The organism is Paenibacillus sp. 7523-1 (assembly GCF_002276415.1).
Lineage (GTDB): Bacteria > Bacillota > Bacilli > Paenibacillales > Paenibacillaceae > Paenibacillus > Paenibacillus illinoisensis_A.
On sequence record NZ_NPBR01000024.1, the window covers coordinates 173,015 to 230,685 of the forward strand.

A 57,671-nucleotide genomic window follows, 5' to 3' on the forward strand; every position below is an offset into this window, starting at 1 on the left:
GCCGGCTGACAGCCGCAGCAGAACCTCCCGTTCTGGCTGCATAAGCGGAGGGGATGCCTGGATGTGCTCCTCCTCTTGCTCAGGAGATTCTCCCTCTTCATCTGAATTAAGATCTTCAGTATGTTCTGCTGAGAGAGGTGCTTCCGCTTTCTTCACAGCCTCATTCCGCTTCTGATATAACCACTGCTCTACCCGCTCGGCCTCCGCAACGGCGAGAGCGGGTAATACACCATCGGCCTCTTTGCTACCGCCCGGCGTCTCAATCTTGAGCTGTGCCAGCCGGAGCAAACGCTGAATCAGAGGCTGCTGTGTCTGGATGGAGTGAATACGGCTGAAATAGATCGATTTCTCCTCCCGGACAAATATGCCCTGACGCAGCACAATCCGATCATCCTGAAGCGTGTAGCTGAACTTACGCCATTTAAACCACCCATACAGAACAAACGGAAGCGCAAATAGAACAATGGCAGCCGCATAACCATACCAGGGAAACTTGCTCCAATTCACGCCTTTGATAATCAGTAATACAAGAATGGGAATGATGGACTTCATTACGCTAAAAAAGGGAAATAACATGTACAGCTTATGTAGATGCTTGGGTTCATTCATCGTGATCTTCCACCTTCGCCAGATGTCCGATACTCCGCTTCAATTGCTCTGCTTCCTCTCTTTCCAGTCCGGCGATATGAAGTGTGGCTGCCGCTGTAATGATGCTGACTTTGGCAAGTCCATACTTCCGCAGCAGCGGACCGCTCTCCAGTTCCACCTGCTGTACACGCGTCATCGGCACAATCGTATCCGTATGCCATAACCAGCCGGAATGGATTTCCACTTCATCCTCAGCAACCCGAAAACTAAAGTGTCGGTGTCGCAATCCGGGCAGAATCCAGGTGTACCAGATCAGTGAAATGATAAAAATCCCTAATCCAACGCAGCCCGGCCACAGCACCCAGTCTCTAACCCATGCGACAATGAGATACCCAATGGCCAAAAGAGTCAACAGCCCATTGACCATAAAGGCCGTCAGGGCTGTAGCTTGTTTGGCTTTGGGGTGGAGACGTCGCAGCTCTCCGTTGTTAAGCTCTGTGTAATTCATCGCGTGACTCACACTCTCCTACCATTCAAAATTAAGGCTGATTGGGAAGCTTCAGATCCTTCGCCCAAGCCTGAAGCTTCTCCTTCGTCCATTCCTCGTTCTCACCCATGATGGAGTAACGCAGCCCATTCTCACTCCATGATATGTTCCGTATGCTCTTCATATACGAACCCTCGGTATCCCGAACCTTCACCTTGGACTCATCCGGCAGCAGTGTATCATCCACATTTTCATCCGGCGCCTTGAATACCGTCAGATTCACTTCAACCTTATCATTGTTGACGTAATACAAGGTCACTTCATCCCTGCCGAGCTCTCCGCTTGATGAGTACATCTCCATCCGTGACAGCTCCAGCTCACCATTTAAATCCTGTAAAAAGGGTTGGCCCAAAGCTTGTTCGGCTTCTTCCAGACTCACTTCCGAACTCTGGCTCAGATCGTTCAGATTCTGCACATCCACTTCTTCGGGAATGTCGATTAAGAACGTATCCTCAGAAAATTCGGGATCATATTGAATCGGATCATAGACCATTTCTGACTTTTCATCACCATATGTGCTAATGACTTTAACAATCATCCACGTTTTGGGGTCAACCCAATATTCGGAGGAGATGGATAAGGTGCCATTCTCTTTCGGCATCAGCTTGATGTGAATGACTTCCTGTCCGTTAAGCTCTTCCTGTCCCATCATATCCACATCATGGGAATCCCGCAACCGTTCCAGCTGATCTACCAGCATCTGCTTCTGAGTCTGTTCAGGTTGTTGTCCCATAGCAGATACGCTCATCGAATACGCCGTGCCTGTCTCTTTTTCGTAAATAGTAATGTCCGTTCCGTTATTGACCGCGTAGCTGATATTGCCATTCTCCTCTGTTTCTGTGCGCTTTCGCCCTGTCTCTCCGTCGACCCATTCCTTAATGTGCATGGTGTGACTCAATTTGTCATCCGACCACACTTTCATTACTCCTTCGGCATAGTACGAAGCGGGCTTCGTTTCTGCGGTGACGACCTTCTCGATCATCTCATCTCCTGACAGACCAACCAGATCCTTCTCTGCGCAACCTCCGAGCAGTGAACCCGCAAGTAGCGCTGTACCGAGCATCATCCATCCTTTTTTCATCATTATCGTTCATCCTCTCTCGTTCGTTTAAGGGCGTTACATCTCAGGCAATCGACATGCAGCCAGCGTACCGTATCCTTCAGCCGACCACATGCGCATCTCACCTCCATGCTTGATGGCAATCCGTTTGGCTATGCTTAATCCGAGACCCGAGCTGCCCGCATACGCCTTCTCTTCCTGATTCTGATGTTGAACATAGGGTTCGAAAATACGATCCAGCTGTTCTTCGGGAATAGCAGTCCCTTCATTTTGCACCAGAATGAATGTTGATCCCGTTCTGTACTGATTCAGCTCCAGCGCCAGTGTTGGAATAACCCATTCCGGCAGCGGCTGATCTGAAGCAATCACCCCCAGACCCATCAAACCGTTCTTGCTTGTATGACGCAGTGCATTGTTGATCAAATTATCTGTCAGACGCATCAGCTGTTCGGGATGAAGCCGGTAAAGGCGGTCTGTGCGGACAACCGTTCTAAGATCAATCTGTCCACGCTCGGCGAGTCCCCCGTAACTTCCAAGCAGCATATCGAAGAACTCTTCTCCTTCCACCTCAACCATGGTCATCTCCAATTCACTGGAACCCAGCGCCGTATACATTTCAAGTTCACCAATCATGTGTTTCATCCGTTCCACATTACCAAACAACACATCCCGGTAGTCCCGTTTCTCTGACGGTTCCAGCGGAGTATCAACACTGAGTGCCTCCGCGTAGGCACTGATGGACATTAATGGCGTCTTCAGATCATGAGACAGCGAAGCGACCATGAGCTCTTTCTCTTTTTGCTCCTTCTCCACCTCGGCCTGAGTCTGCCTGACTTTCTCCTGCATGGCATCAAATTGCTCCAGCAGCATGCCCATTTCATCCCGACGTGCCGGTACGTTATCCAGGGGGACCTCACCCCGCGCAAAAGCATGCATACGTTCCATCAGATGCCTCATCGGACGGAAAAGCTTTCTGGATAGCAGCCAGAGCACCGTGCCATATAATAGGATAAAGAAAACACCAGCGAACCCAACGACCCAGGTTGTCCGAACCGAGATGCCCTCCAGCCACTCTCCGCGAAGCATGGTAATCTCATAAATGCCAATCAATTCGCCCTTTTCCCAAACCGGCTTTTTCAGCGTAAACGTGCGATGGCGAATCTGCATGTCGTACAGATCTCGATATAGTTCCGAACCCCTGACCGTATAAGCTCCGGCAGCCCAGGTATCCCCGCCGGATGTATACACCCGGATCCCTGAAGGCAAATAGAGGTCAACGTTCACTTGATCATTAACCAGCCCGGAGAGCGAAGCATAGGCATCCGAAGATTGCAGATGGTACAGGCCCGGATCCGACAACCTCTTTTCAATGGGAGCAAGACGCCCGGTTAATTCTACATACTCCGCTACAGAGCGCTGGTCGTTATAGTAGTTATATAGGGAGAATAGTGCCCAACCCGCAGCGACAGGAAGCAGCATCACAATAAGAAAAGCAACCATCAACCAATACTTCAGCTTCATTCCGTTACATCTCCTATAAATCGGTATCCGCTGCCCCATACGGTCTGAATCCAGCGTGGTTGATGAGGCTCATCGCCCAGCTTGGCCCGCAGGCTCTTTACATGCACGGTAACCGTACCTGAACTTCCTGCTGCCGGCTGGTTCCACACATGTTCATACAGCTCCGCTTTGGTGAATGCACGGCCCGGATGAGAGGCGAGCAGCGTGAGCAAAGCCCACTCCTTGCCCGTCAGTACGACATCTTCCCCGTGAAGCTGCACCTGTTGATTCAATGGGTTGATCGACAAGCCGTCGTTGTACGCTTGATGGGTCGGTTCCGGCTTGATGCCCTGATATCTGCGATATCTGCTCAGGTGGGATTCAATGCGGGCTGTAAGCTCCGCCAGGCTGAACGGCTTGGTAATATAATCGTCAGCGCCCAGACCAAGACCTCTCACCTTACTCTCCTCTTCGATGCGTGCACTCATCATGAGCAGCGGAACGTCGCTGATCAGCCGGATATTTTTACATACTGTGAACCCGTCCATCTCCGGCAGCATCAGGTCGAGCAAGACCAGCTGATAGGTCCCTTTCCTGAAATCTTCCCAGCTCTCCAGACCGCTCGAAGCCCATGTCACCCCATATCCCTCACGCCGAAGATGGTCCATCAAAATGCGGGCAATTTCCGGATCATCCTCCACAAGCAATATGTTCACGTTGTCTCTCATCGCTGCTTCATCCTCCCATGACTGTATTCTAGCGAAATACATCTTTCTCTCCGCAGAGTTTATACTTTCTTCATAAATGCATTCTTGAACCAAGAAGCTGCGAGTACGCAAAAAGAGCCCCCTGAGTTCAGGACGCCCCAATTATATTGGTTGAAGCATGTGGTCGTAATGTCGTAATGCCTTCATTACTGTATGAAATAACGATCTTATAATTCATAGAAGATACTGTGGTTCTCGACGTAGGGTCTGCAATATTTGCTGCAGAGCCTCGGCATCCGATCCTTCATCCATTCATGTCTGGACTCGTTGGCCATCTGGAAGGCATAGTAACCGAACGTAAAAATGAGCATGAATCCTTCCATCAGCCTGATCTCTTGTTTGGTGAGCGGAGCTGTTGGTTCGGTATAACCCGACAGGAAGATATCCCGTTCTTCCCTATCGAAGATCAAGGCTGCACCTGCAGCATCGAAAAGATAATAGCCATAACCATATAAGCAAAAATCGATCATGGAGATTCCCTGTTCTGTCACCAGCAGATTCCCCCGGGTAATATCACCATGAATCACTCCCCATGTCTCTGGGCCAATAGGATATGCTTCCAGCTGGTTGTTGATATTTGCAAATGTCTCACGTATCAAGGCAAAGTCCTCAGGTGTAAATATGCCCAATCTGACACCTTCCTCAAGCTGCCCAAGCATGTTCAGATTTTCCTTGATACTTCCATATGATGGACGAACTTCAGTTTGGCCTGTCCAGCCATCCTTCGCTTCTGGTCCGGTGTCGGTTGTATCAGACGTATCCTTCATACGACCATAGTGGTGAAGTGTCTGCATCTGTATCCCCAAGTTATGAATCTGCTCTCTTGTCAGCTGCTCCCCTTGCTGAATGTCCCTGCCTTCAATCCATTCCAGCATGGTGCAGCAGATTTCCTCCCCGTTTTCCAGGAAGCAGACGGTAACCCAATCCCCCGACGAATTACGAACAGGGTTCTGCACGCGTAATCCGGTAGATGATTTTAATTCATGAAGGAGACTCATCTCCGCTTCCAGTGCCGGACGTGTATGTTGAATACCGGTCATGCTTGCATAAGCAGCTTTATGTATACGCAGCAGATACTTCTGTCCGCTTGCTTCGTCGATTATATGATATGTCAGGTTCTCATTGTGACGGATAAAGGAGGCCGAGGGCTTCCTTAAGGGATAGCGTGTTATCGCATCCGCTACCAAGTTGTCCAGGAATCGTTCGTGGTCTGTTGTTATCATCAACATCTCCTTCAGAATTCTAGATATTTCAACTCGTCATCTCTACCTTCAGAAATATGGAAATCTCTACTCATCTTGTAACTCTGGTTATCGTAGCATGATTGTTTTTATTATGGCAAACCCTACCATTACTATAATATAAAAAGCATAACCCCAAACGTTGTCGTTTGGGTATTATGCTTTCTTCTCTGTTTATTGCTTTATATTATACTCCATCCAATGTCATGCACTTCCCTAACCGAAACGTCCCATAATGTACTCTTGTGTCAAACGGTTGTCGGGGTTGGTGAAAATATGTTCTGTATCCCCGTGCTCAATCATGTTTCCCAGATAAAAATACGCTGTATAATCCGAGATACGTGCTGCTTGCTGCATATTATGGGTTACGATTACGATTCGGAGATCCTTCTTAAGCTCGGAAATGAGTTCCTCTACTTTCCCCGTTGATACCGGGTCCAGCGCAGATGCCGGCTCATCGAGCAGCAAAATCTGAGGATCAACCGACAGTGCACGTGCAATACACAGACGCTGTTGTTGTCCACCAGAGAGAGACAGGGCCGACTCATTCAGTCTGTCCTTTACTTCATCCCACAGCGCGGCGCGGCGCAAGCTTTTCTCCACGATTTCATCCAGTGCCTTCTTACCTTTGATACCGCGGTAGCGGGGGCCAAACGCGATATTGTTGTAGATGGACTTATGAAATGGGTTTGGCTTCTGCCACACCATGCCGATTTTCTGGCGCAATTTGATCACATCGGTGCCTGGCTCGTTCAAATCTTTACCATCCATCCAGATGTGCCCCTCTGTGCGGGAACCGGAAATCTCATCGTTCATGCGGTTGAGGGACCGCAAAAACGTGGATTTACCGCAACCGGAAGGTCCGATCAGCGCTGTAACGCTGGCTTCAGGAAACGCGAGGCTGATCTGCTTGACTGCCTGGAAATGCCCATAATATATGCTTAACTGTTCCGTACCAAAAGGTATGGCCATGTTGGTTCCTCCTTATTTCGAAGCTGTCATGCGGCGGTATACAACCCGGCCGATCCAGCGTGCACTCAGATTGAACGCCAGTACAAGGATAACAAGCACCGCAGATGCTCCGGCTGCCACTTCCTTGGAATCTGGCCCAATGCCTTCACTGTTGACTTTCCAGATATGAACGGCAAGTGTCTCTGCCGGACGGAATGGGTTAAGCGGCGATCTTGGGCTTGTCGGATTCCAATCCGTGAAGTCCAGCGGCGGACTACTCATCCCTGCTGTAAACATCAGGGCTGCCGCTTCACCGAAGATCCGGCCGGAAGCCAGGATTGTACCTGTAATCAAGCTTGGCAGCGCCACAGGCAGCAGAATGGACGTAATGATCTTCCATTTGGACAGACCCAGTGCCAGGCCCGCTTCCTTCTGTTCCTTCGGAACGGCCCGGAAAGCCTGCTCCGTTGTCCGCACCATGAGCGGCAAGTTGAATATCGCGAGCGCCATGGCACCCGAGATCAGGGAGAAGCCAAGACCGAACGTATTTACAATCAACAAGAGACCAAACAAACCGATAACGATCGACGGGAAGGAGGACAATACCTCAACAACCAATCGGATAAAACTTGTAATCTTGCCTGGCTTCGCATACTCCGCCATATAGATTCCTCCGCCCCAACCGAGCGGAATGGTGATAATAAGCGTTAAGATCAACAGGAAGATGGAGTTAAAGAGCTGCGGTCCAATCCCGCCTCCCCCTTTGAGCAGCTGCGGTGCACTCGTCAGGAAGTGCCAGTTGATTTGCCCTACTCCACGGAACAGGATGAATCCCAGCAAACCGAGCAGCAATACCACGATGAACAAGGCTAAAACAACTATGACGGATGTAGCAATTTTATCGACCGTTTTTGCCTTCATTTTCATACCCGGTTTCTCCTTTCGAGCAAACGAACCAGAATGACGAATACAAACGTCATCACAAGCAGGACAAGCGCCATACTCCAGAGTGCATTGTTATGAACCGAACCCATTGTGGTGTTACCCATACTCAGGGTGATTACACTTGTTAATGTAGAAGCAGATTCAAGCAAGGATGTCGGTACATGCGGTGCATTACCGATAACCATCTGTACGGCGAGTGCTTCACCGAAGGCACGAGCCATCCCCAGAACGATCCCCGTCAGCAAGGCTGGCAGAACCGTTGGAATAATCACGCGGTAGATCGTCTGCCAGCGCGTAGCGCCCAGAGCATAGGACGATTCACGCAAACCTTTGGGCAGAGCAGACAGAGCATCCGCCATAATGCTTGTTACGGTAGGCAGAATCATTACGGATAGAACCAGACATCCGGCTGCAATCCCGATGCCGGCTCCGCCGAAGATGCTCCGCAATAAAGGCACGATAACACTCAGACCGATAAAACCGTATACGACAGACGGAATACCGGACAACAATTCAATGGCTGGCTGCAGAATCTTTTTCCCTTTACCCGGCACGATCTCCGTCATAAAGAGTGCCGCACACAAACTGAGCGGGCTTGCAATCAGAGCGGCCAGCAGGGTGGTTGTGAAGGAACCGGTGATGAACGGTAATGCTCCATAGGCTGCTGGTTCTGATGATGGACTCCACGTTTTGCCGAACAGGAATTCACTCAGGCTCACACCATCCTTAAAAAAGGTTGAGAGACCCTTGGACGCCACAAAATAAACGATGGAAAACATGACAACGATCAACAATACGACACAAATCGACGTATAGATCCGTCCTGTCCACTCTTCCCAGAAATGTTTCTCTCTCAAGGGCCGGCGTGACTTGATCTTGCTGTTCATTACCGTTCCCCCTTCGGTCTGTTCCATAACAACCATCCTTCTATAATAGAGTAATGTAAAATATGGGATTATTTCATTCAAAAACCGCGTAAAGAGGCAGGACCTTAGTCCGCCTCTCTCGCTGTATGCGCAAGTTCAAAGATTATTGAGTCAAGTTACCCGCTGCATCGCGTTTTACTTTCATACCGGATACCGGAATGTAACCCAGTTCCGTTACGTCTGTTTGTTGAATTTCGTCACTCAGCATGTAGTCGAGGAATGCTTTTGTCGCTGCATCCGGCTCACCTTTAGTGTACATGTGTTGGTAAGCCCACACTGGATATGTTCCAGCTTCTACGTTCTCAACGGATGCTTCAACGCCTTCGTACTTCAGGACTTGCAAGCTGTCATCGAGGTAAGACAGTGCCAGGTAACCAATTGCTCCTGGAGTCTCGGATACAAGCTTCTTAACTGTACCTGAGGAATCTTCTTGAATGGAACCTTGGATATCTTCTACTTTCGTTCCCAGAGCGAAGTTCTCGAATGTTGCACGAGTACCGGAGCTGCTAGGACGGTTAACGATAACGATTGCTTGGTCAGCACCACCAACATCTTTCCAGTTTGTGATTTTACCGGAGAAGATATCGATCAATTGTTGTTTCGTCAGGTCTTCAACACCTGCATCTTTGTTGCTTACTGGTGCGATCGCTACTACTGCTACTTGATGATCAACCAGTTCTTTTGCTTTTGCTTCATCTTCCAGCTTCTCTTCTGCAAATACGTCGGAGTTACCGATTGTAGCTTGTCCGTCGGATACTTGAGTCAGACCAGTACCACTACCGCCACCTTGCACTTGCACTGTTACATTTTTATATTCATCAACTGCCATAAATTTTTGTCCAGCTTGCTCTACCAGAGGTTGCAGTGCTGTTGAACCAACAGCCAGGATGTTTCCGCTAAGCTCAGCAGCTGCTTCGCCTGATCCTGAACCATTGCTTGCGGCGCCCTCTGTACCAGCGTCATTTTTGGATCCGCATGCTGCGAGTACCAGTACGAACGTTAAGGTCATCAAAATAAACGGCAACTTTTTAAACATGTTTTGTTTTCCTCCCCCAATGTAGTGATGGCGTTTTGTGAATTTGTTTGATCACCATCAACTCTTTTATCATTGTAGTTTCGGTATGTCATCTCAAAATCAATGTTTTGTAAACGCAATGTTAAAATTATGGGCGGTGTTTTGAAATATATGGAAGGAAAAACAACACCGTAAGCGACCGTTCCGGTTCCGAATCGTTCTTCCGATCGCTGTATTGGCTCGGCTTCACGTAAATTACATAGTACCACTACGCTGAAAGAACAATCTTCCGATCGCTGTTATCCCCGGATTTCATTAATTTTTCCCTTTGGTAAAAATCCGGTGATAAACGCGAATGCTTCGCTTCTACAGATTATTGCTGTCCTCTCCGTTCCAATGTAATGTAAAAAAAAACTTCAAGCAGCAGGCCAGCGCTTCTTCAGAATCGATTCTGTCCCCTCAACTGCTTCGGTGTTGTTTGGTCGCTTCCAGACGTTTCAATCCACCGCCTGGGGAGAAGGGGTGAGAACAAAATAGACCAGCCCCAAAAAGGCCGGTCTATTTTTAATGGTTGATTAGATGTATTTAAACTTCATATATAGAAGAAAATAAAAAAACTGCTCTTCTCAAGTGCCTGGCACCAGAGCAAAAGCAGCCTTTTCTACTAATTCAAAATCCACAGCCACAGGGCCAGTCCAGCCAAGGTAATCAACAATGTCGGGATCGTCAGGATGACTCCTACCTTGAAATAATATCCCCACGTAATCTTTACACCCTTCCGCGATAACACATGCAGCCACAACAATGTAGCGAGTGAACCGATTGGCGTCATTTTGGGACCCAGATCAGATCCAATCACGTTGGCATAGATCAACGCTTCTCTAACAATGCCTTCGGCATGTGCACCCTGGATCGCCAGTGCATTAATTAACACGGTTGGCAGATTGTTCATCACCGATGATAACACCGCTGCAATCAATCCCATGCCCACCGATGCAGCCAGCAGGCCATGCTCTGCTATGGCATCCAACCAGCGGCTCAGATGATCTGTTAACCCAGCATTACGCAGTCCGTATACAACGATATACATGCCTACCGAGAAGACCACAATGGACCAAGGCGCTTCCTTGACAACACGTTTCAGGTCAACTGCTTTACTCTTGCGTGCCAATATGGCAAATAGCAGAGCGACGGCGCCCACGATAACCGATACCGGGATCGGAAGAAACTCGCTGGAGACATAAGCTATCAAAAGCAGCGCAAGCATATACCAGGCAATACGGAACATCCGCGGATCGCGAATGGCTTCCTTGGGATCACGAGCGGCGGAGATGTCGTAGCGTTGAGGGATACTTTTACGATAAAACAGATACAGCATTCCTGTACTCGCTACAATGGAAAAGAAATTGGGAACAATCATCCGCACAGCATACTCCACAAATGTAATTCCAAAATAATCGGCTGACACAATATTCACCAGGTTGCTGACAATCAGCGGCAGTGAGGTGGTATCCGCAATAAACCCGCTTGCCATGACAAATGCAAGTACCATGCGTTCATCGAATTTCAGCGCACGCACCATCGCGAGAACAATCGGAGTCAGGATAAGCGCAGCACCATCGTTGGCAAATAAAGCAGACACTGCTGCTCCGAGCAAAATGGAGTAGATAAATAATCTGCGTCCATTTCCTCCAGCGAGTCTCGCCATATGAAGTGCAGCCCATTCGAAAAATCCCGTCTCATCCAGAATCAGTGAAATCATAATGATGCCTACAAATGCCAGTGTTGCATTCCATACGATGGACGCCACATCAGAGGCATCATTCAGACTGACCACACCACATAGCAAGGCGAGCACAGCTCCACCTGAGGCAGACCAGCCAATACCCAGTCCACGAGGCTGCCAGATCACCAATGTAACGGTTAATGCAAAGATTAGTATAGCTACGTATGTCATAAATCCTCCTGTACCTTCACCCTGTTACTACTATTATAAATTCACCGCAATCTAAGAGAAAAACCAACGATATAGTTATACAGGGCAACAGGAGGATTGTCTATCTTTATTTTATTCTATGAAACTAGTATTTTACCGGGTTATGCCTGGTCCTTGTTCTTCGGCGTATCCTCCACCATTTTGAACATGCCTAGCAGGCCTTGCAATTGTTCCGCCATACTATTCAGATGCGCTGATGATGACGCAATCTCTTCTACAGATGCCAGCTGTTCCTCAGAGGAAGCCGATACGGATTCCGTATTCGCAGCACTCTCCTGGGTTACGACAGAAATATCATTCATGGCTTGAGCAACACGAGCCGCCCCTTCCTCCAGCTGCTTCGTTGTTTGAGACAGATCATCGAGCGTATGGGCTGCATCTTCAACGGCCTCACGAATCTGGGCGAATGACTGTCCTGAAGTATTTACTGCCTGAATGCCATCCTCTACCCGGGTCTGGGCAGCTGTCATGGTATCCATGGCGGCATCCATATCCAGACGGATATTATGAACGAGTTCACCGATTTGTGCTGCAGAGCTGCCGGATTCTTCCGCCAGTTTCCGAACCTCACCTGCTACCACTGCGAATCCGCGACCAGCATCCCCCGCTCTCGCCGCTTCGATGGACGCGTTCAGTGCAAGCAGGTTGGTCTGTTTGGAGATGGTGGCGATGACATTAACCATGTTTCCAATTTCTGTGGAACGTGCATTCAAGGACTGCACCACCACTGCCAGCTGTTCCACCGTTTCCTGAATGCTGCTCATCTGATCCACGGCCTGTCCCGCAGCTTCATTACCGGAGTAAGCTGCTCCGGATGTATTCCGCATGTTCTGCGTAATGGATTGCACACGTTCAGACATGATGCGGACATCTTCGGCCATACGACTCATCTGCCCCGATCCATCCGTCACGCTCTTCACCTGCTGCTCTGCACCTTCCGCAAGTTCCTGAATGGAGAGTGTCGAATGCTCAATGGCTTTGGTCGTTTGCTCCGCGCTCGCCGACAATTCCTGAGAGGAAGCCGATACCTGCTCCGTCGTTTCCTGAACACCCAGAATCATCATTCGAAGGTTATCTACCATCCGCTCAAAATACTTGGCGAGATCACCAACTTCATCTTTTCGTCCGGTTTCCATCTTAACCGTCAAATCACCTTTGCTTACCGCACGAGCAGACTCTTGCAGACGCCGGATTGGACGCAGCATGGAACGTGTAAACCAGATAATGAATACTAGCGTGAGGAAGGTCGCAGCCAGAATGACAATTAAGGTTGCCATCCGAATGTCTTTACTGGCATGAGACAATTCACTTTGGAACATCGTTCCGCCAATCTTCCAGCCCGTTGCTTCATTAGTGGAGAAGATCATCATTTTGGAGTCATCATGATAGGTGTAATCGAACGATCCCTCTTGAGCTGCAAACATGGGATCCAAAGCCTCTGACGTTTCTTGCGTGCCAGATTCCACCACAGGTGAGGAGATATAATTTCTCTCCGGATCCATGATAATAACGTACCCTTCCTTGCCCACCTTAATGGAAGCCTGTTCACTAATTTCCGTTAGATCCAAAGACAGACCTACTACACCAGATTGATCTTCCAGTGTTTTGGAGATAAACACAACCGTTACTCCATCCGTATTCTTGGACACAGCTGACACAGCGGGATTGCCCGGGTTGGCCATCGCCAGCTTGTACCATTCCCGTTCCCTTGGGTCATAGTTGGACCCTTGTGCACTGCCGGTTGTTTCTTTCCCCCTAACCATGGTCCCATCTTCAGTTCCTACAAATATATTCAACGCATCGGGATGCAATCCGACATACTGCTGTAATTTCATTTCCACTTCAGAAATACCACTATCCTCACTAAGCATGTCTGTCCGAATGGAATCGGCAAAATAATTGATATCGTGAATCTTCGCATTGACATGGGTTTCAATAATTGAATTCGTCGTGCTTACACTTTGTTTGGCACTATCCATCAGTTGACCTTCTACTGTGCGATCTGCTATCAACAGTGTGATCATTCCGATGGTCACACTGGGCACCAGCAATACGGCCAGGAAGGATATCAGCAATTTATTTCGTATACTCCAGACAAAGCCCCTTTTCTTGTTCTTCTTTTTTGCTTTATTTTCTTTCTGCTTGACTGGTTTGGCAGCTTTTTTCGCTTGCCCTTGGTCCAGATTCTCCCCCATCTGCTTTTCCCCCTCCAAAAAGTTCAATCCTTCTTTGTTTGTATGTAGGACCCTCTCCATGTCGACCTTAACCCTTCTCTTCATACCAAATTCTCTCGATAGGGTTATCTTATATATCGGCTTAAATTCAAATATATTTGATTACAAAAATTTACATAACACGTCAAACAAGCCACTCCGTTAATTAGAAGTGACTTGTTTATATGTACATATTAAAAAGGGATTTATCTAGGCAGATGTTTGCCGATATGGACCCTGTGGCGGCTTGGCCGACGGTTTGCCAAAGTAATATCCCTGAGCCAGCTCGATCCCTATGGAACGGCAAAAATCAAATTCCTCCATGCGTTCGATGCCTTCAGCAAGCACACGTCCCCCGAATCGGCGTGACATCTCCACAATATCGATAATCTGCTGTTGTTTCACCGGGTCACGATCACACTGATCAATCAGACTACGATCAATTTTGACAAAATCAGGCTCCAGCCGATTCATCAATTCAATGGTCGAATACCCTGCCCCGACATCATCCAGTGCTACCGACATTCCACGGGAACGATACACCGAAAAAATATGCTGGAGAATGGACATATGCTGGATCTGTTCCGTTTCCACAACTTCAAACACAAAATCCTTGGGGTCCAGTTCCAGGCGCTCAATCGCTTCAAACGTATGAGTCAGGCAAAATTCAGGATTGTATATAGAGGAGGGCAGAAAATTCACAAAGCGCTTAACACCATGAGGCAAAAAAGCTGCACTTGTTTCGATTGCTGTGATTCTTGCGGTCCGATCCAAAAAGGAATGTAAGCCCGTGTCCCGGGCAACCTCAAACAAGTTATACGGGCTAAATGGCGTGCCATTTTCGGAAGGTCGCAGGAGAAACTCGAATCCGACAATCTGTTCATGTGCATCAACAATAGGCTGCATATGACTGCTGAATTGATTGTTCAAAATAATCGATACCAGATCTGCATGCTTGAATCGAGATTTCATCATCTGAAGACTAATCCAGCCTGCCTGATCCGCCTGTTCATGAATTGGAGTTACCTGTACTGTAACGGATTCCGTGTGGATAGCCTCGAGCTTCTGTATCGCTTCCAGCCAGTTTTGTACAGATTCGGCATTCGTATAGGTCATCCATATCGCTTCATCCGAATATTCAACATGCACACCCAACGATCTCAGCACTTCCAGCAAAACGGGGAAAACGGGACGCAGATACAGAGTACCTTGATCCTCAATTGGATAGATTGGACTGCAGCCACTGCAATTCATGTAGAACCCCCTTGCCGGTTTATGTTTCTATTTCAATTAATGTTAAATGGTATATACCCAAAGTTTGTAAATATTATAGCATGGGTCATAAAATTAATCTCTAGTGTTTTGATGACTTCCGGTATGAACGTTTTTGCTACAGTCTTAAACATTTTTGCAGAAAAAAAGACCGCCAGTCTGTTGACTGTCGGCCTTCATTATCCGCTTTATATTAAGAAGCGGGAATTACGATTTTCTGTCCAACTTTCAATTGATGTACATTTGAAATTTTGTTGGCTGTGGCAAGCTTGCGCCAGTCCACACCATATTTCAAGCCGATGCGGTACAGGTTGTCCCCTTTTTTCACCACATATACCACTTTGCCGCTTGCTGGTTTCTCAGGCTGCGGTTCCGGTTTTGGTGTTGGAGCAAGTGTTGGTGTTGGTGCTGGAGCAGGCTTCGTTCCCGGTCCAGGAGTCACCGCTGCTTCTCCAGTCAATTTCAAGCCATACTCGGCAAAACCTTCGTCATTCGTACCAATGAACGACATTGCCGGGTTAGCTTCAACCAGCGCTTTGGCATCCGGAGAAGACGCAAACACCACTTCAAGATCGTTCAGTGCTGCTGCAGTTACACTTGCAGAAGGCTTAATTGGTGCCAGTGACCAGTTGCCATCCGCTGCCGGATTGATTGTTTTGTTATCACGGATATAGTCAATGATGACTTGACGGTTCTCATCCGGTGCTGCCAAAACGATACGTTTACCATCCGGATTGGCCAGTTTGGACGAAGAAGCACGATAGTTATTCGTTGCCACGATAAACTTTTGCTCCGGATCGATCGGTTTGCCATTGAAGCTCAGGTCCTTGATCCGGCTTGCCGATGCATTCACCACGGTTGCTTTGGAATCATATTTGGCAGGCTGAGTCACATCAATTTGATACGTTACACCATCGATCACATCAAAGTTGTACGTCGGGAAATCCATGTTGATCAGCTGCTGCTGTCCACCCTTAGCCGGGTCGATCTGATTGAACTGGCCTGCAGACCATTCCAGCCATTCCTTGATTTCAGCACCGTTAACCATAACAGCATGTACCGTATTCGGATATACGTACAGATCAGCTACGTTTTTGATTGCGATGGTGCCTGCAGGGATATTCGTGTAGTATGAAGCACCTGAACGACCGCCCGCTTTAAATGGAGCTCCTGCAGACAATACCGGGATATCTTCATACTCGGTTCCTTGCATGTGTTTCTCCACGTACCATTTCTGAGCATTCGTCACGATCTGAATGGATGGATCATCCTGAACCAGAGCGAAGAAGCTGTTGATTGGAGCCGTTGTCTCTCCGACCGGACCACGTACATAGTCAAGCGTACCTTCGTGCTCTTCATGAACCGCATCGATGATCTCCTGATCTGCATCAACCAATGGCTTTTTGTTCGCAGTGTCATAGATTGGACGTGCTTCTGTCGCGGAATCTACCACTTTCCACTTGCCATCCACCAGCTCCAGATCAAGATCAATGATTCCGAGATGATCACCCCAGAAGCCTGGCTCCACTGCTGGAACGCCATTGATGGTTCCTTTTTCAAGATCCACTCCCTTTTTGCCTTCAAAGTCAGCACTTGGGAACACCTTGTGGGCATGTCCAAACAGAATCGCATTAATGCCCTCTACCTGGCTCAGGTACAGCACCGAGTTTTCCATCAGATCCGTTTGAGGGATATCTTCAAAACCGGAGTGAGGAATGGCAACGATAATGTCTGCACCTTCAGCCTTCATTTGCGGAATGAATTTCTTGGCTGTAGCAATAATATCCTTGGCTATGACTTTGCCTTCCAGATTAGCACTGTCCCACTGCATGATTTGCGGCGGCACGAATCCAATAACACCCACTTTGATCGTGTGCTCTTTGCCGCTCTCATCCGTTACTTTTTTGTCCAGAATTTCATATGGGGTGAAGTAATTCTTGTCGTTTGTTTCATCGTCATCGCCGTCATCTACATAGACATTCGCATTAATATAAGGGAAGTTGGCGCCCTCCAGCGTCATGTCCAGGAAATCCAGACCATAGTTGAACTCGTGGTTTCCGATGTTACCGGCATCATAATCGAGCAGGTTCATTGCTTTATATACAGGGTGAGTCTCACCCTTTTGAAGTGGGTCGATTTTGGCTACATAGTCTCCGAGCGGGTTACCCTGAATCAGGTCACCATTGTCGAACAACAGGCTGTTTTTCGCTTCTTCTCGGGCTTTTTTGATCAGTGTAGCTGTTTTGGCGAGTCCATATTGATCGGTCTCTTTGTCGGAGTAGTAGTCGTAGTTAAGCAGATTGTCATGAATGTCCGTTGTTTCCATGATACGCAATTTTACTTTGGCAGCATCTGCAGCCGATACAGGTACCGGAAATACTGCAAGCACGTTTAATGCAACCAAAGCGGCAGTCAGGCTTGATAATACTTTTTTGTTCTTTTTCAAAATAACCCCTCCCGGTTATGTACATTGAATCATGCCATAGTGTGCAAACGAATAGGCGCAGAAATAGCATAGATTTCATGGGTTGTGCGTGCTGAAATCAAGGTCTTCACCAGCTGAATTCAGGTTAGTTTATCTCACATGAACATCTATTCATATCTGTGCGTATCGTTTACATTCCAAATCATAACGCAATGAAGCGTGGTTGAAAAGCATTATTTTTTACATTATCCGCACATAAGAATACAACTTTACATAATCATGCGGGATTTCGACATTATTCTCTCTTTTTTTGTTAATATATAGTTTACGAAACGTGTTAAATACGTATATTACATAGGACTTACATATGTATCCATCTCATCCTGTTCATCAGTCAGCAAAAAACCGCGAAGCCCTGCGGCCTCACGGTTTATATGTCCATCAAGATATATCCGATGATTCAGTGCACCCAAAGAACACTTCATTCGGTTGCTTTATTGTTCCCACACCTGATGCTCATGGTCCTTGCCTGTATATTCAATGCGTACGGGTGTAATATCCAAAATGACATAATTCGGATCGTTCGGTCCGTCAAACCATGCTTTCAGTTCATCATTCCACACTTCTTCGCGCAGGTTTTCATTTTTGGTCACTTCACAGGTTCCTTCGATCTCAACCACTTCTTTGGAGCCACCCGCCTCATAGCCAAGCAAAAGACTGACATTAGGGTTATTCTCAAGCTCCTCCACCTTATGCGTGCGGCGGTTCGTCGCCAAGTGAATATTCATGCCATCATTGAAAAGCGCCATATAGCGGGATTTCGGTTTACCATTTTCAACAGTTGAGAAGCTGCAAAAAGGGTTGTTTTTCAATGCCTTTACAATGTTTTGTTCGAGTTCCGTCTTATTCATGGGACATGCTCCTTCCGGTTGGGGGTAGTTTTGAAGCGCTTATGGGCAGCCGTTACGGTTACGGATCGTTCTTCCGATCACTGTTGTCTCTAAATTTTCTTGATTTTATTGTTGTAAGGTTATAATTCAGAGACAAACGTGACCGCTGACGCTTTTTCAGAATCGATTCCGTCCCCTTCACTGCTCCCACAGCTCTTCAAATCAGAGTTAGCTAAGCCAAAGGCTTACAGGACACCTCATTAAGTACCCGTCTTAAAGGCTTCTTTTGATGTTATCGAGTAAGCATCGGCCTGCTTATATATAAGTTGTTGTGACATAAAAGCCTGTACTTATAGTGTACCCACCCCACCTATGGTGAATCCATGAATCCGTTCGTAAACGTGACAATATTGGAAAGGTTATCAGTTCATATCCCCAAGATAAATCCGCTTTGGTTCACGTTTCATCAGCAATTCGCCAATCGTTTGGGGATACAAACGGACGGATGCCAGATCCTCAAGGGCGATCCATTCGACTGCAACCTGATTGTCATCCGGGTTGGTGCCTTCAAATACTGTGGCATTCACATCCTTCAGACTGCATTCAAAATAAAATTCAACCTGGTGAATGTCAGCATCCCATTCGGCAAACTCATGATTCTTCCCGATGTATTCCCGGATATGAAGCAAGTCTCCCACAGTCACTGCCTGTCCGATCTCCTCCAAACATTCACGGGCGACGGCATCCTTCAGTTCTTCACCCTTCTCCTGTCCTCCACCTGGAAAAACATAAGCTGTACCATATTGATCCTCCAAACGGATGACGAGCAGCCTTCCATTCTGTACGATAACCGCCTTCGCGGAATTCCGTATCGGTTTCATCTATTTATCGACTCCAATTCATTCATATGTATCTATCCTCGGTCGGTTTCGGTACCGATCTAATCTCAAGCATGACCTGCAGCCGATAGAATTACCCCTTCAGCTTCAAGTAATCTGCGGATTTCTCTTGCAAAAGATAGGGCATGCTCCCCATCACCATGTATGCATATGGTCTCCGCTTTGAGGGGAACCGCTATGCCTTCCGTGGACACAACGACACCTTCATTCACCATGCGCAGCACTTGAGCCAGCGCTTGTTCTGGCTGCCCAATGACTGCTCCGGCATGACTGCGGGGCGTCAATTTACCGTCCGAACCGTAAGTCCGATCTGCAAACACTTCACTTACGCTGCGCAGACCGGTACGATCCGCCGCCTCAATGAGCGCGCTGCCCGCAAGACCATAGAGGTATAGTTCTGGCCTTACGTTGTAAACCGCCTGAGCAATGGCTTCAGCAAGCTTCATATTCTCCGCAGCCATATTGTATAACGCGCCGTGCGGCTTCACATGATGCATGCATCCACCGTATGCTCGTACGAAGGCATCCAGTGCCCCAATCTGGTATACGACCATGTCATAGGCTTCCTGCGGGGTTATATCCATGCTTCTCCTGCCAAAACCCTGCATATCCGGCAATCCCGGATGTGCTCCAATCGCAACCTGATGTTCCATTGCCGTTTCCACCGTTGATCGCATCGTGGCTGGATCTCCTGCATGAAATCCGCAAGCAATGTTGGCCGAAGTGATCAGCGGCAAAACCGCTTCATCCCACGGCATTCGGTATATACCATAACTTTCGCCCAGATCACAATTGATATCTACCGTCTTCATTGCGAACCCCCGTTTCGGTCAATCTTCTGCGGATGAATGCAGCGATCAGCTGTAATCCCCGTTCCTGCTCCAGGAACAACTGCTGTGCTTCTTCATGTGTAATTGGCTGAAAAGCAACCCGAGTCCCGGGCCTTGCCTGAGCCAATACCGGCAAATCCACCCTGGCGACCTGTGCAATCACAGGATAGCCTCCAATGGTTTGATGATCTGCCATCAGGATGATGGGCTGACCATCTGCTGGCACCTGAACTGTGCCATAGGTTACGGCTTCCGATAACCGGCTCATAGGTTGTTCAAGCTCCAGCTTCGAGCCCTCCAATCGATATCCCATCCGATCCGACTGAGGAGCAATCACATATTGTTCATTATACAGTCGTTCCAGGCTCTCCCTGGTAAACTTGGAGGTATCCGCACCCGACATCACACGGATCACTGGATCCTTCTGATATAAAGACCATTCTCTGCTGGACAGGTGCCATATCGGCCCCTTCATGTGTGTCTTCTCCAGCTTCGCTTGTTCCAGCAATTGGTGGAGTATGGCTCGTGCTTCCCAAGAAGCCTCCGCAGCAGATAATATATCTCCAGCCCGCAAAGCTCTGCCTTCCAAGCCGCCAATACCTGTTTTCAGGTCCGTACTTCGGCTCCCCATGACTTCATTTACCGCTATCCCACCAGCAATGGACAGATACGCTCTCAATCCGGATCGACATCGCCCAAATTTCAATACACTTCCCGCCATTAACGCAACTGGACGCCACAGGGGAACGGGCTGATCATTCACGGTCGCCGATAGATCTGCACCACATAGAGCGATGAGGCTATTTTCATGAAATCGAAGCTCAGGGCCCGTCATGATTATTTCCATTACAGCTGCATTACGGCGATTATTCACCAGCATATTGGCTGTTCTTGCTGCAAATGTATCCATAACTCCACCCGGATGTACCCCATGCCGTCGATATCCGTATCTTCCCTCATCCTGAACTGTGGACAACAGGCCTGGGCGAATGACCTCCATTTTCATCCTTCGCCCTCCTTCCACTCTATGTAATCCTGCTCCGTTATCGCTTCAAACCGGACCCGATCCCCTGCCTGAAGCAGGCTCGGCAGATCATGTTCAGGACGAAACAGCTTCAGAGGTGTTCGTCCGATGCAGTGCCAACCACCAGGCGTAGCTACCGGGTATATTCCGGTTTGCTCGCCGCCGATTCCGACGGTCCCGGCTTCTACTCTCAGCCTCGGAGTTGCTCTTCGGGGTGTCGCAATCCGCTTGGGCAATCCGCCAAGGTAGGGAAATCCCGGTGCAAATCCAATCATGTGGACCAGGTATTCCCCGGATGTATGAATCGCAACAACCTCATCTGGGGTCAATTCGTTTTCACTCGCAACATACTCCAGATCAGGCCCGAATGGACCTCCGTAGCACACGGGGATCACTATGGTTCTGAATGGGTTATGTACGGATTCTTCAAGCATCTCTAACCGGGACAATAACATCCTGCACACCTGTTGATATGGAGAAGATTCACTTGCTCCTTTCCCTGAAGCCGATCGAGCAGATCCCGCAACAACCATTGGATCATAAAACAGTGCAACCGACGCGAACGACGGAACCAACTCTATCATGCCCGGAAAGGAATTTTCCTCCAGCCGAGCACAGACCGAGATCACTCTGCGGTGAACTTCATCCGATATTGCATCTCCGCAACGAATCATCACCCCAGCCTCACCCAGTGGAGACAGCATCTCTTCTGTCCATTCATACTTGATTTTGCTCACGCCATCTCCCCCTGTTGGTAAGTTAGGATTGATCATGTTCTATTTCGGATTCAGATGGACACTACAATTGTATAATTCGCAGGCCCAGGATCCAGCTTTCTTTTCTATTCGGGTAATCGAGGTATTGGACAACTTCGTGCTAACATCAAGCGCAGGTACCAATCCTCGGAGGGTATTACGCAGAATGGCCCCATGACTGACCACAATCACTTTCCCATCAGGATGCTCCTTGCATATATCCTCGATTGCAGCACTGCCACGCATCGTCCCGGCTGCTGCAGCTTCCCGTCCCAGCTCTAGAGTGCTCCAGTCCGGGCCCCATTTGGCTATACGTTCCGCCTCCGTTGTTCCTTCCACCTGACCGCCGCCCATCTCACGCAGCCTTGGGTCCAGATGAATCTCACGAATACCCAGTCGTTCACTGATAATCTTCGCCGTCTCATGTGCACGCCCCAGATCACTGGCATAGATGGCATCCCACGACTCCGAACTCAGCCTTTCCGCAAGCAAAACGGCCTGTTCTCTCCCTTCCTGATCCAGCGGATTGTCCGTCTGTCCCTGAGAACGTTTCTCTTTATTCCACGCTGTGCTTCCGTGACGTATTAATGCAAACTGTGTCATCGTGTCCCTCTCTTTGTTCTATAGTAGGTGTTAATCATGCCGCTGATCATTCAATCCTTGTCTAACTCATCCTCGGTAAAATGTCTGCGTTCTTTTGGTTTGGCAAACTTGCTGCCGTTGTATACTGCTGACCCATTTCTTGGTATGGAAAGGCTGGTCCATGGTTTTTCTTTCAGTATTTTGGCTGCGTAAATAATTTGTCCCACATGATACGGATAATGCGCCAATTGCCGTGTAATAGCCTCCATGACGGTATGACCTTCATTGCGAATGTATATGATCTGTGAGAGTTGTTCCGGTGCAAAAGAACGAATGGCACTCAGCAGGCAGTTCCAGCCTTCCTCCCACTTGCCCAGCAGTTCTTCTCGTGTGGAGATGTCATTGACGAATTCAGCGTCTCGCGCTCGCCAAGGCTTTTCACCATCGCTTGTGAGCACATCCGTCCAGCGGGATAACATATTGCCCCACAGATGCTTCACAATGACGGCAATGCTGTTGGTATCCTCATGCCATGCCTGAAATAATTGCTCGGTCTCCAGCTGCCCCATGGCCTTCTCTCCAAGCTGCTTATAATACAGAAATTGCTTCTCGGCTGTCTCCAGAAATGCCTGATTCATATTCATATCCAATTGGCCAACACCTTTCTATATCCATAGTGAGTGCAAGGCTTGCTTTATTCAGGAAATACCAGTACGCCTTCTTCATTCGGCGGAAAAGGGATTACTTTCTTCACTGCATCCAGATTAAGCTCTCCATAAATATGGGGAAACAGTTCATTTAGCTCATATAAGTCTTCATATACAAGTTCCGGCTTTAATGCTTTTTCATCAATACCCAGCAGCAGTAGATCCGTACGTCCTGCGTAATATTGCGCAGCTACCCATGGAATCTGCTCTTTGGTAGAGCAATGAATGAATCCATCCGTTTCCAAACTATCCGGTGCATACACGCTCTCCTTGGATACCTGTTCCCATACTGATTGAGAAATAATGCTGTAGATCATTGCGCCGCCTCCATATCATTTTCTTCTATGTATCCTGTGTATCATTGCAAGTATTATAGATCATCCCGGATACGGGAGTACAATTTTTGATCCGTGAACACGCCTTTAATCTTCAATTGCTTACGAAGCAGACCTTCATACGACATGCCCAGTTTCTCCATGACCCGTGCCGAACCGATGTTGCCAGCATTGCATCTGCCCTCCAGCCGGTTGCAGTCCAGTTCCTGAAAGCAGTAATGAACGATGGGCTGCATCGCTTCAGCAGCAATCCCTTTATTCCACTCCTTGCTTGCAATGGCATATCCCAAAGAAGCACTCTGCATAAGCTCATTGAAATGAAAGATCCCCCCGCGGCCAATCAGGTGCCCCGTGTCTTTGCGAACAAATCCCCATAGATACACCGATTTCGTCTCATAATTGTCCAAGGCCCGTTGGATGTATTGAACGGAGTCATCCACCGTCTCATGGCAGTTCCACAGAGTCTGCTCGCTGACTCTTGGGTCGGAGGCAAATGCATAATAATCCTCGGTATCGTCTAATGTAAGACGTCTGAGCAGCAGCCGTTCCGTTTCAAATTCTGGCGACTCAGCGAATAACTTTTCAATGTTCATACGAACTCCTCCTATTGCTTAGGAAATAATGGTCTATCACGAACGTGCACAGAATCCCTGCTGTATATCTGACGAGATCTATGACAAGAAAACCGTGTCCCAAAATCAGGGCACCCAGCATGGTTGAACGCACCTCATTGAGCCATGGCATTTGAATCATTTGCGAGAATTCTATTCCCCAGCTAAACACGAAGCTCAATAGGAAAGCCCAAGCCTTACTTCGCCTGATCCAAACCATACGAAATCCGAAATAGATCATGCCTGCCCACAAGGCATCTCCAGCATGGTCATGTAAGAAAACAGGCAGCATATCCCCATAGCGACGGGATGCCAGCCCGGCTGCCATAGTAATGACTACTGCAATAACATAAATTCGTCTTTCTCTGATCAACATCACCTTCTCCAATGCTTACGATCCATCGGACCTAACCTGCAGTTGCCTTTTTTACAGCAATTCTATGATCTGCAATTGGTTCTCAGATGGTAACCTGTTTTGTACATTTCACTTGCCCTTTGCTTCATTTCCTCAACCTTAATGCTCTTCTGAAACGTCAGCACCGAGATGATCGAAAGAAAAAGATACCTGAAGTAAGCCCAGTCTTTCATATCCCCATTTGAACTTATAATTGCAGCTTTCACAAGGATCACGTCCTCTTCGTTTTGGTTTCTGGACCCGCGCAGGTAAGCCTCTTAATGCGGTGACTTCGTATTTTTGTATCTAAAAAGGGACGTATATTCTACGTCCCTCTGCTGTCTGTCTCTATGATGTAAAAAACTATGGTCACACGCTTGTTTGAAATAAGCTTTATTTTACCGTTACCGGTATCGTCACTTTCTTGTTGTTCCACTTGGCGGTTATGCTCGTTTTGCCTTTACCCACAGCCACCACTTTACCATTGGTTACCGTAGCTACGCTCGGTTTCGTACTGCTCCAGACTGCATTGTTGGTAACCACCGTTGTCTTGCCTGTATCATACTGCGCCATAACGGTTAGCGTTGTGCTTCCCTGCGGGGATAACACCAGCTTCTTCTGACCTGTAATCAACTTTTTGAGCAATGGAACAACCGTAACTTCTGTCTTTATTGTCTGATCTTGGTAGGTTCCTGTCAAGGTTGCATTTCCTTCGGTTAACGTTTTGACCGTCCCATTTTTAACGGTTGCCACTGCATTATTCGACGAAGTCCAGGTCACCTGTTTCGACAGATTAATTGTTTTTCCGTTGGCATATGTACCAATGACCTTCAGTGCTTTGGATTTCTTGATGTTCAACTGCATTGCAGTAGGAGTAACTTCCACTTTGGTAATAATGTCAGTAATGGCGACAGGCACCTTAACTGTTTCCGAGCCGTATTTGCCTTGCAACAGCACCCGGCCAGGCGTATTGCCTTTGATCTTGCCGTTTTCCACGACAGCTGCTGCATTCGAAACGCTCCACACGATCTCTGATGTTACATCTTCTTCCTTGCCGCTCGCACGTACAATGCTGACTTTGGGCAGTGCACTTTCACTGCCTTTGACAAAACTATAGGATTTGGGCGAAGCCTTGATGCTTTTGATTTTCTCGGAAACCTGGACAACGAGCTGCGCCTTGGCCCCATCGACTTCAGCATGAATCGTTGCCTCACCCGCTGCTACTCCCTTTACTTTACCTTTCACAATGGTTGCAACTGCTGCATTACTCGTAGACCACGTAACCCCTGCAGTCACATCCTGCTTGTTATCAAACCCTTCAACTTCTGCCATCACCTTCAGCGCAGCCGTCTGTGACACACTTAACTTCTGCGGGCTGCTGTTGGTAATTTCAATGGAGGTCACGTCACCCGTAGCCGCCAGAATGTGTGATGGAGCCAAGATAGCACATACCATGATCAGTGCAAGCATTCCTCGAAATGTTCGTTTTACTCTTTTCATTGCAATCTTCCATCTCCCATAATCCAATATTTTACTTCTATTATATTATATCGGAGATTGAATGCATAATAATGAATTTTATAGTGCTAGGATGGTCAAAAGAATTGAGATTCGACAATTTTTTCCTATATGAGAGAAGTTGCTTTAAAGGAAGATTACAAGCTTGCAGCTAGGCTTGAGCAAGAATATCTGTGGGTAACAAATAATATGTTTGATTAAACGGAACCCTTATCAGGGTTCCGTTTGCTTTAATGCTATGTGCACACTGTACTTAATTGCTTTATAACTAACTTGGCAAAATCAAATATTCAGCCCCACCCATATAAGGCTGGAGAGCTGCCGGAATGCGAATGCTTCCATCCTCCTGTTGGTGATTCTCCAAAAGTGGAATAAGGATACGTGGCGATGCCACGGCCGTGTTGTTGAGCGTATGGCAGTACGCTAGCTGACCTTCGGCATTGCGGCAGCGAATATTCGAACGACGTGCCTGAAAGTCATGCAGGTTTGACGACGAATGGGTTTCCCCATATGCGCCCCGGCTCGGCATCCATGTCTCAATATCGTATTGTTTATACGTTTTCTGCGACATGTCACCTGTACAAACCGCCACGACCCGATAAGGCAGTTCAAGCAGCTGCAGCAATTCCTCTGCATGTCCGGTAATTTCCTGGAGCATGCGCTCCGATTCCTCCGCATCCGGTGCACAAAGAATGACCTGTTCGACTTTTGCAAACTGATGCACCCGGTACAAACCTCGTACATCCCTTCCGCCTGACCCAACCTCACTGCGGAAACAGGTGGATACGGCAGCCAGTTTGATCGGCTTCTGTACATCTACAATCTCATCGGCATAATACGATACGAGTGGTACCTCGGAGGTGCCGACCAGCCACTTGCCCTCACCTTCCAATTCATAGACCTGATCGCGTCCTGTCGGAAAAAATCCCGTGTTCACAAGTGCATCCTCTCTGACCATTAGAGGCACTTCCATAGGGGTGAACCCTTGCCGCATCAGCAGATCAAGTGCGAGCTGCTGTACCGCCCGGTGCAGAAGCAGCCCTGCTCCTTTTAACACATAGCTTCGTGTCCCTCCGATCTTCACCCCCCGCGGAATATCAATCAGATCATGAAGCTCCCCGAGCTCCACATGGTCCTTGGCTGTATAGGCGAATGTCGGTGTTTCCCCCACACGTCGCAGCTCCACATTATCCTCGTCCGATGCTCCAATCGGCGTATCCGGTGATACGACATTAGGCACCAGCCATTGCAACCGAGTCACTTCCTCCTGCACGTCCGCAAGCTTCGCTTCGACCTGTTCCAGCTTCTCATTCAGCTGTTTCACCTGAGTTCTTAATCCTTCGGCCTGTTCACGATCCCCGGATTGCATCAATTTTCCGATATCCGCTGATAAGGTGTTCCGCATTCTGCGTCCTTCTTCTGTTTCCTGCAAAAGCGCTCTGCGCTCCTCATCCCGCTCCAGTAATGCACGAATGCTAATGTTGATTTTCTTCCCGTCTGCCGCCGCCTGCACTTCATCTGCATGGGCCCGAATCCACTTCATGTCCAACATGGTCACCGTCTCCTTTGGCTAAAAAAATGCAAAGAGCGCCCTCATCCCTTGGGACGAGGAGCGCTCTGCTCGCGGTGCCACCCAACTTGCCGAATCAGGATACCCTGTTTCAGCCTCTTGGTCCGCGATAACGGGCGGTTCCGGTTAACTTGGGGACGGATTCGCTCCCCTGGCGATAACGCCTCCGAGTTGGATGCTCTTCAACGGCATGGTTCCGATCTGTAATTATTGTGTCTCAGTATATACGAACCAAGAACCACTTTGCAAGTCCTACCAAATCCTTACACATGCTGTTATGATAGACTTGTTTGCACTCGGACGTATGAGCTGATGTAGCTGACCTTAAATTGTACATAGGTATAGAAGGAGTTCTCCATGAAAAAATTGTTATGGATTGGCTGTCTGTCCTATTTTCTTATCGGACTTGCACACGTAGTCCTCGGTTCCATCCTGCCTGTCGCACTAGAACATTACGGCAAAGATTACAGTCAGGGAGGAACACTGATCTTTGCCCAATTTGCCGGATTCCTGGGTGGTGTACTGTTGTCTCCTCCGTTAAATCGTCGTTTTGGCAAACGCGGCGGATTACTTATCGCTGCAGCTCTGCTATGCATTGCTGAGTTATCCTATATGCTGCTGCCTCCCTGGGGCCTTATGTTCGTCATTGCACCCGCAGCCGGTTTCGGATTCGGCATGATTGAAGCCGTAATCGGTACGATCATCATTGCCGCCATCAAAGAAAATACCGCAGTGGCAATGAGCAGGCTTGAAGTATTATTCGGTATCGGAGCCATGGTCATGCCGCTTATCGCCAGCGGTCTGATCTCGGCAGGGTACTGGCGCATGTCCTTCCTCGTCGTTGCGGTCTGTTCAGCACTGACATTCCTCTTCTGGGCCAGAATGTCATTCGGGGAGCTGGATCATGCACTCGGCAGGCGCCAGCCAGATGACGCTGCTGGACACATCCAGGCGGGGGAATCTTCTAATGCTGTGTCTTCTTCAGACAGTGGCACAAGCAGTTCAACCTACCGAGGCCGTAATCTGGCTCTGATGATCTTATTCGTTGTATTTTTCTTTCTCTATGTCGGCACGGAGATGAGTCTTGCCAATTTCATGCCTGCCATTCTGATTGAAAAAATGAACATGAAGGAGGCTGGGGCAGCTCTTAGTGTTACCTGTTTCTGGATCGCGATGTCGGTTGGAAGACTCTTCGCCGGATATATCGCTGAAAAGTTTCAATATCGCGTGTACATTTTGTACAGCTGTCTGGCAGCTGTGCTGCTTATGGCCATTTTCCCGTTTACCAGCCAGATCTGGTCTGCTTTTCTAATTATTCTCCTGCTTGGACTGGCGTTTTCCGGAGTTTTCTCCATTGCTCTTGTTTTTGCTAGCAAAATGCTGCCAGGAACAGAAGAGTCTACACCCAGTATCCTGATTGCATCTGGCGGGGTCGGAGGGGCCATTCTGCCTCTGCTTACCGGTTGGAGTCTGGATCATCTGGACGTTAATCAATCCACATGGATGCTTGCGCTATTTACTGCAGGTCTGCTTGTGATCAGCCTGGTTGCTTATCAGTGGCAGAACAGACAACGTGCAACTTCCCTTTGATTACCGTATTGCGTTCGTATTAAATTATAAATTCACCAATTTAGATATTCTATAATGTAGCTATAATGTAAAGTGGCTCCGAGGCATATGCTTCGGAGCCCTTTTTGCTTCAATAATCGTAATGTAGACTGAAACTAATGCAGTTCAATGGTCTACAACTTGATTGCCCAGGAAATAGTTTGCGGTAGGTTATTTCATTTCTGGAGTATAAAATAGTGGTATTAATTAATGAATTACATTCAGCAGGCCAATAATGAGAAGCTCTCTGTTTACTCTGCCAATTATAAAGATCGCGAATATCTCAACATAAGTGAACATTCTAAGAATTCAAAATTAAATCATATTTGACAACTCGGAATTAGGAATCTATCATATCCCTTAATATGTAAGAAACTTTTTTTAAAACTTGGGAGGTTTTCATGATGGGTTTTCAAAAGCGTATTGACCACATCGGTATTGCTGTACGTGATCTGGAGACAACACTGCGTTTCTATACGGAGATTGTAGGACTCGAATTGAAAGACCGGGTAACTCACACGAACGGTGTCATTCAACTCGCTTTCCTTGGCTTCAATGGTAGTGATGAAACGGAGATTGAGTTAATTCAGGGATACAGTGATAAGCTGCCTTCCGAAGGAACGGTGCACCATTTCGCCATCCACGTGGAAGACCTTGATGCGGAATATAAGCGTATCCAGGCTACAGAGGCCGAGTTTATTGATGGGGAGATCATTACGCTGCCCAACGGCTATCGCTATTTCTTCATCTATGGACCAGAGAAGGAATGGATTGAGTTTTTCCAGCGCTAATTATGTGTTCAAAATCAAAGTACAGTTAAACAACACCTATCCACCTTCCTTCAAACAAAGATCGATTCCGATCTATCTTATCCTTTCTGATATTTGATACATTCTCACAAGTATATCGCGCTTGGCTATTCCATCCAGTTCCTGACTGGACACATTCCGGCCTCTGGCCTATAATTACACCTAGTAATGCCCGTAACTTCATAGTTTCCCAGGGGAGTCGGAATTGGCCGGCTGAGAGTGTATCCCATCAAGATACTAACCCTTAGACCTGATCTGGATCATGCCAGCGTAGGAATCGGAGTATATCGAATTGGCCCAGCCATGTGCTGCAGCCACCTCTCTAACGCCTGCACGCGTCCCGGATTACGGGGCGCTTTTTTTGATGGTATCTTTTTGACACAAAAAGTACGTCATCCGGATCATAGCTGGTATAAATCGAAGGATTTATGCACCATGCTTGGATATGAAGCCAAGGAGTACCCCGCGCCACTGGCCGGACCATATGAAGGAGAGAAAACAAGATGAGATGGCGTAAAATGATCGGACTCCTGCTCTTGTGTGTGACACTGGTCACCGTCGCTGCATGCGGCAGCCAAGAAGCAGCACCTGCAGGACAAAGCGGCAGCAGCACCACTGAAAACAGCAGCGAAGGTGACAGCACAGCATTGAAGGATGTTAAGGTCGTGCTCGACTGGACACCCAATACTAACCACACCGGCCTGTATGCCGCCGTGGATCAAGGGTTTTATCAAGCAGAAGGCTTGAATGTCGAGATTGTGCAGCCAGGAGCCGGCGGTGCGGATACGATGGTAGCCTCAAATGAAGTTCCTTTTGGGGTAAGTTATCAGGAGAGTGTAACACAGGCCCGTACACAGGACGTTCCACTCGTCTCCATTGCAGCTGTCATTCAGCATAATACGTCTGGATTCGCCGCTCCGGTGGACCGAAACATCAAATCACCCAAGGATTTCGAAGGCAAATCCTATGGCGGCTGGGGATCACCCGTTGAAGAAGCGGTTATGCAATCCATTATGGAAGGCGAAGGCGCCGATGTGTCCAAAGTAAAAAATATCAATATGGGCGACGCCGACTTTTTTACCGCAGTGAAACGGGACATTGATTTTGCATGGATTTTCTATGCATGGACCGGCATTGAGGCCGAACTGCGGGGAGAACCCCTCGACATGCTGTATGTGAAGGATTATTCCGATGCGCTGGACTATTACACGCCTGTACTCGTGACGAACGAGCAGACCATTCAGAACGACCCAGAACTGGTGAAGGCATTTATGAAGGCTACTTCCGAAGGGTATCAATATGCGATTGATCATCCCGAAGAAGCTGCAAACATTTTAATCAAGGCTGTACCTGATCTCGATAAGGACCTTGTGGTGGCAAGTCAGAAATGGCTGAGCCCAAAATACAAGGATGACGCTCCGCGCTGGGGTGAGCAAAAACAGGAAGTGTGGCAGAACTACACGGACTGGATGTTCAGCAAAAAACTGCTGGATGAGCAGATCGATGTATCCCAAGCGTATACGAACGAATTTCTACCCCAATAAAATATAACTGTATAAGTCGACTTTTATGTACACCGGAACGAAGAGTGCTGAACCCATCTGTAGAAACAAAGTGGTCGCCTAAAAGCTTTCTGAAAGAAAGCTCCTTCGGAAGCATATGCTATCGCCGGATTTCCCCATTAAAAATGGAATCAAGAAATCCGGTGATAACAGCGATCGGAAGAGGGTGCTGCAATCGAAGTGGTAAAGTGTACATTCACGATGTTCTACTTACTCATCTCGAAAGGAGCCGTGATCTCTCATGGCAAGCACACTGCTTAGCATTCAAGTAATTCCCAAAACGCCGAATGGCGAAAATTCGTATCCTTATGTAGATCGGGCTATCGAAGTGATTCAACAATCTGGCTTGAAATATCAGGTCAATCCGCTCGACACCACAATGGAGGGTGAGCTGGAGGAACTGCTGGAAGTTGTCCGTAAAATGCATGAGGTGCTCGTGGAGGCTGGCAGTCCAAGCATCATCTCCCAGATCAAAATCGCCCACAGCCCGAACGGCTTCAGCATGGATACCCTGACGGAGAAATATCGCTAATGCATACGTACTTCAAAAGTGTATGGCCGCCCATTGTGGCGGTTATTCTCTTTATAGCCATATGGCAGGGCGCCGTATCCCTGTTTCATATTGAGAAATGGATGCTGCCCGCACCTTCCGACATCGCGCACGAAGCCGCTTCCCAAGCAGAACGTCTGGGCATGCATGCATGGGCGACCATTCAACTCACGTTAGTTGGCTTCGCGGCTGGCACGCTGGTTGGGCTGCTGGTCGCCATGGTGCTGCATCTGATTCCATTCCTGAAGTCTGCCCTGTATCCTTTACTTATCCTTAGTCAAAATATACCTACGATTGCGCTCGCTCCGCTCCTGCTGATCTGGTTCGGATTCGGACTGCTGCCCAAACTGATTACCATCATCCTGGTCTGCTTCTTCCCCGTTGCCGTCGCTGCCATGGATGGACTGACACGTACGGATGCCGCCATGATGAATTACATGCGCATGGCGGGAGCAAGACGCGGCCCAATTTTCTGGAAGCTGGAGCTCCCGCACGCACTGCCTTCCATCTTCTCCGGCGTCAAGATTGCCGCGACTTACAGCGTCATGGGTGCCATTATTGCCGAATGGATCGGAGCCGACAAAGGTATCGGATATTACATGATGCTTCAGAAGTCCGCTTACCGAACAGATCGTCTATTCGTTGCAATCATGATTATTGTCGCACTCAGCCTGCTGCTCTTCCTGTTCATTGCCCTGCTGGAGAAGCTGCTCGTTCGCTGGCGACCACAGAAGCGCTGATTCGCAGCAGAAGCACTATACAAGGTTAGGAAGTGAATGTGAGATGACACTCAAATATAACGAACAGGCACCACCTGCACCAGGCGGAAGCGCCGGAATTTCAACTCGAGAAGAATCACTCCGCACTGCTTTTACCGCTACCTCCGATTCGGGCAATCAGAGCCTGCCTGCACTGGAAGTACAGGAGGTCCATGCTTCCTTCCGGGAACGGCGGAACAAGCTGTCTGTCCTGAACGGATTATCCCTGACCGTAGAACAGGGCGAATTCGTAGCGATCGTTGGGCCTTCCGGATGCGGCAAGAGTACGTTGTTCCATATCATTGGCGGGTTGTTGAAACCCCAAACAGGCCAGGTTCTCATGAACGGACAGAATGTTACCGGGCAGCGGGGCAAAATCAGCTATATGCCGCAGCAGCCCGCTCTCTTTCCTTGGCGTACCATTGAAGACAACGTGCTGCTTGCCGGTGAAGTGTCAGCACATACGCCACCCAAGGCTGAAGCGCTTGCGGAAGCACGGAAGTGGCTTTCCAGCGTCGGTCTGGGCGGGTTTGAACAGGCGTATCCGCACATGTTATCGGGCGGTATGCAGCAGCGGGCAGCCTTTTTGCGTGCCCTGCTCAGTCCGCAGGAACTGATGCTGCTGGATGAGCCCTTCAGCGCCCTCGATGCGTTAACACGCAGTGATATGCAGCGATGGCTGCTCGATATATGGGAACAAAACCGCCGATCCGTGCTGTTTATTACCCACAATATCGAAGAGGCGCTGCTGCTGGCCGATCGAATCTATGTATTATCCAACCGACCTGCGACCGTGCTGCATGAGGTACATGTCCCTTTTGATCGTCCAAGACGTGAAGAAATAACGGAAGAGAAGGCTTTCCTCGAACGCAAACGGCAGATTTCGGAGTGGATGAAAGAAGAACAGAAAAAAGCCCGGCTAACTCCATAGCACGGGTTTTTCGTTATATTTTTTCCAAAACAGTGATCCGCATTCATGATATTCGCGTATCAACCTTCAAAAGATAAAGATGACTAGGAGGGGCCACTTCATGCATTCCCAAGCTTTTGCACCACTGATTGATGCTCATATCCATTTTGACAAATATACCGTGGAGGAACAGCAGCATATGCTGCAATCTTTTCCGGATCAACAGGTTGAGGCTGTCATCGCCGTTTCCATGAATATCACCTCGGCACAGGATAATCTGGAGCTGGCGAGACAGAACCCCCGATTCATCTATCCGGCTTTTGGCTTCCATCCGGAACAGCCTCTGCCATCGGCGCAGGATCAGAACCTGTTCTTCGACTGGATTGAAAAGCATATCGGACAAGCGGTAGCCATCGGGGAAGTTGGACTGCCCTACTATAATCGCCAGGAAGCAGAACAGGCAGAACTTGCTTTTGATCAGACTGGATATATCGAGCTGCTCGAACGGTTTATTCAACTCGCCAAGCAGCATAACAAACCCATCGTGCTTCATGCCGTTTATGAGGATGCCGACATCGCATGCGACTTGCTGGAACAATATCAGGTTAGACGCGCCCATTTCCACTGGTTCAAGGGTTCCCGTCAAACCGTGCGGCGAATGGCGGATAACGGGTACTTCATCTCCTTCACGCCAGACATTCAGTATGAAGAGGAGATTCGTGAGCTGGCAAGACAATATCCATCTGAACAGGTCATGGCAGAGACGGACGGACCTTGGCCTTTTGAAGGGCCGTTTCAGGGAAGAATGACACAACCCGCCATGACGAGACAGGTGATTCAGGCATGGAGCGAGATTACGGGCATGGGAACCGAGCGGGCAGCGCGTCTCTTTTACCAGAACACGAAGCGGTTCTACCGTTTACCCTAATGCATAGCACAGATGGACGACAAAAGGGTCAGCTGGATTTCCCGGCTGACCCTTTTCGTTGACCTTCATTAACGTTTCATAAACCCTCTGCCTTCGAGATACGATTTCATTTGCAGACGCGCCGGCTCGGTAAGGCGTTTGGCCATCAACTCAGACCACGGCGTCGTACGTTCGCCATTCGTACGGGCGGCCATATAGGCTTTCGTGGTTTCGTCATAACTTTCCACACCCCGAAGCGTCTCTTCGGCATCGTAGCGATTACGATGAAGAACAGCATTCAGCGGCAGACGCGGACGTATGCCGGTTTCCTGATCAGCTATACCGACACACATGCCGAAGACAGGGTATACACCTTCCGGCAGACCCAGCAGTTCAGTCACTTCTTCAATCTTGTTACGCAGACCGCCGATATATACAATCCCGAAACCGAGCGACTCAGCGGCCAGAGCGGCATTCTGGGAGGCAAGAGCCACATCGATCGTTGCTACCATAAAATTCTCTGTGGAATCCGCATAAGACTCCTTCTCCGGCTGGTGGCGCTTCGCCGCATCACTCAGTCGATACAAGTCTGCACACCACACGAGGAAAACAGGGCATTCTTCCACATAAGCCTGGTTGCCTGCGAGTGCAGCGAGCTTCGATTTTAGTTCCGGTTCCGTCACGGCAACGACGCTATATGCCTGTACACTGCTGGAAGAGGAAGCCATCTGCCCGGCAGCCACGATAGTCGCAAGCTTCTCCTCGCTTACCGGATCCGGCTTGAATTTCCGCACGGAGCGGTGTTTCATCATCAATTCAATCGTTTCATTCATGTCTGTTCACTCCCAATCCTCGTAGTACAAACTCAATCGTCTGTTCAGCCAGCTTATCTGTATCCATGTCCTCATAGTTAAACGTAAACCGTGAGTTTTTGGCACGTTTGTGTGCCAGAGCTACACCCATGACCTGAAGCATTGCATAAGATACGGAATCGATCTGGAATACACCCTGGTCTTTGCCTTCCTGCAGCAAATCATTCACTTTGGTCCAGACAGGGTCCAGGAACCGAAATACAGTGGCCGTGCGATGAGTGTTCAGTGTAATTTCAAGCTGTACAATGTCGCTCATCTCCCAGTCCGTCATCGTGAACTTCACGACTTCACCTACAATTTTGCTGATACCCTCCACAGGGGACATGGACTCCGCAGCCAAATCAGTCAGCATGTGATCAGGAAAGAAGTGCTCAAAAATCGCTTCAAACACCTTTTCTTTTCCGCCAAAATGGTACGAGACCAGTGACACATTGGCACCCGCCTCATCACAGATTTGACGAACGCTTGTCCCGTCATACCCCTGCTGCGCAAAAAGTTTTTTGGCTGCGAGCAAAATCCTCGTTTTGATATCCAATTCCGGTTCAGTCATTCCGTTCGCTCCTCTTGTCCGTTCATATCATGCTCCAGCTTTCGGGGCTGCAGCCAGCTGTTTCATCTATTTATTATGAAAGTTTAACTTTCAAAGCGCAAGGCATGACCATATCATGTCAGAGCTCTAACTGGTCCTTGATACACAGCAGGCACCCCGGTTGAGATCCACCGGGGTGCCTGCTCCAATACTATAGAATCATTTACATCTGTAATATTAGCTGTTCACTTGAGCCGGGCTTGGTGCACCTGCTGGCATACGACGTTTTTTGAGCAAGGTCACTACCAGGGAGAGGGCAACTGCGATGACCAGAACAATCGCAACAGATCCGGCTGCCGACTGAACGCCAGGTCCACCAAGTTGAACGCTCAGAATACCTTGAACTGCGTACGTTGCAGGCAAATACTGTCCGATGCCGCTGTAGAAACCATTAAGCAGCTCACGGGGTACCATTGCACCGGAAGATACCAATTGCAGGGACAGTGAGATGATGTTGAACAGGCTTCCTGCAGGTCCGAAGCAGATCAGGAAGAACTGCGAGAAGAACATGAACGTGCAAAGGAACAGAGCCTGGAACAACCAGAAGGCGATGAATCCTTGGGCAATCTGTCCTCCGAGCGCAACAATCAGCGATGAACCCAGAAGGGATACAACCAGAGCGGATGCGATGTTAATCACGATTCTCGCACCAAACAGGGTCAAGCGGGAGTGGGTTGCTGACAGCATTCCCATAGCCGTTTGCAGATTCATACCCATGATCATGGCGCCGACATAAGAAGCCAGTACCATCATCATCGGTACCATCTGATTATTCATGCCGTTCACCGGATTAATCGAAGTTGTTGTGCCTTCAACCCGGGTAGCCAGATTGGCAGCAGCATCGGCCGCCTGATCCGCAGGTGCTCCTGCAGCAGTCAGTACAGTCTGTACGCCTTGTGCAGTCGCTTGTTTATTGATGGTGTTCGTCACACTTTGGGAAACGCCCTGCATCATGCTTTTGATCGTCACCGGATTAGCTTCGTTAATGGTGTACTTGATCTCAGCTGTAGAACCTGCAGTCTGAAGAAGCTCGTTAAAGCCAGCCGGAATGTTCAGCACCATGTGAACTTGGTGGTGATTCAGCTGATCCAATGCATCAGCGGAACTGAGATCCGATACCGTATGGAAAGGCAGCGTCTTAGTCAAACTATCCGCAATACCTTGGGACATCTCGCCATCCTCGTTCACAATGGCTACTGTCAATTCAGTCGTGCGGTCGTTCACGCCGGAGTATGCGGTCATCCAGATGACACTGAAGATCACTTGGAACATAAGTGCTGTTACGATCCCCACAATCACTGGCGGTTTTTTCAATAAAATGCGTAATGCCTGTAGCATAGAATAAGGTCCTCCAATATTGATTAGTTCACATTTGATTTAAACGATCGTTTGAATCAAACAATTGTTTAAATTTTAATGGCATATGTCATTATTGTCAACTGATTTCTGAAATGTTCAGAAACATCATTCTTGTTTCATAAAGTCCATTTCCTTTTTCATAAAAAGACAAGAAAAAGCACGGTTCACCGCAGCGAACCGCGCTCCATTTCACGTTAGGCTGAAGGTAATAGCATGCCTATCGCCTGCAATCTACTTTGGCTTACGTTCCAGCTTCAACCGTTGCAGACGCAGCGAATTCAATACAACCGATACGGAACTGAATGCCATGGCCGCACCAGCCAGCCAAGGAGCCAGGAAACCCACTGCAGCGATTGGAATACCAATGACGTTATAGCCAAGCGCCCAGAACAAGTTTTGCTTAATATTGCCCATGGTGCGCCGGCTCATCTCGATCGCATCCGCTATACTGTTCAGATCACCACGCATCAGCGTGATATCTGCCGCTTCCATCGCTACATCTGTTCCAGTCCCGATGGCCATACCGATATCTGCTGTAGCCAGGGCAGGTGCGTCATTGATGCCGTCACCAACCATTGCCACTTTCAGCCCGCTATCCTGCAGCTTCTTCACTTCGGCTGCTTTACCCTCAGGCAGGACTTCTGCCAGGACATGTTGGATGCCTGCTTGCTCCGCCACGGCACGTGCCGTACGCTCATTGTCTCCCGTAATCATGATGACATCGATGTTCATCGCCTGCAGCCGTTGAATGGCTTCGCGTGATGTATCCTTGATTGTATCTGCCACAGCAACAATACCTGCCCAGCGGCCATCGACTGCTATCAGCATCGCTGTGCGGCCGAGCTCCTCGAGTTCATTCATCTGGCGAGCGGTTGCCTCCGATACCTCCACATGAGCATCGGCAAGCAGCCGCCGTGTTCCAACCAGAATTTCCTGTCCTTGTACTCTGGCCCGAACGCCATATCCTGGTATGTTCTCAAACTGCTTTGATTGGGGCAGTACTATCCCTTTGTCCCGGATTCCTGCTACGATAGCTTCCGCTAGCGGATGTTCAGAGCTTTGTTCTGCCGCTCCAACCCATTTCAACAGTTCTGCTTCTGTCCAATCTTGTGCTGAGATCACATCCGTCAGCACCGGTTTTCCTTGAGTGACTGTCCCTGTTTTGTCCAGAACAACCGTCTGAATCTGCTGTGCCGATTCCAGATGTTCTCCGCCTTTGAACAGGATGCCATATTCAGCCGCCCGTCCTGATCCAGCCATGACAGAGGTTGGTGTTGCCAAACCCAAGGCACATGGACAGGCAATGACCAGTACGGCAATCGCTTTTTCCAGAGATCCTGCGAAGTCACCGGGACTGGCAAACAGATACCAGATCAAGAATGTCAGCGCAGCAACGCCAACCACAATGGGGACAAAGATGCCGGAAATGACATCCGCAATCCGCTGAATGGGTGCTTTGGACCCCTGTGCCTGTTCAACCACTTTAATGATCTGAGATAATGCGGTGTCCGAGCCGACTCGTGTCGCTCGCAGCCTCAGTGCACCGTTTTTATTCAGTGTAGCACCCGTAACGGCGTCCCCCGGCTTTTTATCGACAGGCAAGCTTTCGCCACTGAGCATGGATTCATCCACCGAGGATTGCCCTTCTTCCACAACACCATCCACCGGGATACTGTCCCCCGGTCTCACCAACACGATGTCACCTACTGCTACATACGCTGCAGGCACAAGCACTTCCTGGCCGTCCCGGATGACTCGGGCTTCACGAGGGGCCAGTTCGATCAGGCTTTTGATCGCCTGGGACGAGCGGCCTTTCGCTACGGCTTCAAACCATTTTCCAAGCAAAATCAACGTAATCAGAATCGCACTAGTCTCGTAATACAGCTCAACCGAAGGCATAGCGGCACCCGCACTCGTGTCCATCCCGCCATGATCCATCGGTGCTGTTGAAGGTATCATTCCACTCGTGAGTGTCAGATACAGACTGTAGAAGAATGCCGCGCTTGTACCCAGAGCGACCAGTACGTCCATATTGGCACTGCCGTTACGCAGCGCCTTGTAAGCCCCGACATAGAATTGCCACCCAATAACGAACTGCACCGGTGCTGCTAGTACCAGCTGGAACCATGGATTCATGAACAGATCCGGCACCCAAATCCATGATGTAAATGAGAAGTGGCCTACCATGGCCCACAGCAGCGGTATGGATAATAAGGCGGAGATCATCCATTTCCATTTTTTGCGCTGCAGCTCACGTTCGCGAACGGATGAGGTTTCTTCCTGTGTCTGCTGCAATTCGGCACCATATCCCAGCTGTTTGATTTTGGCTGTAATATCGGAAGGTTTCAGTGCTCCTGCTGCAAATTCAACGTGTCCCGTCTCCAGTGCCAGGTTTACATTCGCTCGCGATACACCCGGCAGGCGGGAAAGGCCCTTCTCAATCCGGGCGGAGCACGCAGCACAGGTCATGCCTGTGATGTCCAGATCAATGGATTCCGTCACTGTACCGTAGCCGAGCGCCTCCACCTTATCCCGCAATGCGTTGACACTTACAGCCTTGGGGTTATAGGTAACGCTTGCTTGTTCTATGGCGAGATTGACACTGGCCTGCTGAACACCTTCCATACGCGATAATCCCTTCTCGATCCTCGTGGAACAGGCGGCACAGGTCATGCCCGTAATCTGCAGCGTTGTCTGCGCTCCATCTGGCTGTGTTCCGGCGGCAGGTGTATGTTCCGTTGATGATGATTTATCCATAATGGGTTCTCCTTTCATATGAACTATTCATGCACATACCCCTAGAGGGTATAAAACAGACCAAAAATCAGGCTTAAACGATGATCTCTCGCATCTGATGTCTATCGCCCCTTGGTTCAGACCATAGACAATGAGAAATCCGTTTAAGCCATTATAGGTTAGACTACATCGTACCCCTGATCTTCAATAGCAGCCTTGATTTGCTCTACATTCACCTGCTGCTCATCATATTCCACGGCAACAGTTCCTGCGGCCAGATCAACCTGTCCTTTGGCACCCACGTTCTTCACCGCTTCTTCAACCGATTTGACACAGTGGTTGCACGACATTCCAGTAACATTCAACGTAACGTTAGACATGATCCAATTCCTCCTTGGGATATATAAATGATTATTTCATTCTGCAAATCATTACTTCATCAACTTCCTAACCGTAACCAGCAGTTCATCCACCACCTCGTGTTCCCCTGCCTGAATCCGTTCGACGATACAGCTCTTCATGTGGCCTTCAAGCAGCAGCTTGCCCACGGAATTTAGCGCAGATTGTGCAGCTGCAATCTGGGTAAGCACATCATCACAATACGTGTCCTTCTCGATCAATCCCTTGATCCCGCGTATCTGGCCTTCTACTCGGTTCAAACGGGAGACCAGGTTGCTCTTCATCTCCTGCGAGTGATGGCTCTTGCGCACATGCTTCCCTTCACTGCCTTCAGCATGACATGCCGTTGCTTGTTGATCGGGTACATTATCATCGGACGGCGTTACGGGTGGTTCCAAGGGTTCCTTGGGATGGCTCTGATGATCCATCATGAACACCTCTTTTCTTCGTTCTTTTCACAGTGTAACATACCCCATGGGGGTATTCAAGCCTAAAAATAATATCTTCTTTTTCACCCATAAGATCACTTTAAAACCTTTACGTTATACCTTGTGCAAGTCATCATTACAGTATGTATTCCATCCTGCTGCTGCGGACAGACAGCCCCATTTGTTCATAAAAGGCCTGCGCACCCGTGTTAAATGTGGATACTGTTAATTCTACGCTATCTGCCTGAAGCTCCCTGCCCAGTTCAATTAGAGCATGCATCAATTTCTTACCTGTTCCTTGACCCCGCCCATCACTGCCAACGACCAATTCATTAATATACAGCATCTTGCGATCCAACAGCAGTTCAACCCCCTGAATCAAACTGAGCTGCGCACTACCATACCCCAGAATATCCCCCGTGCTTACCGATTCAGCAACATACAGATAACGCTTATCCGTCTCTAGCAATGTTACAAACTCCTGCTTCTCCATTCTGGTTTGCAGTGCTCGATACACATCAGGCCGAGCCTGGGCATGCATTTGATGCAGTTCATCCATTAAGAGGGAAACACCGGGATAGTCGGGGGCCGCTGCCTTTCTAATCTGGATTGAATCCACTTGAATCACACCTTCCTGCTTGAATTTACATTATTATACAACAAAATATAATAAAAGCAGATACCAACAGTGGTATCTGCTTCGTCAGAAACGACTCATGCGTTTCGTCTTATTCTTTGGAGGATTTACCTTCATTAAATGCAACCGGTGATGGCTTAGCTGCCCAATCGTCCGCTTGTGGTTCAATGTCCACACCGTTCATGATTTTCTTTTTCTCCATCAAGGAATCCCCGTCTTCGTCCAGCTTGTTGCGAATTTCCGCCTCGTCTTGAGGTTGATTATTCTGTGTCATCTTAGAGTCCTCCTTTATATTTCATCATCATAATGATGTTCCTTTATATAACTTACCCAATTATTTCATTCCCATTCGCCATGTGGCTATTCGAAGTCCACCTGTTGATCCAAAATAACTTCTTCCATTTTATGTTCCAGTTCAGGAACTGAAGGGACCAGTGAAAATTGAACCTGTTCGAGAGAGGAAGGCAGCGCGGGCACGACCCGAAAACTTAAATGTGTTTCGCCGCCCCCTCCACGACTGCTATGTCTCGTCGACATATGGTTCTGTTCACTAATCACTTCTAATGCCAAATGAGGCACCACGTGTATACGATCCGTTTCATTTTCTTTATAATGAATTTCCAAATGAATAATACTTTCCGTCTCATATTGCATAGAATGCGTGATGAGATACTCGCAGGAATCCTGGATCGTTCTCTTCATAATCGGAATAACACCTATCAATGAGAGCTCTTCAGGCGGGAAAAACTGCCTCTGAGGCATTGGTTGTACACTACGCAGGATATAACGGATGTCTTCCTCTTTCAAATCAAGAGACGCTGTCCATTCATCTATTACTTCCTGAGGTGGATGGTACTGAACCGCTCCTGTTATTTGCTTCCTCTGTGCGACCAGCCGAAGCAGCTGTTCATCAATCTGCCGTACCTGATCATTGTACTCAAAAGGGATGACACGAAATTCACTCCAACCTGAACTCATATTTAATCTCCTCCCCATATCGAAGTTCACCACTGACTAAGGTATCCATTGGCTAAGTATCTAATAGAAACTATTCGCTACTCTACGTTCGCTCCCTCTTCATAGATTGCAATTAACGCTGTTGCAAAACAAAAAAATGACGAGCCTCTCGTCCGGCTATGATAGCCGGGTGCGAAGAGGTTCGCCACAAGGTTTTATATTTTGGCCACTTTGCTGCCCTTCATCTTCATATTTACGAGCAGAATGCTGGCGATAATCATAACCAAGCCTGCAATCAAATTAACCGTCACGGACTCCCCAAGGAACAATACACTGCAGAACAGTGCAATCAGCGGAATCAGAAATGTAAATGATCCCACTTTACTCGCTTCTCCCGAGCTGACCAGTTTGAAGAATGCGAGCCAGCCCAGCGCAATGACAAAGACCGAAATGAACAGCATATCCAGTATAAATGGAAGTACCCATTGCACTTCAGCCCAGTTCTCTGTGGCTGTACCCGTCAATGTCAGGACAACTCCGCCAATCAGAATCGGAATGGCCGTCATCCAGATTCCATCCACCTTCGTCGATGTTTTCTTCATATATACGGTTCCGATTGCCCAACTGATGGCACTAAACAGTCCGAGCATAACTCCTTCAGGTGATACTTTGCCAGTCATGCCGCCAATACTGATCGTTGCCACTCCTGCAAAACCGAGGACCAGTCCGGCGATTTTCATCCCATACATCGACTCGCCCAGCCACAGCCAAGCTCCAATACCGAGCAGCACAGGCTGCAGGAATACGATGGAGGAAAATAAACCTGCGGGTACTTCCGTCAGACCTACAGTCTGAAATCCATAGAAGAAAATGATATTCAGAACCGCCGAGATCGCATAGATATGCCAGGTTTCCCGAAGCCGCAGCGTTTTGTACCTTGGAAAAGCATAGATACCGAGCACCAGTCCGCCAATCAACAGGCGCATACCTGCAAATAAAAGCGGCGGTGCATAGTTTAAAGCGTATTTGGTCAGGGGCCAATTTACTCCCCACATGAGTACTAGAAAAGCCAGGACCCAGCCTGCTTTTGCACGTGATAAAGCCATAAATTAACCTCTCCTATCTGGCACAGCTTCAGAGCCAATCCACAATCAGGCACCTGATTCATGCCATCGTCTCAGCCCATCTATATTTAGAGTCAAACGGGCCCATGCCCTCCCGTTGATCGTTCTGTTTCTCCATGATACAATAACAAGCGTAATAATTGAAATGCATGTTAATTATAAGGAGCATATCATATTTGTTATGAACAATTCACAATTACAATTATTTGTAAAAATTGCCGAGACCGGAAGCTTCACTCGCGCCGGGCAGGAACTGAATATGACACAGCCCGCGGTTAGCCGGGCTATCTCCTCGCTGGAAAATGAACTGGACGTCACCCTGATTATACGGGACCGGCGGAACGGCATTGTGCTGACCGATGTAGGACAACGAATACTCGTCATTTTCCGCCGGATATTACAGCAATATGATAAGGTGCAGCAGGTCGTTTCGGCAGAAAAGGGGCTAGAAATCGGTACGATACGCATCGGTTCTTTTCCCATGTCATCGGCTCATCTGCTGCCCAAGATTATCCGATCCATTCGCGATCGCTACCCTAACATCGAATTTGAACTGCATGAGGGAAACATTCATGAAATTCAGGAATGGCTTAACTCACGCGCGATTGATGTTGCTCTCATTATTGTGACGGAACAGGAGCCGGTAGAGAAGGCTTATGAAACACTGCCGCTCTATAACGAAGAAATGCTCGCTGTGTTTCGGGACGATGAGCCGTTTGCCAATCAGGAGATTCTGCCTGTGAAGATGTTGAATCAGCATCCCATGATTGTATGCCAAGGCGGATATGAAGTGCCCATCGTGGATCTGTTCAAACGTGCGGAAACGGAGCTCCATTTCGGGTTTGTCGTCCATAACGTCAACACATGCCTGAACATGATTGAACAGGGGCTTGGAACTGCCATGCTGCCTGCAATCTCTCTGTCCTGGCTCCCTCCTGGTGTGAAGGCACTCCCTACCGAACCGAAGGCTTATCGCCACATCGAGCTCGCGGTCCCTTCTCTGGTGGAAGCCTCTCCAGCTTCCCGTTTGTTCATCGAGACGGCGCAGCAATTGTTTGGACAGCGCAGCTAAACCAAAAAAGGACATCCACGAAGTCACATTACATGACCAAGTGGACGTCCTTTAGATTTGTTTTTTGTAAAGTTATATTCTCAACATTCCTTTGAACGTTGCTTACGCCTGATCCTGCCGAGCGAGCGCAGCAAGTGCACGCAGAGCAGCGTTAATCTCGCGCTCAACCGCATGTGCTACCGCATCTGTATGTGGATCATATTCGGCAGCCAGATCGCTGTCGGCGAAGCCGTCGATGGCCACAATCGCACCAGCACGCGCACCTCGCAGCGTACTGACGATGTACAGTGCTGCAATTTCCATCTCGGCCGCTAGTGCGCCGGCCTGTTTATACTTGCGGTGAGGGATCTCCTCCACCCCTGTGAAGAATGCATCCAGTGTAACGGTAATACCTACACCGACTTTGCCTGCGGTCATTGCCGGATCTGCATCGTTACCTTTTTCTTGTGCAGCTTCAATGAGTGCCTGGGTGACTCCAATGTCTGCTACTGCAGGGAAACCATCGGGCACAAGCTGACGGGTCAATCCGTCCGAACGGACTGCTGCCGTGCTGACAATGACGCTGCCCGCAGGATAATCTGCCGTATAGGAGCCGGCTGTTCCGACTCGAATCAGGGTTGTCACCCCTGCCCGAATCAGTTCCTCGAAGCAGACAGCCGCTCCCGGAGAACCTACGCCATGGCTGACAACAGCCATCTTCACCCCTTCATATAGCCCAACGAATGTACGATATTCCCGGCTGAACGCCAGTTCTCTCGCCTGCTCCAGCTTCCGGGAGATCTTCTCCGCACGAGCGGGATCGCCGCAGACAATGGCATAAGCAGGCATATCTTCCGAATGAATCTGCAAAATAGGCATTAACATCGTCAATCAAACTCCTTTTTCGTCCATTCATCTTCGGGGATCGGCAGATCTTCGCCCGAGAAGCGCTGTTCCTTGAACGGATCGGCAAAGTGATGAAACCCGTTGCTCTCCCAGAATCCGTTGCGATCTTCGGTCATAAACTCCAGACCGCGTATCCACTTCGCACTTTTCCAGAAGTACAGCTGCGGCACCACCAGGCGCAGCGGATAGCCGTGCTTCGGTGTAAGCGGCTCGCCGTTATATTTGAAGGCAAGCAAGACGTCGTCATGCATCAACTCTTCGAGCGGAACATTAGTTTCATAATCGTGATCAGCATGGATCATGACATATTTGGCTTCAGGTTTAACGCCCAAAAGCTTAATGAAATCCGAAAAGCGAATGCCTTCCCATGGGGTATCGAACTTGGACCAGCGGGTCACACAGTGAATATCGCTCACCGTATTGACCTGCGGCATGGCCTGAAGCTCGGCAAATGAGAACACTTTCTCTTCCTCTACCTCCCCGAACACTTTCAGATCCCATGTGGACAGGTCGTATTCAGGCACTTCTCCTTCATGCAAAATCGGGAATTTCTCGGTTAGCATCTGTCCCGGCGGCAGCCGATCTCCATGCTCAGCACCCGCTTTGGGCGCAGGAGTTTTGGTTTTCTTCAGACGTTCAGCCTTGTTATGCAATGATAACCCTCCTTCTTTTTACATTAGCGCGAGCTTCCGCCCGCTTTCAGTGCATCTTGTGCATACGTACGGTCTTTGAAAAAGAACATAGCCACCAGCGTCACAATATATGGAAGCATCAGGGTGAAGTGCGTCGGCAGGGAGAAGCCCTGCAGGCGAATGCTGAGTGCTTCCATGAAGCCGAACAGTACACTGGAACCCATGACGCCCAGCGGATTCGCTTGACCCAACATGGTTGCTACCAAGGCGATGAAGCCGCGACCTGCGGTCATGCCCTCCGTAAACATCGTCACCTGACCGAGCGACAACTGAGCGCCAGCCAGGGCACACAGGATACCGCACATCAGAACCGCACCGTACTGAATACCGCGCACTTTAATCCCGATACTTTGCGCTGCAATGGGATTCTCGCCGACGGAACGCAGGCGGAAACCTGATACACTTTTGAACAAATAAAATTGTAATGCAATAACGAGTATGATTCCGAGGTACACGAGCGGGCTGTGCCCGGAAAATACGCTGCCTACCCACGGAATGTCCTTAATCAGTGGAATATCCCATTTGGGAAGTCCCACCATATCCTTGTCGTAGTATGCACCTTTTACATCAAAAATCGCCCGTAATGCAAAGGTCGTCAGACCTGTTGCCAGGAAATTCAGGGATATCCCGACCACGATTGCATTCGCCTTGAGATTGATACTAATAAAGGCAAACAGTGCCGAGAACAACATCACAATAATAATAGAGAAGATAACGGCCAGAAGTACGTTGCCAAACAAATAGTTACCTACAATCGCGGAGAAAGCACCGATCAGCACGAGTCCTTCGAGACCCACGTTGAAGAGGCCGACACGGGAGCACAATGCCCCGCCGAGCGCTGCAAGCAGGATCGGAGTCATAATCCGCAAGGTCGAGCCGAACATAGCTGCATCAAACAGTTGCTGCATTGGATTTTTTCTCCTTTCTCCGCTTCAGGAATGAATACCCGATCTGGGCTGATACAAATAACGTAAGCACGGCCTGGATTACACTGCCGACTTCAAGCGGAACATCCGTATTACGTTCCATACCCATTGCACCTGTCTGCAGGGCAGCAAGCAAAATGGCCGCTACAGCCGTACCGAGTGGGTGCGAACGGGCGAGCAGTGTCGCCATGATACCGCTCCATGCGTAACTTGCAGATGACAGCGAGCCATCCAGGAAACGATACTGTGTTCCCAGCACTTCGCCTGCCCCCGCCAGACCTGCCAATCCACCGCTAATCACCATGGACAGCATCATCATCCGAATCCGTCGTACCCCGCCATACGTCGCGAACGACGGATTGCTTCCGAGCATGCGAATCTCATAACCGGTTACCGTTTTGTGCGTAAACCAATAGATCAGGATTGCAGCTACAATCGCAATGATGAAACCGGCGTGCAGTCCCATTCCCTGGAACAGCTTCGGCAGCCAGACTCCCTGATCAATCATCGGCGTCTGCGCCATCGCTGCGGAGCCGGTACGATCCTTGAACGGATAAGATACCATGTACCCGCCGAAATAGATGGCAATATAGTTAAGAAGCAGCGTTGTAATTAACAGGTTCATGCCAAACCGGGCATCCAGCCAGCCGGCAAATACGGACCAGATTCCTCCGGCCAGGATTCCTGCCACAATGGCCGCAATACAGACAAACCAGCCCGGGCCTGGCAGATAGAGCGCTGTGAGCGCCGCACTGAGCCCCCCGAGAATCATCTGTCCTTCGGCTCCCATGTTGAAGAACCCTGCACGGAACGCGAGTGCTACACCCAGTCCTGCAAGGATAATGGGTGTCGAACGAGCCAGTGTATTCGTGAAGAAGTAGAAGTTCCCGAAGGCTCCCTTCCACATCTCTGCATATGTTTCGAAGACATTCCCGCCAACAACCAGAATTGCCACAGCTCCTGCAAGCAAACCGATTACTATGGCAAGCAGCGGCTGTACGAGTCCGCGAAGTGTTTCTTTTACCCGATTCATACCCGCTCTTTCCCTCCTGCCATCAATAAGCTAATCTGTTCTTCCGTGGCTTCATCTGCCTTCAGTTCCCCGGCAATCTCGCCTTCATACATCACAATAATTCGATCGGATAATTGCAAAATCTCGGACAGCTCGGAAGAAACGAGCAGCACGCCAGCACCTTCGTTTCGTTTGCGAAGGAGCTCGGCATGAATCGTCTCCATCGCTCCGATATCGACGCCACGTGTCGGTTCCGCTGCAATCAGGAACGGAGCATCCTGCGCAAATTCACGTGCAGCAATCAGCTTCTGCAGATTACCTCCTGACAGGAACTGTGCCTTCGTCTCTGCCGAACCGGTCTTGATGCTGAACTGTTTGATCCAGCCCTCCACCATAGCCCGTGCAGCTTTGGCCTTAATAACGCCTCGTGTCTGAAGCCGGTGATGATGTCCCATGAGTCCATTCTCACGCACACTGGCATCCTTGGCTGCCCCCCACATATACCGATCCTCGGGAATGTGAGCAAGTCCATGCTCCCGAATGCGGCGAACAGGCCAATTCGTTGTGTCCTGCCCCGAGAGCAGGACACGGCCGCTGTCTGCAGTGCGCAGTCCGGCAATAACCTGGATCAGTTCGGACTGACCGTTACCCGAAATGCCTGCGATGCCAACGACTTCTCCTTTTCGTACTTCCATATGGATATCCTTCAGCGCCGAGCGATCCTTCGCTCCGGACAAGGTTACGCCCTCCACCTGGAGTACGGCTTCTGCAGGCACGGATGGCTGCTTGTCGAGACGTACCAATTCACGCCCAACCATTAACCGGGATAATTCCTCTACATTGGTGTCCTTCGCCTCCAATGTGCCCGTGACCTGACCATCGCGAAGAACCGTAATCCGGTCAGCCACGTCCATGACTTCCTGCAGTTTGTGGGTAATCAATACGAAGGTTTTGCCCAGCGCCGCAAGAGATTTCATATTGGCCAGCAATTCCTTGACTTCAAGTGGTGTCAATACCGCTGAAGGCTCGTCCAGGATGATAATATCTGCCCCCTGATGCAGCACCTTGAGAATCTCTACACGCTGCTGCATGCCGAGAGGACACTCGGATACTTTTTTCCATGGGTCAACGGGCATGCCGTATTTTTGGCCCAGGTCGTTCACTTGAGCAGCTGCCTGCTTACGGTCAAATACGCCCGCTGCAGCCGGCTCGCGGCCAATAACAATGTTCTCGGCCACCGTAAAGGAAGGAAACAGCATAAAATGCTGATGCACCATGCCAATACCGCTGGCCATGGCTTGAGACGGAGTGGCGAAGCTTACCTCGCGCCCCCGGACTTTGATCGTACCTGACGTGGGCTGCTCCATTCCGTACAGCATACGCATCAGGGTTGTTTTACCCGCTCCATTCTCACCAACGAGGGCGTGGATCTCTCCCTCACGCAAATTAAAACGGATATCCCGATTGGCGGTGAAGCCGCCGTATTTCTTCGTAATCTGATCCATCTCCAACAGCATATCTCGCGTTCGCTCCTTTCGGTCTCGGGCATTTAATAGCAGCAAAACCGGCTGCCTGATCGGGCAGCCGGCTGATCAATACAACTCCATCAAACAATCAAAACTATTGCTGCAATGGATCCTTCACAACGATTTTGCCGGATACGATATCTTCATTAATTGCTTTTACCTTGTCGATAACTTCCTGTCCAACAAAATCACTCAGTGCGGATTCGCTATCACGTGTAACGAAAGTCAAACCAACACCGTCTTCTTTCAGGCCATAGTTTACAGCACCTGCTTTGAAGTTTCCTTCTACGAAATCCTTCACTGTCTCATAAGCAACCGTATCTGTGGATTTTAATTGGGACAATACGATGTGCTCTGGATCTTCAACCGTGCGATCGGTATCCTGACCGGATGTATAGAAGCCTTTTTCCTTCGCTGCTTCGAATACGCCAAGGTCACCTACTGCAGATGCACCAGCAATGAAGTCAGCGCCTTTTCCGAATTGTACCAATGCCAGTTCTTTTGCCTTGGCAGGGTCATTGAAGCCACCAACATAGTTCACGAGGAATTCTGCATCCGGGTTAACGGATTCCAGACCCGCTTTGAAACCTTCGGTATATTTCTTGATCAATGGAACGTCCACTGCTGCGATCATGCCGACTTTATCCGTTTTGGTGGATAGTCCGGCAGCCGCACCAAGCAGATACGCTCCCTCATATTCACGGAAACCAACGCTGCGTACGTTAGGCAGATCAACCGTTGTATCCACAATGGCAAACGACTTGTCCGGATTCTCGGCAGCCACCTTTTTCAGTGCATCTTCTGCCTGGAATGTCGCCGTTATAATCAGATCATAGTTCTCCGCAACCGCAGCACGCAGATTTTGCTCGAATGCTGCCGGGTCTGTGGATTCGATTGTTTTGGTATCTACTTTAAACTCTTCGCCTGCTTTTTTGAAACCTTCATCCATTTGTACAAAGAACGGGTTTACCCCGATTTTTTCAGGAAGTACGAGTGCCATGCGCAGTGATTTCTCACTGTCGCCGCCTTGGGCCGATTGTTCGTCTTTGGAAGCCGAAGTTCCACAAGCCGCAAGCAAAATTGCCAACATGATGATCGATAAGACGAACGATAAGCCTCTTTTCATTTTGAAGATTCCCCTTTTCCACATTCTTTTTTTATAATCCTAGCGGATACTGTCGATCCTTGTCAATAAATCTTTGTGCATAAACATTCAAATTAAATATAATTATTTCATCGCATGCTAAGACACTTTGGGAAGCGCTTCAGGATGACTTTTTTCCGTTGACATGGATGGCTTCTCCGTGCTAAAGTCAATCCAATTATTAAATTCACATCGGTTTTGTCAGAATTATAGCGCAAACTGTTCCATTTTCCCAACCATATCTTAAGGAGGCTATTCATATGAAAAAAATCACCCAGTTCACGCTGGCGGCCCTGCTCGCCGCTCCGGTCACCATCGGCAGCCTCAGCTTGCCTGCTTCGGTTTCCGCTGCATCTGCTTCGCCCGTCGTACCATCCGCTTCTCAAACTGCAAAAGCAACTCCATCCGTGTATACGGAGAGTGCAGCCGATTATGCTCAGTTCCTGCAGGCCAAGTATGGCATCCAGTTGCCACAGCAGCTGACCAAAGGTGACTTCATTCAAGCGGTAGCAGCTATCATTGAAACGAATCAAGCGGCGGTCTCCACGGAAGAAGCCAGTGATAGTCAGACCCAGGCTCCTGCTTTTACCGATCTGAGCTCGGGAGATTCAACTTATGATGCAGCCATCACCCTACATAATAATGGTATCCTGTCTAGTAAAGAAGTTCGTGCCGACGAAACCCTCAGCACGTATGCTGCCGTATTCATTGCCGTCAAGGCAGCTGGATTCAAGGAACTTGCGTATACATATCCGGAAGAGAAAACGAAACAAGCGCTCACCAAGCTTGGCATCAGCCCGAATCGAGTTCAAGGTCAGGCGGCTCAGGAACTCGCTGCTGCCATCGATACCGGACTGGTTCCGGAAAGCCTCTATCCTGCTCTGCGTAAGGGCGGTGCGGCGAGTGCTGATTTTGCCAACATCTTGCTCGGCCGGGTATTGACCAGTCAGGGAAAATACAAGCATGAGATCGGACGCTCTGGCGATGCCGACATCTACTCCAAACTGTATGCCGCGTATCGCACAGCGGATCTGATTGAAGCACCCGAATTAAGAGAGATTGTGGATCAGGCACTTCGGAATGACCTCGTTACAGGATACAACCTGAAGGACAGCCGCTTCGATTCGAATTTTATTGATGAACTGACGTTGACTTATGGACATGATGATATCAAACACGCCGTGCAGCTGATCGGCCTGCTTCGCAGCGAGGGCATCGATGCCGATGTGCAATTCCAGCCGAAAACCTCTGCCTTCATCTATTTGAAGGAATGGGGCGAGCCCAAGGAAACGCCGGATTACAAGGTGACCCAAATTGAAAATGGTAATTATATTGCATATGCCAAGGAATATGATATTCAATTCGAGTTCAACAACACGGCGGACAAGGCCCGCTTCAATGACATTATTCTGAAATATGCCAAAAAGAACAGCGATGATGCCTCTGCCCTCATTTATGCTTCCTGGTGGCAACCACTGTATTATTCACCAACAGCTGTTCAGGACTACCCGGTCATTAGCAACAACAAAATTGCACTGGGCAACTACTACGCTCAATCCTTCTCATTGAAAGAGAATGCCAAAGGGATTCAGGAAGGCTTCCGGAAGCTTGCTCCAGATGCGGACATTACCAGCTATAACTTCTGGGTAGATCAGCCTTTCTTCAATTATCTAAACGGGGAATCGGAGTAAACACATAAGCGTCGCCTGTTAGGATTAATCTCGTATTTTGTCACACAAACAGCCGTTTTTCGCGAACCGCGCGATGGATTCAATCCATGGTTCCGTAAAGACGGCTTTTCATTTATTTTTTTGCAAAATTCTTCTTCAAAATCATTTTCGCTTTGCAGGATTTACCAGTAAAAGGTCGAATAACATATGTACACAAAAAGAAACCGCAATCACACATATCTGAATGACAGGAGTTAATCATGGTATATGACGGCATTCTGCTCGGTTTGATCGTTGGACTGTTCCGGGGCGGGTACCGGTATGGTCTCCACCAGTTTGCAACACTTCAACTTCGCGGCGGGTGGATATTCCCACTGTTGCTGCTCGCCCAATTCCTTATCTTTTTCTTGCAGGAAAGACTGGATTGGGTTGCATCCATCAATGGGTACCTCTTTGCGGCGGTGTACGTCACGGGTCTTGCATTTCTGTGGCTGAACCGGCATCACCGGGGATTTACGCTGATCTGGATTGGCGTGTTCCTCAATTTCATCGTTATGGCGGTGAATGGTGGACGCATGCCTGTCTCGGTGGAGGCTTCCGCTGTACTCGGACCTTACTATGTGGATATGCTTCGTGAAGGTGGAGCGGTATCGAAACATTATATGATGGATGCATCTACCCACCTTTCCTTCCTGGGTGATATCATCCCGCTCTCCAGTCCCTATCCGCGGACCCAGGTGATCAGCATCGGCGATGTGGTCATGAACATTGGTATATTCCTGTTTATCCAGTACATGATGGTGAATCGTTCCGGCAAGGCTGCAATGCCAGCGACATCCATCCGGCCTGAAGAGATTAGGACAGACTCCAAGGAAGGGAGGTCTTTTCCATGAAAAAATTCGAAGGTATTAAATATTCCCGCATCGTCATCAATGCAATCATCGTAGCTTCTGTCGTTGTCGCGTTGACTTCGGGATACAAGCTGGGCGGCTAGTACATACTTGCCAACCAAGACAAACAGGCTGCCAGCGGCCTGTTTTTTCTTTCTGGATTTTTACCAGGTAACTTGTTATGTTATACATCTATATGGTACGAACCGATATCTATACATCAAGAGCCGACTAAACCAAGCAGGAGAATTTGTATGAACTTTATTCGTAATCTTATCCATAAAGCAGACCGAAGCAGCATGTATGTTGTTTTGCTGTGCTGTGCAGGCATCGGTATTTTTCTGTATATGAACAAGTTGTCTTATCTGCACCTCTCCACTGAGGAATGGGTTATGGTCTACACCATGCTGGGTGCCGCGCTGATCCTGGATTACTTCACCTTTCAGATCCCACCCAAGGGTAATCAGCAATCCATGGACTCTTCCGTGTATCTTGCCTGTATCTTCATGTTCGGCGGTGCGTTCAGCCTGTCTGTGCTCCTGCCCGTTTCCCTCATTTTATTAATCAAGGATCGCAAGCTTGCCTGGTGGAAACACATTGTTAATTTCAGCATTTACAGCCTTATGATTGCGGGAGCGGCTTCCGTATTTACATGGACAGGCGGTGTTCCAGGAGCGCTGGACGGGTATAATCTGTTTCCTTATTTTGCAGCACTTGCCGCATACTTTATCATTAATACGATTACGCTGGGCTTATTCTTTCATTTCTCCACCAAGGATGCTCTTCAGCAGATGAAACGTGCGTTCGTGACCGAGTCCCTGCTCGTCTATCTATGTACACTGATTCTGGCGCTGGTGCTGACCATACTGGTCATTCATAACGGCGTTCTGGGCTTGCTGCTTTACTTGAGTCTCAGCATTCTGTTATCTCACGCGTTCAAACAGCTGTTCCTGATGTACCAGAGCATTGAAGAAAAGGCAAATACCGATCAACGAACCGGTCTCTTTAACCACAGCCACTTCGAAAACATGCTGGAAAATGAGCTGGCATCGGCCCGTGCGGAAGGAACACCGCTCTCCTTGGGGCTAATCGATATTGATGACTTCAAAAAGTATAACGACCGCTTCGGTCACCTGCAGGGTGACAGTCTGCTTGCTCTGCTAGGAGATTTTCTAAACCGCAAGACGGAGGGTACCCAAGTCACTGCTTTTCGTTATGGCGGGGAAGAATTCACGCTGCTCATGCCAGGCATGGAGCTGGACGAGGCTTATACCTTTATGAACAAACTGCGCAAGCAGCTGAACGATACTCCTTTTGAAGGAGTCGAGGTGTTTCCGCACGGCTGTCTCTCCTTCTCCGCCGGGGTCGCACGATACCAGGTAGATATGTACAATAAATCACAGCTTGTGGACCAAGCTGATAAGGCGCTCTATTATGCCAAAAAACAGGGCAAAAACAACGTCCATCGTCATGGCAGCAATGACGGCATGGAACATGAAATTGACCTGGTGCAGGATGTACGGGATATCGAGCAGCAGTTGAACCTGTTCAGGTACAAGGATATCGACACATTCAAACACTCCAAAAGAGTATACAAATACGCCCTCGATCTCAGTGAGCTGCTGGAACTCGACAATGCGGAGAAACGGCAGTTTGTACTGGGTGCATTGATCCATGATATCGGTAAACTGGAGATTCCGTGGTCCATCCTGAACAAAAAGGAAAAGCTTACCGCAGAGGAATGGGAAACGATTAAAGGACATGTCACCTGGGGCAAAAAAATGGTGATGACCAACGAACGTTTCAACGATCTGATCCCATATATTGAATTGCATCATGAGCGGTTTGACGGCAAAGGATATCCCTACGGTTTAAGAGACCGTGAAATTCCCCGCTTGTGCCGAATGCTGACTGTCATTGATTCATTCGACGCGATGACCACCGAACGACCGTATCAGAAAACCAAAACGGTGGATGAAGCGATCAACGAACTGCGGGCATGTGCAGGCTCCCAATTCGATCCTGAGCTGGCGGAGCTTTTCATCCGTTACATTCAGAAGAAGACAGCACAGCAGCTGTTATCCTAACGCACGCTAATGTAAGGCCGCCCACAAAATCCCTATATAATGCCAAAGCGCTACCCCCGGTCCATTGGGGATAGCGCCATTTTCATTTTCATCAATGAGTCGATCTTGGAATTCAGGACAGTTCTTAACGAACCAATTCCAAATTAACGGGTGGTATTCAGTTCATGTGAAGTTTGATGCAGCTCTTTGATCATCTGCTGCAAAAACATGTTATCCTGGCGACTGATTCCGTGCTGATTGTCTTGAAGAAGCATCTGATGAATATTCTTCTTGAGCAACTCACTACGACGTTCCAATACCTCTTGATTCATGTTGTTGCGTTCACTCCTTAACATGGTTTGTCATGAATTCACGTTCTATATAAGTATAAAGAACCTTCCGACTTAGGGAAAACAGGCACAGCCCTCCTCTCCCTTATACATCCAGCCTCACACTCCGTGACATTCTGTCACGGCATGTCGTTCTTAGATATCCTTCTATATACTCCCGTATCCACCTAAACATCCTGCGAGACCAACAGACTAGGTGCCAGGGACAGGTTGGGTTATAATGGGGCATAGATTCGCACAAAGAGTCGATATTAAAGGAGTTCTGGATGCATGTCCTACAAACAAATCAAGTGGATGATCCTGCTGATTCCCACATTAACCGTTGGCCTCTGGGAATACATACGTCATCAATTTTTAATGCCCTACCTCTCCATGGACGCGGGGAATTGGCTGACTCCCGTTATCGTATACCTTGTTAGCGTTACTTTGCTGAGCCGTCTGTTCAAGATGCTGGAAGGTGCAAGAGCTGCACTGGAACAGGAACGTGCCTCCAAGGCTGCCCTTGAGGCCAGGGACCAGCTGGCTCGTGAGCTTCATGACGGGATTGCGCAATCCCTCTTTCTCTTGTCTGTCAAAACAGATAAAGCCGAGCGTGGCATGGCCGGCACCGGGCACGAACATGAAATTCAGGAAATCCGCAAGACCGTACACGAAGTAAATGCCTATGTCCGGCAAGCCATCGCCCAGCTGCGATATGTGCCCGGACATACCGCCATGCCTACAGGAGTTTCACTTCAGGGACAGGTCGAATCCCTAACGCAGGAAACGATACCTGGAGCCCAGGTTCATTGGGAACTGGACAGTCATTTCTTTACGTCAAAAGAACAAGTTGAACTCCTCGCCTGCATACGGGAAGCTCTGATTAATGTACGTAAACACGCGCAGGCCTCCCATGTTCAAGTGGAAGCGGAGGGCAACTCTCTCTCCTGGTCTGTTCGCATTCAGGATAACGGCGTAGGTGTTAGTGGCGATCCACTGCACCTCAAGGACCGATATGGACTGCGGATTACGAAGGAACGTGCCATTCAGATGGGCTGGTCCTTCTTCCTGGATTCCAAACCGGGCCTAACACGAATGACGATAGGTAAGGGGGATGCTTAATATGGAACATGTACGTGTATTGATTGTTGATGACCACGCCCATGCACGCGAAGCGATATGCAGTATTTTATCGGAAGACAGTCTATTTGAAGTCATCGGTACGGCATCAAATGGACAGGAAGCACTGGAACTGACCGAACAGTGGATGCCAGATCTTATTCTGATGGACGTGCAGATGCCGGATATGGATGGTCTCGAAGCCACCCGGCTGATCAAGCTCCGCTATCCTTACGTGATTATCGTTATGGTGACGGTCTCCGACGATGTAACGTATCTGTTCGAAGCACTGAAACAGGGTGCCCAGGGTTATTTGCTCAAAAACCTGGCCCCCTCCACCTGGCTGGAATATCTGCGCGCGATCGTCTCGGACGATGCACCGCTCAGCAAGGAACTGGCGTACCGGATTTTGCAGGAGTTCCCTGCGCCTCGAAGTGAAGATGTGCCGGATAACCCGCTTACCACACGGGAGCTCGAGATTCTGCAGTGGGTATCCGCCGGTTATACGAACCGCGAAATAGCAGACCAGCTCGGCATTTCCGATCAAACAGTGAAGAATCATCTCAAAAATATT

At 48.9% G+C, this 57,671-nt stretch carries 57 protein-coding genes and 1 riboswitch (2 of these 58 running past the window's edge); of the genes, 13 read left to right on the forward strand and 44 right to left on the reverse strand.

Annotation, left to right across the window (positions count from 1 at the left end; genetic code table 11):
• The 27 genes from CHH60_RS24320 to serS form a co-directional block, all read right to left on the reverse strand.
• Positions 1-609: the beginning of a PH domain-containing protein gene (locus tag CHH60_RS24320; RefSeq protein WP_095361563.1), read on the reverse strand. The gene continues 912 nt to the left of window position 1, outside the view; only the first 609 of its 1,521 coding nucleotides appear in the window; the start codon lies at positions 607-609; the stop codon falls past the left edge of the window.
• The gene (locus CHH60_RS24325; protein ID WP_095361564.1) at positions 602-1,096 is read right to left on the reverse strand and encodes a PH domain-containing protein; all 495 of its coding nucleotides are present in this window, start codon (positions 1,094-1,096) and stop codon (positions 602-604) included. The genes CHH60_RS24320 and CHH60_RS24325 overlap by 8 nt, the downstream gene beginning before the upstream one ends.
• Before the next feature lie 31 nt (positions 1,097-1,127).
• Entirely contained in the window at positions 1,128-2,219 is a 1,092-nt protein-coding gene (locus CHH60_RS24330; protein ID WP_095361565.1) for a LolA family protein, read from the reverse strand.
• 33 nt (positions 2,220-2,252) lie between these two features.
• Positions 2,253-3,716, reverse strand: coding sequence for a sensor histidine kinase (locus CHH60_RS24335; RefSeq protein ID WP_176476193.1), 1,464 nt, complete (start codon positions 3,714-3,716; stop codon positions 2,253-2,255).
• The gene (locus CHH60_RS24340) at positions 3,713-4,423 is read right to left on the reverse strand and encodes a response regulator transcription factor (RefSeq protein WP_095361567.1); all 711 of its coding nucleotides are present in this window, start codon (positions 4,421-4,423) and stop codon (positions 3,713-3,715) included. The genes CHH60_RS24335 and CHH60_RS24340 overlap by 4 nt, the downstream gene beginning before the upstream one ends.
• A 206-nt stretch (positions 4,424-4,629) precedes the next feature.
• Positions 4,630-5,685, reverse strand: coding sequence for a phosphotransferase enzyme family protein (locus CHH60_RS24345; RefSeq protein ID WP_176476194.1), 1,056 nt, complete (start codon positions 5,683-5,685; stop codon positions 4,630-4,632).
• 234 nt (positions 5,686-5,919) lie between these two features.
• A complete protein-coding gene (gene pstB, locus CHH60_RS24350; RefSeq protein WP_095361569.1) occupies positions 5,920-6,675 on the reverse strand; it encodes a phosphate ABC transporter ATP-binding protein PstB in 756 nt (251 codons plus the stop codon).
• A gap of 12 nt (positions 6,676-6,687) precedes the next feature.
• Positions 6,688-7,575 carry a phosphate ABC transporter permease PstA gene (gene pstA / locus CHH60_RS24355; protein WP_095291810.1) on the reverse strand — a complete coding sequence of 296 codons (888 nt, stop codon included), beginning with the start codon at positions 7,573-7,575 and terminating at the stop codon, positions 6,688-6,690.
• Between the two features lie 2 nt (positions 7,576-7,577).
• Positions 7,578-8,513, reverse strand: coding sequence for a phosphate ABC transporter permease subunit PstC (gene pstC / locus CHH60_RS24360; RefSeq protein ID WP_236146679.1), 936 nt, complete (start codon positions 8,511-8,513; stop codon positions 7,578-7,580).
• A 115-nt stretch (positions 8,514-8,628) separates the two neighbouring features.
• Positions 8,629-9,561: a phosphate ABC transporter substrate-binding protein PstS family protein gene (locus CHH60_RS24365; protein ID WP_095361570.1), complete on the reverse strand. Its 933-nt coding sequence runs from the start codon at positions 9,559-9,561 to the stop codon at positions 8,629-8,631.
• Between the two features lie 643 nt (positions 9,562-10,204).
• Entirely contained in the window at positions 10,205-11,497 is a 1,293-nt protein-coding gene (locus CHH60_RS24370; RefSeq protein ID WP_095361571.1) for an arsenic transporter, read from the reverse strand.
• A 140-nt stretch (positions 11,498-11,637) separates the two neighbouring features.
• Complete coding sequence (locus CHH60_RS24375; RefSeq protein WP_095361572.1) at positions 11,638-13,731, reverse strand: methyl-accepting chemotaxis protein; 2,094 nt, start codon at positions 13,729-13,731, stop codon at positions 11,638-11,640.
• A gap of 228 nt (positions 13,732-13,959) precedes the next feature.
• Entirely contained in the window at positions 13,960-15,003 is a 1,044-nt protein-coding gene (locus CHH60_RS24380) for an EAL domain-containing protein (RefSeq protein WP_095361573.1), read from the reverse strand.
• Positions 15,004-15,214: 211 nt separating this feature from the next.
• The gene (locus tag CHH60_RS24385; RefSeq protein ID WP_095361574.1) at positions 15,215-17,467 is read right to left on the reverse strand and encodes a bifunctional 2',3'-cyclic-nucleotide 2'-phosphodiesterase/3'-nucleotidase; all 2,253 of its coding nucleotides are present in this window, start codon (positions 17,465-17,467) and stop codon (positions 15,215-15,217) included.
• 329 nt (positions 17,468-17,796) lie between these two features.
• Positions 17,797-17,931, reverse strand: a complete 135-nt coding sequence (locus tag CHH60_RS30405) for a hypothetical protein (RefSeq protein ID WP_255248074.1) — start codon at positions 17,929-17,931, stop codon at positions 17,797-17,799.
• A gap of 9 nt (positions 17,932-17,940) precedes the next feature.
• Positions 17,941-18,357, reverse strand: a complete 417-nt coding sequence (locus tag CHH60_RS24390) for a pyridoxamine 5'-phosphate oxidase family protein (protein WP_095361575.1) — start codon at positions 18,355-18,357, stop codon at positions 17,941-17,943.
• Positions 18,358-18,758: 401 nt separating this feature from the next.
• Positions 18,759-19,217, reverse strand: a complete 459-nt coding sequence (locus tag CHH60_RS24395) for an NUDIX domain-containing protein (RefSeq protein ID WP_095361576.1) — start codon at positions 19,215-19,217, stop codon at positions 18,759-18,761.
• Positions 19,218-19,282: 65 nt separating this feature from the next.
• Positions 19,283-20,047, reverse strand: coding sequence for a LamB/YcsF family protein (locus CHH60_RS24400; protein WP_095361577.1), 765 nt, complete (start codon positions 20,045-20,047; stop codon positions 19,283-19,285).
• Entirely contained in the window at positions 20,022-21,071 is a 1,050-nt protein-coding gene (locus tag CHH60_RS24405; protein WP_095361578.1) for a biotin-dependent carboxyltransferase family protein, read from the reverse strand. Before CHH60_RS24405 ends, CHH60_RS24400 begins: the two co-directional genes overlap by 26 nt.
• Positions 21,068-21,793 carry a 5-oxoprolinase subunit PxpB gene (pxpB, locus tag CHH60_RS24410; protein WP_095361665.1) on the reverse strand — a complete coding sequence of 242 codons (726 nt, stop codon included), beginning with the start codon at positions 21,791-21,793 and terminating at the stop codon, positions 21,068-21,070. The genes CHH60_RS24405 and pxpB overlap by 4 nt, the downstream gene beginning before the upstream one ends.
• Positions 21,794-21,865: 72 nt before the next feature.
• Positions 21,866-22,447, reverse strand: coding sequence for a histidine phosphatase family protein (locus CHH60_RS24415; RefSeq protein WP_095361579.1), 582 nt, complete (start codon positions 22,445-22,447; stop codon positions 21,866-21,868).
• 50 nt (positions 22,448-22,497) lie between these two features.
• A complete protein-coding gene (locus tag CHH60_RS24420; RefSeq protein ID WP_095361666.1) occupies positions 22,498-23,070 on the reverse strand; it encodes a DUF1572 family protein in 573 nt (190 codons plus the stop codon).
• Positions 23,071-23,120: 50 nt separating this feature from the next.
• Positions 23,121-23,450: a DUF952 domain-containing protein gene (locus CHH60_RS24425; protein ID WP_095361580.1), complete on the reverse strand. Its 330-nt coding sequence runs from the start codon at positions 23,448-23,450 to the stop codon at positions 23,121-23,123.
• A gap of 53 nt (positions 23,451-23,503) precedes the next feature.
• Positions 23,504-24,061, reverse strand: coding sequence for a GNAT family N-acetyltransferase (locus CHH60_RS24430; protein WP_095361581.1), 558 nt, complete (start codon positions 24,059-24,061; stop codon positions 23,504-23,506).
• The gene (locus tag CHH60_RS24435; RefSeq protein ID WP_095361582.1) at positions 24,051-24,455 is read right to left on the reverse strand and encodes a ribosomal maturation YjgA family protein; all 405 of its coding nucleotides are present in this window, start codon (positions 24,453-24,455) and stop codon (positions 24,051-24,053) included. The genes CHH60_RS24430 and CHH60_RS24435 overlap by 11 nt, the downstream gene beginning before the upstream one ends.
• Before the next feature lie 411 nt (positions 24,456-24,866).
• Positions 24,867-25,973 (reverse strand): Ig-like domain-containing protein, encoded by a 1,107-nt coding sequence (locus CHH60_RS24445; protein ID WP_095361584.1) that lies wholly within the window; start codon positions 25,971-25,973, stop codon positions 24,867-24,869.
• 286 nt (positions 25,974-26,259) lie between these two features.
• The gene (gene serS, locus CHH60_RS24450; protein ID WP_095361585.1) at positions 26,260-27,543 is read right to left on the reverse strand and encodes a serine--tRNA ligase; all 1,284 of its coding nucleotides are present in this window, start codon (positions 27,541-27,543) and stop codon (positions 26,260-26,262) included.
• Positions 27,544-27,918: 375 nt separating this feature from the next.
• On the opposite strand from serS, the gene CHH60_RS24455 reads away from it, so the two are divergent.
• The 7 genes from CHH60_RS24455 to CHH60_RS24485 all read left to right on the forward strand — a co-directional run bounded on the left by CHH60_RS24455 (position 27,919) and on the right by CHH60_RS24485 (position 34,686).
• Entirely contained in the window at positions 27,919-29,151 is a 1,233-nt protein-coding gene (locus CHH60_RS24455) for an MFS transporter (RefSeq protein ID WP_095361586.1), read from the forward strand.
• 422 nt (positions 29,152-29,573) lie between these two features.
• The gene (locus tag CHH60_RS24460) at positions 29,574-29,960 is read left to right on the forward strand and encodes a VOC family protein (RefSeq protein ID WP_095361587.1); all 387 of its coding nucleotides are present in this window, start codon (positions 29,574-29,576) and stop codon (positions 29,958-29,960) included.
• Between the two features lie 200 nt (positions 29,961-30,160).
• Positions 30,161-30,273: riboswitch (TPP riboswitch) on the forward strand.
• A 208-nt stretch (positions 30,274-30,481) separates the two neighbouring features.
• A complete protein-coding gene (locus tag CHH60_RS24465) occupies positions 30,482-31,522 on the forward strand; it encodes an ABC transporter substrate-binding protein (RefSeq protein WP_095361588.1) in 1,041 nt (346 codons plus the stop codon).
• A 259-nt stretch (positions 31,523-31,781) separates the two neighbouring features.
• Positions 31,782-32,072: an MTH1187 family thiamine-binding protein gene (locus CHH60_RS24470; RefSeq protein WP_095291668.1), complete on the forward strand. Its 291-nt coding sequence runs from the start codon at positions 31,782-31,784 to the stop codon at positions 32,070-32,072.
• Complete coding sequence (locus CHH60_RS24475) at positions 32,072-32,830, forward strand: ABC transporter permease (RefSeq protein ID WP_095361589.1); 759 nt, start codon at positions 32,072-32,074, stop codon at positions 32,828-32,830. Before CHH60_RS24470 ends, CHH60_RS24475 begins: the two co-directional genes overlap by 1 nt.
• Before the next feature lie 43 nt (positions 32,831-32,873).
• On the forward strand, positions 32,874-33,779 hold the full coding sequence (locus tag CHH60_RS24480; RefSeq protein ID WP_255248075.1) for an ABC transporter ATP-binding protein: 906 nt from the start codon (positions 32,874-32,876) through the stop codon (positions 33,777-33,779).
• A gap of 100 nt (positions 33,780-33,879) precedes the next feature.
• The gene (locus tag CHH60_RS24485; protein WP_095361590.1) at positions 33,880-34,686 is read left to right on the forward strand and encodes a TatD family hydrolase; all 807 of its coding nucleotides are present in this window, start codon (positions 33,880-33,882) and stop codon (positions 34,684-34,686) included.
• 68 nt (positions 34,687-34,754) lie between these two features.
• On the opposite strand, the gene nfsA is transcribed toward CHH60_RS24485, so the two are convergent.
• The 10 genes from nfsA to CHH60_RS24535 form a co-directional block, all read right to left on the reverse strand.
• Positions 34,755-35,498 carry an oxygen-insensitive NADPH nitroreductase gene (nfsA, locus tag CHH60_RS24490; protein WP_095361591.1) on the reverse strand — a complete coding sequence of 248 codons (744 nt, stop codon included), beginning with the start codon at positions 35,496-35,498 and terminating at the stop codon, positions 34,755-34,757.
• Positions 35,491-36,087 (reverse strand): TetR family transcriptional regulator, encoded by a 597-nt coding sequence (locus CHH60_RS24495; protein WP_095361592.1) that lies wholly within the window; start codon positions 36,085-36,087, stop codon positions 35,491-35,493. Before CHH60_RS24495 ends, nfsA begins: the two co-directional genes overlap by 8 nt.
• A 216-nt stretch (positions 36,088-36,303) precedes the next feature.
• Entirely contained in the window at positions 36,304-37,464 is a 1,161-nt protein-coding gene (locus tag CHH60_RS24500; protein WP_095361593.1) for a YhgE/Pip domain-containing protein, read from the reverse strand.
• 252 nt (positions 37,465-37,716) lie between these two features.
• Positions 37,717-40,242, reverse strand: a complete 2,526-nt coding sequence (locus CHH60_RS24505; protein WP_095361594.1) for a heavy metal translocating P-type ATPase — start codon at positions 40,240-40,242, stop codon at positions 37,717-37,719.
• 158 nt (positions 40,243-40,400) lie between these two features.
• Positions 40,401-40,601 (reverse strand): copper ion binding protein, encoded by a 201-nt coding sequence (locus CHH60_RS24510; protein ID WP_095361595.1) that lies wholly within the window; start codon positions 40,599-40,601, stop codon positions 40,401-40,403.
• Positions 40,602-40,652: 51 nt separating this feature from the next.
• Positions 40,653-41,048, reverse strand: a complete 396-nt coding sequence (locus tag CHH60_RS24515; RefSeq protein WP_095361596.1) for a metal-sensitive transcriptional regulator — start codon at positions 41,046-41,048, stop codon at positions 40,653-40,655.
• Between the two features lie 136 nt (positions 41,049-41,184).
• The gene (locus tag CHH60_RS24520; protein ID WP_095361597.1) at positions 41,185-41,667 is read right to left on the reverse strand and encodes a GNAT family N-acetyltransferase; all 483 of its coding nucleotides are present in this window, start codon (positions 41,665-41,667) and stop codon (positions 41,185-41,187) included.
• Between the two features lie 109 nt (positions 41,668-41,776).
• Positions 41,777-41,959 carry a hypothetical protein gene (locus CHH60_RS24525; protein ID WP_095361598.1) on the reverse strand — a complete coding sequence of 61 codons (183 nt, stop codon included), beginning with the start codon at positions 41,957-41,959 and terminating at the stop codon, positions 41,777-41,779.
• Positions 41,960-42,045: 86 nt separating this feature from the next.
• Positions 42,046-42,663, reverse strand: a complete 618-nt coding sequence (locus CHH60_RS24530) for a hypothetical protein (protein WP_095361599.1) — start codon at positions 42,661-42,663, stop codon at positions 42,046-42,048.
• Positions 42,664-42,857: 194 nt separating this feature from the next.
• Complete coding sequence (locus CHH60_RS24535; protein WP_095361600.1) at positions 42,858-43,748, reverse strand: DMT family transporter; 891 nt, start codon at positions 43,746-43,748, stop codon at positions 42,858-42,860.
• Positions 43,749-43,947: 199 nt separating this feature from the next.
• Here CHH60_RS24535 and CHH60_RS24540 point away from each other — a divergent pair, with 199 nt between their 5' ends.
• Positions 43,948-44,838, forward strand: a complete 891-nt coding sequence (locus tag CHH60_RS24540) for a LysR family transcriptional regulator (RefSeq protein ID WP_095361601.1) — start codon at positions 43,948-43,950, stop codon at positions 44,836-44,838.
• A 102-nt stretch (positions 44,839-44,940) separates the two neighbouring features.
• On the opposite strand, the gene CHH60_RS24545 is transcribed toward CHH60_RS24540, so the two are convergent.
• The 6 genes from CHH60_RS24545 to CHH60_RS24570 form a co-directional block, all read right to left on the reverse strand.
• Positions 44,941-45,702 carry a nucleoside phosphorylase gene (locus CHH60_RS24545; protein ID WP_095361602.1) on the reverse strand — a complete coding sequence of 254 codons (762 nt, stop codon included), beginning with the start codon at positions 45,700-45,702 and terminating at the stop codon, positions 44,941-44,943.
• A gap of 2 nt (positions 45,703-45,704) precedes the next feature.
• A complete protein-coding gene (locus CHH60_RS24550) occupies positions 45,705-46,376 on the reverse strand; it encodes a sulfite oxidase-like oxidoreductase (protein WP_095291643.1) in 672 nt (223 codons plus the stop codon).
• A gap of 23 nt (positions 46,377-46,399) precedes the next feature.
• Positions 46,400-47,323, reverse strand: coding sequence for an ABC transporter permease (locus CHH60_RS24555; RefSeq protein ID WP_095291641.1), 924 nt, complete (start codon positions 47,321-47,323; stop codon positions 46,400-46,402).
• Positions 47,307-48,374 (reverse strand): ABC transporter permease, encoded by a 1,068-nt coding sequence (locus tag CHH60_RS24560; RefSeq protein WP_095291640.1) that lies wholly within the window; start codon positions 48,372-48,374, stop codon positions 47,307-47,309. The genes CHH60_RS24555 and CHH60_RS24560 overlap by 17 nt, the downstream gene beginning before the upstream one ends.
• Positions 48,371-49,870, reverse strand: a complete 1,500-nt coding sequence (locus tag CHH60_RS24565; protein ID WP_095361603.1) for an ABC transporter ATP-binding protein — start codon at positions 49,868-49,870, stop codon at positions 48,371-48,373. The genes CHH60_RS24560 and CHH60_RS24565 overlap by 4 nt, the downstream gene beginning before the upstream one ends.
• A gap of 103 nt (positions 49,871-49,973) precedes the next feature.
• Positions 49,974-51,005, reverse strand: a complete 1,032-nt coding sequence (locus CHH60_RS24570; RefSeq protein ID WP_095361604.1) for a BMP family lipoprotein — start codon at positions 51,003-51,005, stop codon at positions 49,974-49,976.
• A gap of 278 nt (positions 51,006-51,283) precedes the next feature.
• Between CHH60_RS24570 and CHH60_RS24575 the strand changes: the two genes are divergently transcribed.
• From CHH60_RS24575 to CHH60_RS24585, 3 genes are all read left to right on the forward strand, one after another.
• Positions 51,284-52,714 (forward strand): hypothetical protein, encoded by a 1,431-nt coding sequence (locus tag CHH60_RS24575; RefSeq protein ID WP_095361605.1) that lies wholly within the window; start codon positions 51,284-51,286, stop codon positions 52,712-52,714.
• 239 nt (positions 52,715-52,953) lie between these two features.
• On the forward strand, positions 52,954-53,586 hold the full coding sequence (locus CHH60_RS24580) for a DUF5317 domain-containing protein (protein WP_176476195.1): 633 nt from the start codon (positions 52,954-52,956) through the stop codon (positions 53,584-53,586).
• A 251-nt stretch (positions 53,587-53,837) separates the two neighbouring features.
• On the forward strand, positions 53,838-55,670 hold the full coding sequence (locus CHH60_RS24585) for a bifunctional diguanylate cyclase/phosphohydrolase (RefSeq protein ID WP_095361606.1): 1,833 nt from the start codon (positions 53,838-53,840) through the stop codon (positions 55,668-55,670).
• A 143-nt stretch (positions 55,671-55,813) separates the two neighbouring features.
• Here CHH60_RS24585 and CHH60_RS29980 read toward each other — a convergent pair whose 3' ends face one another.
• Positions 55,814-55,981 carry a hypothetical protein gene (locus CHH60_RS29980; protein ID WP_167301679.1) on the reverse strand — a complete coding sequence of 56 codons (168 nt, stop codon included), beginning with the start codon at positions 55,979-55,981 and terminating at the stop codon, positions 55,814-55,816.
• 288 nt (positions 55,982-56,269) lie between these two features.
• On the opposite strand from CHH60_RS29980, the gene CHH60_RS24590 reads away from it, so the two are divergent.
• Both CHH60_RS24590 and CHH60_RS24595 read left to right on the forward strand, forming a co-directional pair.
• The gene (locus CHH60_RS24590; RefSeq protein WP_095361607.1) at positions 56,270-57,100 is read left to right on the forward strand and encodes a sensor histidine kinase; all 831 of its coding nucleotides are present in this window, start codon (positions 56,270-56,272) and stop codon (positions 57,098-57,100) included.
• Between the two features lies 1 nt (position 57,101).
• Positions 57,102-57,671 carry the 5' portion of a response regulator gene (locus CHH60_RS24595; protein WP_095291633.1) on the forward strand. The gene runs 87 nt beyond the window's last position, so only the first 570 of its 657 coding nucleotides appear in the window; its start codon is at positions 57,102-57,104; the stop codon falls past the right edge of the window.

Coding starts and splice junctions, on each gene's coding strand:
- CHH60_RS24430 (WP_095361581.1), bottom strand. CDS start 24,061: ATGAACATTGAAAAGTTATTCGCTGAGTCGCCAGAATTTGAAACGGAA.
- CHH60_RS24510 (WP_095361595.1), bottom strand. CDS start 40,601: ATGTCTAACGTTACGTTGAATGTTACTGGAATGTCGTGCAACCACTGT.
- CHH60_RS24330 (WP_095361565.1), bottom strand. CDS start 2,219: ATGATGAAAAAAGGATGGATGATGCTCGGTACAGCGCTACTTGCGGGT.
- CHH60_RS24530 (WP_095361599.1), bottom strand. CDS start 42,663: ATGAGTTCAGGTTGGAGTGAATTTCGTGTCATCCCTTTTGAGTACAAT.
- CHH60_RS24540 (WP_095361601.1), top strand. CDS start 43,948: ATGAACAATTCACAATTACAATTATTTGTAAAAATTGCCGAGACCGGA.
- CHH60_RS24580 (WP_176476195.1), top strand. CDS start 52,954: ATGGTATATGACGGCATTCTGCTCGGTTTGATCGTTGGACTGTTCCGG.
- CHH60_RS24375 (WP_095361572.1), bottom strand. CDS start 13,731: ATGGGGGAGAATCTGGACCAAGGGCAAGCGAAAAAAGCTGCCAAACCA.
- pstA (WP_095291810.1), bottom strand. CDS start 7,575: ATGAAGGCAAAAACGGTCGATAAAATTGCTACATCCGTCATAGTTGTT.
- CHH60_RS24465 (WP_095361588.1), top strand. CDS start 30,482: ATGAGATGGCGTAAAATGATCGGACTCCTGCTCTTGTGTGTGACACTG.
- CHH60_RS24455 (WP_095361586.1), top strand. CDS start 27,919: ATGAAAAAATTGTTATGGATTGGCTGTCTGTCCTATTTTCTTATCGGA.
- pstB (WP_095361569.1), bottom strand. CDS start 6,675: ATGGCCATACCTTTTGGTACGGAACAGTTAAGCATATATTATGGGCAT.
- CHH60_RS24565 (WP_095361603.1), bottom strand. CDS start 49,870: ATGCTGTTGGAGATGGATCAGATTACGAAGAAATACGGCGGCTTCACC.
- CHH60_RS24325 (WP_095361564.1), bottom strand. CDS start 1,096: ATGAATTACACAGAGCTTAACAACGGAGAGCTGCGACGTCTCCACCCC.
- CHH60_RS24525 (WP_095361598.1), bottom strand. CDS start 41,959: ATGACACAGAATAATCAACCTCAAGACGAGGCGGAAATTCGCAACAAG.
- CHH60_RS29980 (WP_167301679.1), bottom strand. CDS start 55,981: ATGAATCAAGAGGTATTGGAACGTCGTAGTGAGTTGCTCAAGAAGAAT.
- CHH60_RS24345 (WP_176476194.1), bottom strand. CDS start 5,685: ATGATAACAACAGACCACGAACGATTCCTGGACAACTTGGTAGCGGAT.
- CHH60_RS24570 (WP_095361604.1), bottom strand. CDS start 51,005: ATGAAAAGAGGCTTATCGTTCGTCTTATCGATCATCATGTTGGCAATT.
- CHH60_RS24590 (WP_095361607.1), top strand. CDS start 56,270: ATGTCCTACAAACAAATCAAGTGGATGATCCTGCTGATTCCCACATTA.
- CHH60_RS24390 (WP_095361575.1), bottom strand. CDS start 18,357: ATGAATAAGACGGAACTCGAACAAAACATTGTAAAGGCATTGAAAAAC.
- CHH60_RS24500 (WP_095361593.1), bottom strand. CDS start 37,464: ATGCTACAGGCATTACGCATTTTATTGAAAAAACCGCCAGTGATTGTG.
- CHH60_RS24400 (WP_095361577.1), bottom strand. CDS start 20,047: ATGAAGACGGTAGATATCAATTGTGATCTGGGCGAAAGTTATGGTATA.
- CHH60_RS24545 (WP_095361602.1), bottom strand. CDS start 45,702: ATGTTAATGCCTATTTTGCAGATTCATTCGGAAGATATGCCTGCTTAT.
- CHH60_RS24425 (WP_095361580.1), bottom strand. CDS start 23,450: ATGATCTACAGCATTATTTCTCAATCAGTATGGGAACAGGTATCCAAG.
- serS (WP_095361585.1), bottom strand. CDS start 27,543: ATGTTGGACATGAAGTGGATTCGGGCCCATGCAGATGAAGTGCAGGCG.
- CHH60_RS24370 (WP_095361571.1), bottom strand. CDS start 11,497: ATGACATACGTAGCTATACTAATCTTTGCATTAACCGTTACATTGGTG.
- CHH60_RS24585 (WP_095361606.1), top strand. CDS start 53,838: ATGAACTTTATTCGTAATCTTATCCATAAAGCAGACCGAAGCAGCATG.
- CHH60_RS24405 (WP_095361578.1), bottom strand. CDS start 21,071: ATGAAAATGGAGGTCATTCGCCCAGGCCTGTTGTCCACAGTTCAGGAT.
- CHH60_RS24555 (WP_095291641.1), bottom strand. CDS start 47,323: ATGCAGCAACTGTTTGATGCAGCTATGTTCGGCTCGACCTTGCGGATT.
- CHH60_RS24380 (WP_095361573.1), bottom strand. CDS start 15,003: ATGAATTGCAGTGGCTGCAGTCCAATCTATCCAATTGAGGATCAAGGT.
- CHH60_RS24435 (WP_095361582.1), bottom strand. CDS start 24,455: ATGTTGATCAGAGAAAGACGAATTTATGTTATTGCAGTAGTCATTACT.
- CHH60_RS24395 (WP_095361576.1), bottom strand. CDS start 19,217: ATGAAACCGATACGGAATTCCGCGAAGGCGGTTATCGTACAGAATGGA.
- CHH60_RS24415 (WP_095361579.1), bottom strand. CDS start 22,447: ATGACACAGTTTGCATTAATACGTCACGGAAGCACAGCGTGGAATAAA.
- CHH60_RS24460 (WP_095361587.1), top strand. CDS start 29,574: ATGGGTTTTCAAAAGCGTATTGACCACATCGGTATTGCTGTACGTGAT.
- pxpB (WP_095361665.1), bottom strand. CDS start 21,793: ATGCTGTCTCCACTGGGTGAGGCTGGGGTGATGATTCGTTGCGGAGAT.
- CHH60_RS24475 (WP_095361589.1), top strand. CDS start 32,072: ATGCATACGTACTTCAAAAGTGTATGGCCGCCCATTGTGGCGGTTATT.
- CHH60_RS24505 (WP_095361594.1), bottom strand. CDS start 40,242: ATGGATAAATCATCATCAACGGAACATACACCTGCCGCCGGAACACAG.
- nfsA (WP_095361591.1), bottom strand. CDS start 35,498: ATGAATGAAACGATTGAATTGATGATGAAACACCGCTCCGTGCGGAAA.
- CHH60_RS24335 (WP_176476193.1), bottom strand. CDS start 3,716: ATGAAGCTGAAGTATTGGTTGATGGTTGCTTTTCTTATTGTGATGCTG.
- CHH60_RS24495 (WP_095361592.1), bottom strand. CDS start 36,087: ATGACTGAACCGGAATTGGATATCAAAACGAGGATTTTGCTCGCAGCC.
- CHH60_RS24470 (WP_095291668.1), top strand. CDS start 31,782: ATGGCAAGCACACTGCTTAGCATTCAAGTAATTCCCAAAACGCCGAAT.
- CHH60_RS24340 (WP_095361567.1), bottom strand. CDS start 4,423: ATGAGAGACAACGTGAACATATTGCTTGTGGAGGATGATCCGGAAATT.
- CHH60_RS24575 (WP_095361605.1), top strand. CDS start 51,284: ATGAAAAAAATCACCCAGTTCACGCTGGCGGCCCTGCTCGCCGCTCCG.
- CHH60_RS24365 (WP_095361570.1), bottom strand. CDS start 9,561: ATGTTTAAAAAGTTGCCGTTTATTTTGATGACCTTAACGTTCGTACTG.
- CHH60_RS24535 (WP_095361600.1), bottom strand. CDS start 43,748: ATGGCTTTATCACGTGCAAAAGCAGGCTGGGTCCTGGCTTTTCTAGTA.
- CHH60_RS24420 (WP_095361666.1), bottom strand. CDS start 23,070: ATGAATATGAATCAGGCATTTCTGGAGACAGCCGAGAAGCAATTTCTG.
- pstC (WP_236146679.1), bottom strand. CDS start 8,513: ATGGAACAGACCGAAGGGGGAACGGTAATGAACAGCAAGATCAAGTCA.
- CHH60_RS24480 (WP_255248075.1), top strand. CDS start 32,874: ATGACACTCAAATATAACGAACAGGCACCACCTGCACCAGGCGGAAGC.
- CHH60_RS30405 (WP_255248074.1), bottom strand. CDS start 17,931: ATGAAGTGTTCTTTGGGTGCACTGAATCATCGGATATATCTTGATGGA.
- CHH60_RS24560 (WP_095291640.1), bottom strand. CDS start 48,374: ATGAATCGGGTAAAAGAAACACTTCGCGGACTCGTACAGCCGCTGCTT.
- CHH60_RS24515 (WP_095361596.1), bottom strand. CDS start 41,048: ATGGATCATCAGAGCCATCCCAAGGAACCCTTGGAACCACCCGTAACG.
- CHH60_RS24445 (WP_095361584.1), bottom strand. CDS start 25,973: ATGAAAAGAGTAAAACGAACATTTCGAGGAATGCTTGCACTGATCATG.
- CHH60_RS24485 (WP_095361590.1), top strand. CDS start 33,880: ATGCATTCCCAAGCTTTTGCACCACTGATTGATGCTCATATCCATTTT.